General features: G+C 71.1%; 51 protein-coding genes (2 of these 51 only partly in view). 35 read left to right on the top strand and 16 right to left on the bottom strand.

Annotated elements, in window-relative coordinates; genetic code table 11:
• From E4V99_RS00550 to E4V99_RS00540, 3 genes are all read right to left on the bottom strand, one after another.
• On the bottom strand, nt 1–1067 hold the 5' portion of the coding sequence (locus E4V99_RS00550) for a UDP-N-acetylmuramoyl-L-alanyl-D-glutamate--2,6-diaminopimelate ligase (protein ID WP_135116038.1). 598 nt of this gene lie to the left of the window's left edge; only the first 1067 of its 1665 coding nucleotides appear in the window; the start codon lies at nt 1065–1067; the stop codon falls past the left edge of the window.
• 82 nt (nt 1068–1149) lie between these two features.
• Entirely contained in the window at nt 1150–2679 is a 1530-nt protein-coding gene (locus E4V99_RS00545; RefSeq protein WP_135064777.1) for an amino acid permease, read from the bottom strand.
• A 9-nt stretch (nt 2680–2688) separates the two neighbouring features.
• Nucleotides 2689–4065 carry a glutamate decarboxylase gene (locus tag E4V99_RS00540; protein WP_135116037.1) on the bottom strand — a complete coding sequence of 459 codons (1377 nt, stop codon included), beginning with the start codon at nt 4063–4065 and terminating at the stop codon, nt 2689–2691.
• Nucleotides 4066–4179: 114 nt separating this feature from the next.
• Here E4V99_RS00540 and E4V99_RS00535 point away from each other — a divergent pair, with 114 nt between their 5' ends.
• A complete protein-coding gene (locus E4V99_RS00535; RefSeq protein WP_135116036.1) occupies nt 4180–5523 on the top strand; it encodes a site-2 protease family protein in 1344 nt (447 codons plus the stop codon).
• A gap of 88 nt (nt 5524–5611) precedes the next feature.
• A complete protein-coding gene (locus tag E4V99_RS00530; RefSeq protein WP_135064786.1) occupies nt 5612–5977 on the top strand; it encodes a YciI family protein in 366 nt (121 codons plus the stop codon).
• Between the two features lie 318 nt (nt 5978–6295).
• On the opposite strand, the gene E4V99_RS00525 is transcribed toward E4V99_RS00530, so the two are convergent.
• Nucleotides 6296–8191 (bottom strand): chorismate-binding protein, encoded by a 1896-nt coding sequence (locus tag E4V99_RS00525; protein WP_135116035.1) that lies wholly within the window; start codon nt 8189–8191, stop codon nt 6296–6298.
• 200 nt (nt 8192–8391) lie between these two features.
• Between E4V99_RS00525 and ispG the strand changes: the two genes are divergently transcribed.
• The 5 genes from ispG (at nt 8392) to E4V99_RS00500 (ending at nt 14593) form a co-directional block, all read left to right on the top strand.
• Nucleotides 8392–9522, top strand: a complete 1131-nt coding sequence (gene ispG, locus E4V99_RS00520; protein WP_135070987.1) for a flavodoxin-dependent (E)-4-hydroxy-3-methylbut-2-enyl-diphosphate synthase — start codon at nt 8392–8394, stop codon at nt 9520–9522.
• Nucleotides 9523–9584: 62 nt separating this feature from the next.
• Complete coding sequence (locus tag E4V99_RS00515; protein ID WP_135116034.1) at nt 9585–10769, top strand: benzoate/H(+) symporter BenE family transporter; 1185 nt, start codon at nt 9585–9587, stop codon at nt 10767–10769.
• A gap of 162 nt (nt 10770–10931) precedes the next feature.
• Entirely contained in the window at nt 10932–11948 is a 1017-nt protein-coding gene (locus E4V99_RS00510; protein WP_135116033.1) for a hypothetical protein, read from the top strand.
• Nucleotides 11949–11982: 34 nt separating this feature from the next.
• Complete coding sequence (locus E4V99_RS00505; protein ID WP_135064798.1) at nt 11983–13755, top strand: proline--tRNA ligase; 1773 nt, start codon at nt 11983–11985, stop codon at nt 13753–13755.
• A gap of 16 nt (nt 13756–13771) precedes the next feature.
• Nucleotides 13772–14593 carry an aldo/keto reductase gene (locus E4V99_RS00500; protein ID WP_135116032.1) on the top strand — a complete coding sequence of 274 codons (822 nt, stop codon included), beginning with the start codon at nt 13772–13774 and terminating at the stop codon, nt 14591–14593.
• Between the two features lie 3 nt (nt 14594–14596).
• On the opposite strand, the gene E4V99_RS00495 is transcribed toward E4V99_RS00500, so the two are convergent.
• The gene (locus E4V99_RS00495; protein WP_135064804.1) at nt 14597–15406 is read right to left on the bottom strand and encodes a DUF1206 domain-containing protein; all 810 of its coding nucleotides are present in this window, start codon (nt 15404–15406) and stop codon (nt 14597–14599) included.
• A 77-nt stretch (nt 15407–15483) separates the two neighbouring features.
• On the opposite strand from E4V99_RS00495, the gene E4V99_RS00490 reads away from it, so the two are divergent.
• From E4V99_RS00490 to rbfA, 5 genes are all read left to right on the top strand, one after another.
• Nucleotides 15484–17322 carry a lipase family protein gene (locus tag E4V99_RS00490; protein ID WP_135064807.1) on the top strand — a complete coding sequence of 613 codons (1839 nt, stop codon included), beginning with the start codon at nt 15484–15486 and terminating at the stop codon, nt 17320–17322.
• Between the two features lie 103 nt (nt 17323–17425).
• Nucleotides 17426–18415 carry a transcription termination factor NusA gene (gene nusA, locus E4V99_RS00485; RefSeq protein WP_135064810.1) on the top strand — a complete coding sequence of 330 codons (990 nt, stop codon included), beginning with the start codon at nt 17426–17428 and terminating at the stop codon, nt 18413–18415.
• A 42-nt stretch (nt 18416–18457) separates the two neighbouring features.
• Nucleotides 18458–18709 carry a YlxR family protein gene (locus E4V99_RS00480; RefSeq protein ID WP_135064812.1) on the top strand — a complete coding sequence of 84 codons (252 nt, stop codon included), beginning with the start codon at nt 18458–18460 and terminating at the stop codon, nt 18707–18709.
• Nucleotides 18710–18760: 51 nt separating this feature from the next.
• Complete coding sequence (infB, locus tag E4V99_RS00475) at nt 18761–21601, top strand: translation initiation factor IF-2 (protein ID WP_187270387.1); 2841 nt, start codon at nt 18761–18763, stop codon at nt 21599–21601.
• 139 nt (nt 21602–21740) lie between these two features.
• The gene (gene rbfA, locus E4V99_RS00470) at nt 21741–22244 is read left to right on the top strand and encodes a 30S ribosome-binding factor RbfA (RefSeq protein WP_135064815.1); all 504 of its coding nucleotides are present in this window, start codon (nt 21741–21743) and stop codon (nt 22242–22244) included.
• Between the two features lie 31 nt (nt 22245–22275).
• Here rbfA and E4V99_RS00465 read toward each other — a convergent pair whose 3' ends face one another.
• Entirely contained in the window at nt 22276–23142 is an 867-nt protein-coding gene (locus tag E4V99_RS00465; RefSeq protein WP_135064818.1) for an A/G-specific adenine glycosylase, read from the bottom strand.
• Between the two features lie 72 nt (nt 23143–23214).
• Here E4V99_RS00465 and E4V99_RS00460 point away from each other — a divergent pair, with 72 nt between their 5' ends.
• Genes E4V99_RS00460 through E4V99_RS00440 form a run of 5 tightly spaced genes read left to right on the top strand, consistent with a single transcriptional unit; the run spans nt 23215 to nt 26626 of the window.
• On the top strand, nt 23215–23889 hold the full coding sequence (locus E4V99_RS00460) for a uridine kinase (protein ID WP_135064820.1): 675 nt from the start codon (nt 23215–23217) through the stop codon (nt 23887–23889).
• Nucleotides 23889–24788: a tRNA pseudouridine(55) synthase TruB gene (truB, locus tag E4V99_RS00455; RefSeq protein ID WP_135064823.1), complete on the top strand. Its 900-nt coding sequence runs from the start codon at nt 23889–23891 to the stop codon at nt 24786–24788. The genes E4V99_RS00460 and truB overlap by 1 nt, the downstream gene beginning before the upstream one ends.
• On the top strand, nt 24785–25153 hold the full coding sequence (locus E4V99_RS00450) for a hypothetical protein (protein WP_135064826.1): 369 nt from the start codon (nt 24785–24787) through the stop codon (nt 25151–25153). The genes truB and E4V99_RS00450 overlap by 4 nt, the downstream gene beginning before the upstream one ends.
• A gap of 43 nt (nt 25154–25196) precedes the next feature.
• Entirely contained in the window at nt 25197–25649 is a 453-nt protein-coding gene (locus E4V99_RS00445; protein WP_135064829.1) for a hypothetical protein, read from the top strand.
• Complete coding sequence (locus E4V99_RS00440) at nt 25646–26626, top strand: bifunctional riboflavin kinase/FAD synthetase (RefSeq protein ID WP_135064832.1); 981 nt, start codon at nt 25646–25648, stop codon at nt 26624–26626. The genes E4V99_RS00445 and E4V99_RS00440 overlap by 4 nt, the downstream gene beginning before the upstream one ends.
• Here the strand turns inward: E4V99_RS00440 and deoC are convergent.
• Both deoC and E4V99_RS00430 read right to left on the bottom strand, forming a co-directional pair.
• Nucleotides 26620–27336, bottom strand: coding sequence for a deoxyribose-phosphate aldolase (deoC, locus tag E4V99_RS00435; protein WP_135064835.1), 717 nt, complete (start codon nt 27334–27336; stop codon nt 26620–26622). The genes E4V99_RS00440 and deoC overlap by 7 nt on opposite strands.
• Nucleotides 27337–27345: 9 nt before the next feature.
• Nucleotides 27346–28743, bottom strand: a complete 1398-nt coding sequence (locus E4V99_RS00430) for an MFS transporter (RefSeq protein WP_240742833.1) — start codon at nt 28741–28743, stop codon at nt 27346–27348.
• On the opposite strand from E4V99_RS00430, the gene E4V99_RS18670 reads away from it, so the two are divergent.
• The 3 genes from E4V99_RS18670 to E4V99_RS00420 all read left to right on the top strand — a co-directional run bounded on the left by E4V99_RS18670 (nt 28742) and on the right by E4V99_RS00420 (nt 32349).
• Nucleotides 28742–28873, top strand: coding sequence for a hypothetical protein (locus tag E4V99_RS18670; protein WP_261799173.1), 132 nt, complete (start codon nt 28742–28744; stop codon nt 28871–28873). The two genes, E4V99_RS00430 and E4V99_RS18670, sit on opposite strands and share 2 nt — an antisense overlap.
• Before the next feature lie 188 nt (nt 28874–29061).
• Nucleotides 29062–31221, top strand: a complete 2160-nt coding sequence (locus E4V99_RS00425; protein ID WP_135064838.1) for a DEAD/DEAH box helicase — start codon at nt 29062–29064, stop codon at nt 31219–31221.
• Between the two features lie 99 nt (nt 31222–31320).
• On the top strand, nt 31321–32349 hold the full coding sequence (locus E4V99_RS00420; protein WP_135064841.1) for a 6-phosphofructokinase: 1029 nt from the start codon (nt 31321–31323) through the stop codon (nt 32347–32349).
• A 51-nt stretch (nt 32350–32400) separates the two neighbouring features.
• Here the strand turns inward: E4V99_RS00420 and E4V99_RS00415 are convergent, their stop codons facing one another.
• Nucleotides 32401–34518 carry a S9 family peptidase gene (locus tag E4V99_RS00415; protein ID WP_135064844.1) on the bottom strand — a complete coding sequence of 706 codons (2118 nt, stop codon included), beginning with the start codon at nt 34516–34518 and terminating at the stop codon, nt 32401–32403.
• A 179-nt stretch (nt 34519–34697) separates the two neighbouring features.
• Between E4V99_RS00415 and E4V99_RS00410 the strand changes: the two genes are divergently transcribed.
• The 4 genes from E4V99_RS00410 (at nt 34698) to E4V99_RS00395 (ending at nt 38812) form a co-directional block, all read left to right on the top strand.
• Nucleotides 34698–35942, top strand: coding sequence for an inorganic phosphate transporter (locus E4V99_RS00410; RefSeq protein WP_135064847.1), 1245 nt, complete (start codon nt 34698–34700; stop codon nt 35940–35942).
• On the top strand, nt 35939–36271 hold the full coding sequence (locus E4V99_RS00405) for a peptidase (protein ID WP_135064850.1): 333 nt from the start codon (nt 35939–35941) through the stop codon (nt 36269–36271). The genes E4V99_RS00410 and E4V99_RS00405 overlap by 4 nt, the downstream gene beginning before the upstream one ends.
• Nucleotides 36272–36302: 31 nt before the next feature.
• On the top strand, nt 36303–37217 hold the full coding sequence (locus E4V99_RS00400; RefSeq protein WP_135064853.1) for a phosphodiesterase: 915 nt from the start codon (nt 36303–36305) through the stop codon (nt 37215–37217).
• Nucleotides 37218–37339: 122 nt separating this feature from the next.
• A complete protein-coding gene (locus E4V99_RS00395; protein ID WP_135064856.1) occupies nt 37340–38812 on the top strand; it encodes an aspartate ammonia-lyase in 1473 nt (490 codons plus the stop codon).
• A 32-nt stretch (nt 38813–38844) separates the two neighbouring features.
• On the opposite strand, the gene E4V99_RS00390 is transcribed toward E4V99_RS00395, so the two are convergent.
• The gene (locus E4V99_RS00390; RefSeq protein ID WP_135064858.1) at nt 38845–39708 is read right to left on the bottom strand and encodes a fumarylacetoacetate hydrolase family protein; all 864 of its coding nucleotides are present in this window, start codon (nt 39706–39708) and stop codon (nt 38845–38847) included.
• A gap of 75 nt (nt 39709–39783) precedes the next feature.
• On the opposite strand from E4V99_RS00390, the gene E4V99_RS00385 reads away from it, so the two are divergent.
• From E4V99_RS00385 to E4V99_RS00375, 3 genes are all read left to right on the top strand, one after another.
• Nucleotides 39784–40947 carry a PrsW family intramembrane metalloprotease gene (locus E4V99_RS00385; protein WP_135116031.1) on the top strand — a complete coding sequence of 388 codons (1164 nt, stop codon included), beginning with the start codon at nt 39784–39786 and terminating at the stop codon, nt 40945–40947.
• Nucleotides 40948–41111: 164 nt separating this feature from the next.
• Entirely contained in the window at nt 41112–41477 is a 366-nt protein-coding gene (locus E4V99_RS00380) for an FKBP-type peptidyl-prolyl cis-trans isomerase (protein WP_135064864.1), read from the top strand.
• Nucleotides 41478–41636: 159 nt separating this feature from the next.
• Nucleotides 41637–42686, top strand: coding sequence for a DUF2776 family protein (locus E4V99_RS00375; protein WP_135116030.1), 1050 nt, complete (start codon nt 41637–41639; stop codon nt 42684–42686).
• A 6-nt stretch (nt 42687–42692) separates the two neighbouring features.
• Here the strand turns inward: E4V99_RS00375 and E4V99_RS00370 are convergent, their stop codons facing one another.
• Nucleotides 42693–43616 (bottom strand): DMT family transporter, encoded by a 924-nt coding sequence (locus E4V99_RS00370; protein WP_135064870.1) that lies wholly within the window; start codon nt 43614–43616, stop codon nt 42693–42695.
• Between the two features lie 88 nt (nt 43617–43704).
• Nucleotides 43705–45003, bottom strand: coding sequence for an MFS transporter (locus E4V99_RS00365; RefSeq protein WP_135116029.1), 1299 nt, complete (start codon nt 45001–45003; stop codon nt 43705–43707).
• A gap of 225 nt (nt 45004–45228) precedes the next feature.
• Here E4V99_RS00365 and rpsO point away from each other — a divergent pair, with 225 nt between their 5' ends.
• Nucleotides 45229–45498: a 30S ribosomal protein S15 gene (rpsO, locus tag E4V99_RS00360; protein ID WP_019180606.1), complete on the top strand. Its 270-nt coding sequence runs from the start codon at nt 45229–45231 to the stop codon at nt 45496–45498.
• 233 nt (nt 45499–45731) lie between these two features.
• Here rpsO and E4V99_RS00355 read toward each other — a convergent pair whose 3' ends face one another.
• Together E4V99_RS00355 and E4V99_RS00350 are read right to left on the bottom strand one after the other, a co-directional pair.
• The gene (locus E4V99_RS00355) at nt 45732–46748 is read right to left on the bottom strand and encodes a 2-oxoglutarate and iron-dependent oxygenase domain-containing protein (RefSeq protein WP_135064876.1); all 1017 of its coding nucleotides are present in this window, start codon (nt 46746–46748) and stop codon (nt 45732–45734) included.
• Between the two features lie 51 nt (nt 46749–46799).
• Nucleotides 46800–47981, bottom strand: a complete 1182-nt coding sequence (locus E4V99_RS00350) for an acyltransferase family protein (protein WP_135116028.1) — start codon at nt 47979–47981, stop codon at nt 46800–46802.
• Between the two features lie 76 nt (nt 47982–48057).
• On the opposite strand from E4V99_RS00350, the gene E4V99_RS00345 reads away from it, so the two are divergent.
• The 4 genes from E4V99_RS00345 to E4V99_RS00330 all read left to right on the top strand — a co-directional run bounded on the left by E4V99_RS00345 (nt 48058) and on the right by E4V99_RS00330 (nt 51692).
• On the top strand, nt 48058–48942 hold the full coding sequence (locus tag E4V99_RS00345; protein WP_135064883.1) for an alpha/beta fold hydrolase: 885 nt from the start codon (nt 48058–48060) through the stop codon (nt 48940–48942).
• 105 nt (nt 48943–49047) lie between these two features.
• On the top strand, nt 49048–50253 hold the full coding sequence (locus E4V99_RS00340; RefSeq protein ID WP_167747850.1) for an LLM class flavin-dependent oxidoreductase: 1206 nt from the start codon (nt 49048–49050) through the stop codon (nt 50251–50253).
• Between the two features lies 1 nt (nt 50254).
• A complete protein-coding gene (locus E4V99_RS00335) occupies nt 50255–50920 on the top strand; it encodes a CE1759 family FMN reductase (protein WP_135064889.1) in 666 nt (221 codons plus the stop codon).
• Between the two features lie 16 nt (nt 50921–50936).
• Entirely contained in the window at nt 50937–51692 is a 756-nt protein-coding gene (locus E4V99_RS00330; RefSeq protein ID WP_135070996.1) for a fructosamine kinase family protein, read from the top strand.
• A gap of 36 nt (nt 51693–51728) precedes the next feature.
• Here the strand turns inward: E4V99_RS00330 and E4V99_RS00325 are convergent, their stop codons facing one another.
• Together E4V99_RS00325 and E4V99_RS00320 are read right to left on the bottom strand one after the other, a co-directional pair.
• Nucleotides 51729–51914, bottom strand: a complete 186-nt coding sequence (locus E4V99_RS00325) for a DUF5302 domain-containing protein (RefSeq protein ID WP_135064892.1) — start codon at nt 51912–51914, stop codon at nt 51729–51731.
• Between the two features lie 27 nt (nt 51915–51941).
• Complete coding sequence (locus E4V99_RS00320) at nt 51942–53069, bottom strand: hypothetical protein (protein WP_167747744.1); 1128 nt, start codon at nt 53067–53069, stop codon at nt 51942–51944.
• A gap of 325 nt (nt 53070–53394) precedes the next feature.
• On the opposite strand from E4V99_RS00320, the gene E4V99_RS00310 reads away from it, so the two are divergent.
• The 3 genes from E4V99_RS00310 to E4V99_RS00300 form a co-directional block, all read left to right on the top strand.
• Complete coding sequence (locus tag E4V99_RS00310) at nt 53395–55677, top strand: polyribonucleotide nucleotidyltransferase (protein WP_135064901.1); 2283 nt, start codon at nt 53395–53397, stop codon at nt 55675–55677.
• A 191-nt stretch (nt 55678–55868) separates the two neighbouring features.
• Nucleotides 55869–56894, top strand: coding sequence for an aldo/keto reductase (locus tag E4V99_RS00305; protein WP_135116027.1), 1026 nt, complete (start codon nt 55869–55871; stop codon nt 56892–56894).
• Nucleotides 56895–56961: 67 nt separating this feature from the next.
• A protein-coding gene (locus E4V99_RS00300) for a histidine phosphatase family protein (RefSeq protein WP_135064904.1) crosses the window boundary here: on the top strand, nt 56962–57186 show its 5' portion. 378 nt of this gene lie beyond the right edge of the window; 225 of the gene's 603 nt are visible here — the first part of the coding sequence; the start codon lies at nt 56962–56964; the stop codon falls past the right edge of the window.

The raw sequence follows: 57186 nt of genomic DNA, 5'->3' as shown, positions 1-57186 counted from the left end.
AGCGCCGCGGCGATCCGCTCCCACGCGTAGCCGGCCTCGAGGATCATGACGATCGCCAGCCCCGCGTTGGCAGCCATGTGCCGCCCGATGACGGGGACGACCGTGGTGAGCGTTCGCCCGTCGCGTGCGCTCAGGCGGAACTGCGTCCCCGTGGGCCGCTCGTCCAGGATCTCCACGACCCAGTCCGCGGCCGCGGCGGCGTGGGGGTCGGACGCGAGGGCGGGCGTGCCCACCGTCACCGTCGGGACCTCGCTGCGGGCCACGACCTCCGCACCCGGCTCGGAGTCGATGCACACGACGGCGCGGCGGGCGCGGTCGGGGCGGAACAGCGGGAGCTTGGCCTCGAAGTACTCGCGCATGTCGGCGTAGTCGTCGAGGTGATCGTGGGTGAGGTTGGTGAATCCGGCGACGTCGAACACGATGCCGTCGACGCGGCGCCGGCTCAGCGCCTGCGCGCTCACCTCGACCGCCACCGCTTCCACTCCGCGCTCGCGCATGAGCGCCAGGAGCGCGTGCATCTCGTAGGCCTCGGGCGTGGTCAGCCGCGACACGATCACGTGACCGGCGATGTGCCGTTCCGCCGTCGAGGACAGTCCCGTGACCACGCCCAGCTGCCCGAGGATCCCCTCCAGCAGGTGCGAGACGCTCGTCTTCCCGTTCGTGCCGGTCGTTCCCAGCAGCAGCGGCAGCGTGTCGTCGCGACCCGTGCGATACACCCACGCCGACAGTTCGCCGAGGATGCCGCGGGGGTCCTCGACCAGGACGACGGGGAGCCCGCCCGCCTCCGCTGCATCCGCGCCGGCTGCGTCGGTGACGATCGCGACCGCGCCCTTGTCCGCGGCCTGAGCGGCGAACTCCGCGCCGTGGCGGTTCACGCCCTGCACGGCGACGAAGACGTCACCGGGCCGCAGGTCGGCGGTGGCGAGGGTCAGGCCCGACAGGCGGACCCCGGCGGTGTCGCCGCGCACGCCGATCGCGAAACGCGCCACGAGCTCGTCCAGCGTGTGCTGGGGCGGCGCGTCGGGTCGGAGGACGGGAGGGAGGGAGGAGGGCGCATCGGTCGGCATGGCGACTCCATCCTCTCACCGCCCGCACGAGATTGCCCGTCCGGTGCCAGGCGGGCGATCTCGTACGCCACGACGGGGAGATTCACCCGGTCGCGGTCGCCGGTGGGGTGGATGCGGTCGCTTCGTCCTCGTCGTGGGTGCCGTGCTTTGCCTTGTCCTCGGGGCTGCGGCGGTCCCAGCCGGGACGGCGGAGGGCGTAGAACACCAGCGGCGGCGCACCCAGCACGATGATGACCAGGCCCACGATCCACGGATACACCTCGGGGGAGAACGCTGTGAACCCCGAGGGCGGGATGAACGCGAGCACGAAGGCGGCGAGGCAGCCGACGAACCCGACGCCGGCGACGAGGTTCATCGCGGGCACGCGGTACGTGCGCGTGACGTTCGGCTCCTTCCGGCGCAGGACGATCGCGGCGGCGAACATGAGCATGTACATGATGAGGTAGATCGCCGCCGCCATGTCGACGAGCGCGACGAACGCGGCGCTGACGTTGGGCACCACGACGAAGATCGCGGCGAGGATCGTCACGATCGTCCCCTGGAGCATGAGGATGCCGGACTGGACGCCCGCCTTGTTGCGCTTCTGCAGCGCCGGAGGCAGCAGCCCCGTCTCGGCCGCGGCGAGCAGGCCCTTCGAAGGACCGGCGATCCACGTGATGACGGAGGCCAGGGCGCCCGCCGCGATCAGCGCCGAGACCACCGCGGTTCCCCAGCCGAGGTCCCACTTGTCGAAGTAGGCCTGGAAGGCGAGCATGATGCCGTTGGTGAGCCCCAGTTCCTTCTCCGGCACGGCGATCGAGATGGCGATCGTCGGGAGGATGAACACCAGCAGGATCAGGATCGAGGCCAGCAGCACCGACCGCGGGTATCCCTTGCCGGGGTCCTTCATCTGGTTCACATGCACCGCGTTGACCTCCATGCCCGCATAGGCGAGCACGTTGGAGACGATCAGCACGATGGAGGCGATGCCGGTGAACGGCGGGATGATCGCGGAGGCATCCAGCGGCACCTCGCTCTTCTGCCCCGTGCCCAGCCAGATGAAGCCGAAGATGATGAGCAGCACGGCCGGCAGCAGCGTGCCGAGGATGCCGCCCCACGAGCCGAGTTTGGCGAACAGGTTGCCGCCGCGCAGCGTGATGAGCGTCGAGCCCCAGTACAGCACCAGGATGACGATCGCGGTGAACAGCCCCGAGTTCGACAACGACGGGTCGACGAAGACGAAGGCCAGGGCGGCGGCGATGAAGGCGATCTGCGTGGGGTACCAGACCACGTTCTGGATCCACTGGAGCCAGACCGCCGTGAAGCCCCAGCGGTTGCCGAACGCCTCCCGCACCCAGACGTAGACGCCGCCCTTCCAGCCCGTGGCCAGCTCGGCGGCCACGAGCGCCGTGGGGATGAGGAACAGCACGGCAGGGATGATGTACAGCGTGACGCTTCCCAGCCCGTACACGGCCATCGCGGGGAGCGAGCGCAGACTCGCCACCACCACGAGCGTCAGCAGTGCGAGCTGGCCGACTCCGAGATAGTTGACGACGGTGCTGCGGGGGGCGAGCGGATGATTGGACGCGGCGCGGGCCGCGGCATCCGCTGACTGCTTCGATGTGCTGGACATGTCCTCGCCTCAGTGGTGGAACGCGGGGTGCTGACCCTCGACGGGCATGGCCGACTCGAGGGCGTCGAGGTACGCCGTCTCGGTCTCGATGCTCTCGAGCAGCTCGGCGGCCAGGTCCATGCTCAGCCCGTTGCGGACCACGATGCGCTGCACCGTGAGGTCGCTCAGGTCATCGGGCATGGGATAGGCGGGCACGAGCCATCCCTTCATGCGCAGCCGGTCCTGCAGGTGGTAGAGGTTCCAGTTCTTGGTGTGCCCCTCTTTCAGGTACCACGCGAAGACGGGGATGTCGCTGCCGTCGTTCCACAGCTCGAACGCACCGATTCCGGCGATGCCCTCGGCGAGGTACTTCGCGACGTCCTGCGACGCCTGCTGCACCGCGCGGTAACCCTCGAAGCCGAGGCGGAGGAACATGTAGTACTGCAGCAGCACCTGCGCGCCGGGGCGGGAGAAGTTCAGGGCGAAGGTCGGCATCTGCCCGCCGAGGTAGCTGACCTGGAACACCAGGTCCTCGGGCAGCCACTGCGTGTGGCGCCACACCACCCAGCCCAGGCCCGGGTACACCAATCCGTACTTGTGACCCGATGTGCTGATGGAGTGCACGCGTTCGAGACGGAAGTCCCAGATGAGGTCGGGCTGCAGGAACGGCGCGATCATCGCGCCGGACGCCCCGTCCACGTGGATCGGGATGTCGAGCCCCGTCTTGGCCTGGATCTCGTCCAGCGCCTTGGCGATCTCGGCCACCGGTTCGTACATGCCGGTGTAGGTGACGCCCATGATCGCCACGACCCCGATCGTGTTCTCGTCGACGTACTTCTCCAGGTCGTACCCGTCGAGCGTCTTGTGTTCCATGCTGATCGGCACGAAGCGGGGCTCGACGTCGAAGTAGTTGCAGAATTTCTCCCAGCACACCTGCACGGCGGAGGACATCACGAGGTTGGGCTTGGACGTGTCCTTCCCGGCGACGCGGCGGGACTGCTGCCAGCGCCGCTTGAAGGCGAGGCCGCCGAGCATGCAGGCCTCCGACGAGCCGATCGTGGACGTGCCGATGCTCTGCGATGCCTCCGGCGCGTTCCACAGGTTCGCGAGCATGTGCCAGCAGTTGTCTTCGATGGCCGCAGTCTGCGGGTATTCGTCCTTGTCGATCATGTTCTTGTCGAAGGACGCTTCGTACACCTGCTTGGCGTCTTCGTCCATCCACGTGCCGACGAAGGTGGCGAGGTTGAGGCGGGAGTTGCCGTCCAGCATCGTCTCGTCGTCGACGATCTGCTTGGCGGTGTCGGGGAGGGATTCCTCCTGGGGGATGACGTGGCGCGCGGCGATGGTGGCCTCGCCCGGACGCGCGAACCGCGGCGTCGTCTCGTTGTCGTTCTGCGGTGCGTTCATGGCTTTCTCCCAATCTGGTCGCTCGACTCGGCGCGAGCGTATGCCGCATGCGCCGGCGCCAACAGAGACTTCGGTCACGGCCAATTCCTAGGGCGCCGCAGGTACGGTGAGGCTGTGGAAGTGATCGCCTTCGTCGTCGGCGTGCTCGTCATGGTCGTCGGGCTGGCGGTGTCGATCGCGCTGCACGAGATCGGCCATCTGGTGCCCGCGAAGAAGTTCGGCGTCCGCGTCGGCCAGTACATGATCGGCTTCGGGCCGACGCTGTGGTCCCGCCGCATCGGCGAGACCGAGTACGGATTCAAGGCGATCCCGCTCGGCGGCTACATCTCGATGGCGGGGATGTATCCCCCCTCCCCGCGCGAACGCGAGGCCGCGCTGGCCGGGGAGCGCTCCGGGCGTGCGGGCGGAGGCTTCTTCGCCACGATGGTGCAGGATGCCAGGGCCGCCAACGACGAGACCCTCGTCGGCGACGACGACGACCGGGTCTTCTACCGCCTGCCGGTGTGGAAGCGCGTCATCGTGATGCTGGGCGGGCCGCTCATGAACCTCGTGCTGGCCGTCGTGCTGTTCGTGCTGCTGTTCAGCGGAATCGGGATCCCCACCGCGACGACCACGATCGCCTCCGTGAGCGAGTGCGTGCTCCCCGCCGGCACCGACCGCACCGATTGCGAGCCGTCCGACCCCCGCGCCCCGGCGGCGCAGGCGGGCATCCAGCCCGGTGACGTGCTGGTGTCGGTGGACGGCACGGCTGTCTCGACGTTCGCGGAAGCATCCGCGATCATCCAGGACCACCCCGGCGTGCCCCTGCGCGTCGTGCTCGAGCGTGACGGTGCCGAGCAGAGCGTCACCCTCACTCCCGTGCGCACGAGCCGGGAGGTGATCGGCGACGACGGCGCGACCGTCATCGGACCCGATGGCGCCCCGGAGACCGAGGAGGTCGGCTTCGTCGGCGTCGGCGCGCAGGTCACCCACGTCGCGCAGCCCGTGTGGGCGGGGCCGCAGGCGGCGTTCGAGAACGTCGGCGCCGTGGCGGGGATCATGACGCAGCTGCCCGTGCGGGTGTGGGACACCGCCGTCGACCTGTTCACGGGCCAGGAACGCGATCCCAACGGTCCGCTCAGCGTCGTGGGCGCGGGACGGCTGGCCGGCGAGGTCGCCGCCACGGACGCGCCGGTCCTTGACCGGGTCGCGAGCCTCATCGGGCTGCTGGCGTCGCTGAACATCGCGCTGTTCGTGTTCAACCTCATCCCGCTGCTGCCGCTGGACGGCGGCCACGTCGCGGTGGCGCTGTGGGATGGCATCAAGCGCGCCTGGGCGAAGCTGTTCCGGCGGCCCCCGCCGAAGCCCGTGGATGCGACCAGGCTCGTGCCGGTGACCTTCGTGGTGGTCGTGCTGCTGATCGGGATGGGGGCCGTCCTCATCCTCGCCGACCTGTTCAACCCGGTGTCGCTGTTCTGATCCCGCCGGAATCGGCGGAGATGTCGAAATCGCTCTGGCCCGTTCGCTGACGGGGTGGGAAGGTTCCCACAGAGCGAAGGAGACTCCGATGAAGTACGTGATCATGTTCGCCTCCGATCCCGAGCTGGACGCGGCTCAGCCGCCGGAGCGCGTGCAGGAGGACTACGCCCGGATCTACCGGTGGTTCCAGGACAACGCCGCGGTCATCGACGAGGGTGGGGCGGAGCTGCAACCGGTGGAGACGGCCACCACGGTGCGCCACGACAGCGGCGATGTCATGGTCGTGGACGGACCGTTCTCGGAAGCCCGCGAGGTCATCGGCGGATTCAGCATCATCGACGTCCCGGACATGGATGCCGCGATCGCGCTCGTGAAGACGTGGCCATCGCTGAGCATGCCCGGCAGCTGCGTGGAGATCCGACCGATGGTCACCGATTACAGCCAGTTCGAATGACCGCCCGCGCTCCGGCCGGCCCGCGCGGCGGGCCGGCCGGAGCGCGCCCGTCCGACGCGGCGCTGACGGAGGGACGCTGGCCGAGCGGGTCGCGCCTCCCGCTCGCCCCGCGACGTTCACCTTCCGACCGGTCGCGCTCAAGTCCGAACTCCTCAAGACCGGTGCCTTCGGCGTCGTGAGGGGTGGTTTTCGCCGCATCCACGCGAAGATTTGAGGAGTTCGGTCTGGCGGCGCCGGGTCGGCAACGGATCGTGCGCCGGAACCGCGCCGCAACGACGCCGAACGGCGGCTGCTGCGCACGCGCCTGCCGGAATGAGGCTACGACAGCGCGTGCGCGACCAGGCGCTCCAGCGTGCGCATGCCGTCACGCGAGAGGATCGACTCCAGGTGCCCCTGCACGGAGGCGTAGCCGGGGCCGCGCAGCGCGTACACGTCGCCGCTGTCCGGATGCGCGGCCACCTCGGTCTCGCCCACGCTCGCCGTTCCCGCGGGCACGCGCGCGGTGAAGGTGTTGTAGAAGCCGATCGAGGCGGGCTCGCCGAACACGTCGACGTTCAGCTGGAGACCCTGGTGAGGGCGGGCGAGCGGCGCCAGCCCGAGCCCCAGCGCATCGGCGAGGATCTGGTGGCTCAGGCACACCGCCAGCAGCGGGCGGCCCGTCCCGCGGCGATGAGCCACGACCTCGCGCATCCGCCGCATCCGCGCGCTGTCCGCATCACGGGGATCCCCCGGGCCCGGTCCCGCCACGACCAGGGCGGCCGCCTCCACCTGCGCATCGGTCACCTCTCCCCACGGGAGGATCCTGACCTCGAGCCCCAGGTGGCGCAGCTGGTGGGCGAGCATCGTGGTGAAGCGGTCCTCCGCGTCCACGACGATCGCATCGAGGCCGCGGAACGGCCCCGCCGGGGCGCTGTCCTGCGGTTGGAGCCAGAACGCGGCCAGCCTGCTGTTGCGCGAGGCGAGCAGCTCCGCGATGGCAGGGTCGTCGGCGAGGACGCGGCGCCGGCCGGCCGGCGCATCCGGGTCCGGTGCCGGCACGTCACGGGGGATCGCGCCGATGGCCCCCAGCACGCCCGCCGCCTTGCCATGGGTCTCGCTGACCTCGCCGTGCGGGTCGGAGTGTCGCACGAGCGTCGCCCCCACGGGGACGCGCAGGCGCCCCTCCTGCAGGTGCGCCGTGCGGATGAGGATGGGTGCGTCGAGGTCGTGCGTGGCCCCGCCCTGCTCCGCCGATGGCGTGAACAGCGCCGCGACGCCGGAGTAGTACCCGCGGGGCGTGGTCTCGTGCCGGGCGATCACCGCGCAGGCGTTCTGCATGGGTGAGCCGGTGACGGTGGGCGCGAACATCGTCTCGCGCAGGATGTCCCGCGGGTCCAGGCGGCTGCGCCCGCGCAGCATGTACTCGGTGTGGGTGAGCCGCGACATCTCCTTCAGGTGCGGGCCGGTGATGCGGCCGCCGTCCGAGCACACCGCCGACATCATCTTGAGCTCTTCGTCGACGACCATGAAGAGCTCCTCGGTCTCCTTGGTCGACTCGAGGAACTCCGTCAGGGTCTCCGCCGTGGCGCCGCCGGCGGGGTGGCGGAAGGTGCCGGAGATCGGGTTCATCGTCACGACCCCGCCGCGTGCGCTCACGTGCGCCTCCGGGCTGGCCCCCACCGCGACGTGCCCGTCGGTCACGACTGCGAACGTCCAGTACGCCCCGCGCTCGTGCTCGAGCAGGGCGCGGAACCACGTCAGCGCCGCCACGCGCGGGTCGGTGCCGACGGCCGCGGTGAAATCGCGCCGGATGACGAAGTTCGCCCCCTCGCCGCGGCCGATCTCGTCGGCGATGACGCGGCGGACGATGTCGGCGTACTCGTCGTCGGCGATGTCGAATCCGGCATCGATCAGGGGAACCGGGTCAGCCGGCAGAGCGGCGAGGACCTCGGCGCGGGGGAGTGACACGTGCTCGTCCACGATCAGGCAGCGCAGCGGTGCGCCGTCGTCGTGGCTGACGAAGCCGCGCTCGCGCACCTGCCGGTACGGCACGAGTGCGAGCACCTCGCGGGCGCGGCCGCTCGCGTCCTCGAGCGGGATGTCGGCGAGGAGGGGGACGTCCACGACGTCGCCGGTGAGCACCTCGACGGTCTCGGGATCGCGGGCGAGCAGGGCGAAGGGCGCGCTGGCCTCGGCGAGGCGGCGCAGCAGGAGCGGGATGTCGGGCCGGTTCATCGTCGGTCTTTCGTCGGGGGGGCGGCCGCCCAAACGAAGAAGACCGCCCCGAGGGCGGTCTGTCACACGAAAGACACCGCCTAAACGGTGAGCCACCAAGTGCGGTTCGCGGACATGCGCCGAAGGTACCACACGCCCGCTCCGAGCCGGCGGTCAGCACGGCGGCGTAGGCTGAAGGCGTGCCAGCAGTGAACATCGGGATGCCTCGGATCCCCGAGGTCCTCGCGCCTCGCCGCAAGAGCCGTCAGATCCGCGTCGGCAAGGTGCTCGTCGGGGGTGACGCTCCCGTGAGCGTGCAGTCCATGACCACCACGCCCACCACGAACATCAACGCGACCCTGCAGCAGATCGCCGAGCTGACCGCATCCGGGTGCGAGATCGTGCGTGTCGCGGTGCCCAGCGCCGACGACGCCGAGGCGCTGCCGATCATCGCCAAGAAGAGCCAGATCCCGGTGATCGCCGACATCCACTTCCAGCCGAAGTACGTCTTCCAGGCGATCGACGCCGGGTGCGCCGCCGTCCGGGTCAACCCCGGCAACATCCGCCAGTTCGACGACAAGGTGGGGGAGATCGCCGCTGCGGCCAAGGCCGCCGGTGTGTCGCTGCGCATCGGCGTGAACGCCGGTTCGCTGGACAAGCGCCTGCTGGAGAAGTACGGCAAGGCCACACCGGAGGCGCTCGCCGAGAGCGCGCGGTGGGAGGCATCCCTTTTCGAAGAGCACGACTTCCACGACTTCAAGATCTCGGTCAAGCACAACGACCCGGTCATCATGGTCAAGGCCTACCGGCTCCTGGCCGCCATGGGCGACTGGCCGCTGCACCTGGGCGTCACCGAGGCGGGCCCCGCCTTCCAGGGGACGATCAAGAGCGCGACGGCCTTCGGCATCCTGCTCTCGGAGGGCATCGGCGACACCATCCGCGTGTCCCTCTCCGCCCCGCCGGCTGAGGAGGTCAAGGTCGGGCACCAGATCCTGCAGTCGTTGAACCTGCGGGAGCGCAAGCTCGAGATCGTGTCGTGCCCCTCGTGCGGGCGGGCGCAGGTGGACGTCTACACCCTCGCCGACAACGTCACAGAGGGCCTGAAGGACATGACGGTGCCGCTGCGTGTGGCCGTCATGGGATGCGTCGTGAACGGTCCGGGTGAGGCCCGCGAGGCCGACCTCGGCGTGGCATCCGGTAACGGGAAGGGCCAGATCTTCGTGAAGGGACAGGTCATCAAGACCGTGCCGGAGTCCGAGATCGTCGCCACCCTCATCGAGGAGGCCAACCGCATCGCCGACGAGATGGGCCCCGACGCTCAGATCGGGACGGCGCAGGTCATCACCGCCTGACCCGGAAGGCCCGGTCCTCGCGTCGGTGCGATGGCGGTGCGTCCAGTACCGTCGGACATCTCATGACCGACTCGACGGAACCCCGAGCGACCCTCGCCCGCCCCATCGCGGCCGGCGTCCTCACGGCACTCGTGGGTTTCACGAGCAGCTTCGCCGTCGTGCTCACGGGGCTTGACGCGGTGGGCGCGACGCCCGCACAGGCGGCGAGCGGGCTGCTCGTGCTGTGCGTGACGATGGGCGTCGGCTCCATCGTGCTGGCGTGGCGATACCGCATGCCGATCACGGTGGCGTGGTCCACCCCGGGGGCCGCGCTCCTGGCCGCGACGGGGGCGGTGGAGGGCGGCTGGCCCGCGGCGGTGGGCGCGTTCCTGGTGACCGCCGGGCTCATCCTCCTCACGGCGCTGTGGCCGCAGCTGGGCCGGCTCATCGCCCGCATCCCACCCTCGATCGCGCAGGCGATGCTCGCGGGGATCCTCCTTCCGCTGTGCCTGGCCCCCGTCGACGGGCTGGTCGCCAACCCGTGGGAAGTGGCGCCGGTGCTGCTGACGTGGCTCGTGTGCGTGCGCCTCGCGCCGCGCTGGGCCGTCCCGCTCGCCTTCCTCGCCGCCGCGGTCGTCGTCGCCGTGCACGTCGCCGCGACGGGTGCGGCGGTCGCACCCGTCGACCTGATCCCGCGCCTGGAGCTGACCGCTCCCGGCATCAGCCTCGGGGCGGTCGTGGGGCTCGCGCTCCCGCTGTTCCTGGTCACGATGGCCTCGCAGAACGTCCCCGGTGTCGCGGTGATGCGCAGCTACGGCTACACCGTCCCGTGGCGTCCGGCGATGTTCGTCACCGGGGTGGGCACGGCCCTCGCGGCACCGGCGGGCGGGCATGCGATCAACCTCGCGGCCATCAGCGCCGCGCTCGCCGCCGCCCCCGACGCCGACCCGGACCCGACGCGGCGGTGGGTGGCGGGCGTGTCCACCGGCGTGACGGGCATCGTCTTGGGCGGCCTGTCTGCGGCGCTCGTCGCGCTCGTCGTCGTGGCGCCGGCGGCGGTCATCCCCGCCGTCGCGGGCGTGGCACTGTTCGCGGCGTTCGGATCCGCGGTGCAGCAGGCCATCGACGACCCGGGGGAGCGGCTTCCGGCGGTCGTGACGTTCCTCGTCGCCGCATCCGGTGTCGCCGTCGGAGGGGTCAGCGCCGCCTTCTGGGCCCTCGTGGCCGGCCTGCTCGTCCGCACCGTCCTGCACGCCGGGCGCCGCTGACCCCGCGTCTCCGCCCCCGGCCGTGGTGCCGAGAACAGGAGAATCGCCGAGATCAGGACGGATACCGCCGGTTCGGTCCTGATCTCGGCGATCGTCCTGTTTTCGGCGATGACAGGCCGTTTTCCACCCCTCCGGCGCGGCGCAGAGCCCTAGAGTATGCGCATGATGACCCTCCGGCGCGCACCCGCCGCGCTCGCCGTCGCGATCGTCCTCCTCGCACTCGCCGGCTGCGCACAGCCGGCTCCGGCCGCCTCGACGCCCACGGCCACGCCGAGTGCGTCGCCCTCGCCCACGGCGTCGGCGACCGTCGAACCGGTCCGGGTCCCCTTCGACGGCGACTGCGCACGGATCTTCACGGACGACGATCTCGTGACGATCACCGGAGCGGAGTCGTCGACGCACTCCGGGGGCTCCTTGAACGCCATCCCGCCCGATCTCCCGGCCAGCGCAGCCGTTGTGGGTGGGCTGGACTGCGGATGGCGCGGCGATGGCGCCGGCGGCGCGTACGTGTGGGTCACGCTCATCCCCGCCTCCGTCGTGCCGGCCGAGCTCGCCCAGGTGCCGGCCGATGAGCCGTGCCTCGTGCACTGTCAGCGCAGCGAGGTGATCGGCGACACGTGGGCACTGGTCGTCGTCCCACCCGTGTATGCAGCCGAGCGTGAGCCGACGCCGGAGGAATCGGCCCTTGTCCAGGGACGGCTCGACGCCGCGTTCCAGGCGCTGCGGGCCCACGGTGCGGCGCTGGCCGGCTCGCCCGGACCGGATACCGAGCGCGTGCTCCCCGCCTGCGACACGCTGGCCGGCCCGGTACAGCAGGCGGTGGGCGTGAGCGAACCCGTCTCGGGGTACCCGACCGACCTCTTCCCGGAGGGCCCCACATGGGAGGTCCTGCGCTCCCAGGGCCTGGTCGAGTGGTGCGCGTGGTACGACGCCGCCGTCGGTGTCGAGGTCTTCTGGCAGGCCGACGCCGGCCCGCCCTCGGACGAGGCACTGGCGGAGGTCGCCGCCGAGCCGATCGACGTGCCGGGAGCCGACGTCGCCTACACGCTCACCGGGCGCGCCGACGCACCGGCCGTCGTCGTCGTGGGGGACAATCACCGCTGGACGTTGGGCGGTTACGGCATGTCGCTCGACGCCCTGCAGGCGGCAGCCGCGGCCGTCGTCGCACAGGGGCGATGAGGCCGCTCAGCCCGCGCGCCTAGACTTGACCCTCGTGGTCACCCGTCTGTCGCACTTCTTCCTCCGCACTCTCCGCGAAGACCCCGCCGATGCGGAGGTCACGAGCCATCGGTTGCTCGTGCGCGCCGGCTACATCCGCCGCAACGCGCCCGGCATCTTCGCGTGGCTGCCGCTCGGGCTGAAGGTCAAGCGCAAGATCGAAGCCATCATCCGCGACGAGATGGCCAACGCGGGCGCGTATGAGGTGCACTTCCCGGCACTCCTGCCGCGCGAGCCGTACGAGGCGTCCGGCCGGTGGGAGTCGTACGGCGACGGCATCTTCCGCCTGCAGGACCGCAAGGGCGCGGACTACCTGCTCGCGCCCACGCACGAGGAGATGTTCACGCTCCTGGTGAAAGACCTGTACTCGTCGTACAAAGACCTGCCGCTGACGATCTACCAGATCCAGGACAAGTACCGCGACGAGGCCCGCCCGCGCGCCGGCCTCCTGCGCGGGCGCGAGTTCACGATGAAGGACGCCTACTCCTTCGACTACACCGACGAGGGTCAGGATGCCTCGTACCAGCGGCAGCGCGACGCGTATGAGCGGATCTTCCAGCGCCTGGGGCTTGAGTACGTCATCGTCAACGCCGACAACGGGCTGATGGGCGGGGCGCGCAGCGAGGAGTTCCTGCATCCCACGCCCGTCGGGGAGGACACCTTCGTCCGGTCGGCGGGCGGCTACGCCGCCAACGTCGAGGCGTTCACCACGCTCGTACCCGAGGCGATCCCGTTCGACGGGCTGCCCGATCCGGTGATCTTCGACTCGCCCGACACCCCCACGATCACGACGCTCGTGGACCACTGCAACGCCGTGCTGGATCCGCCCGCAGAGGGCGGGGAGTGGACCGCCGCGCACACGCTGAAGAACGTCGTGCTGGCCCTCAAGCACATCGACGGCACGCGCGAGCTCGTCGTCGTGGGGCTTCCCGGTGACCGCGACGTCGACGACAAGCGCGTCGAGGTCGCCTTCGCGCCCGCCGAGGTCGAGCAGGCCACCGAGGCCGACTTCGAGCGCCACCCCTTCCTCGTGAAGGGCTACATCGGCCCGTGGTCGCCCACCGGGGCGGTGCTCGGCGAGGAGTCCGCGACCGGCATCCGCTACCTCCTCGACCCTCGTGTCGTGGACGGCACGAGCTGGATCACCGGCGCCAACATCGACCAGAAGCACGTGCACTCCCTCGTTGCCGGCCGTGACTTCACCGCGGACGGGTTCATCGAGGTCGCCACCGTCCGCGCCGGCGACCCCGCCCCCGACGGCTCGGGGCCCGTGGAACTGGCCCGGGGGATGGAGATCGGTCACGTCTTCCAGCTCGGCCGGTTCTTCGCCGAGACCCTCGGGCTCAAGGTGCTCGATGAGAACGGCAAGCTCGTCACCGTCACGATGGGCTCCTACGGCATCGGGGTGACCCGGATCCTCGCGATCATCGCCGAGCTCAACAACGACGACAAGGGCCTCATCTGGCCCGCCTCGGTCGCGCCGTTCGACGTGCACGTGGTGGCCACGGGCCGGGATGCGGCGGCCTTCGAGCTCGCCGAGAGCCTCAGTTCCGACCTCGAGACGGCGGGCCTGGACGTGCTGTTCGATGACCGCCCGAAGGTCTCGCCCGGCGTGAAGTTCGGCGATGCCGAGCTGGTCGGCGTGCCGCGCATCGTCATCGTGGGCCGCGGGGCCGCCGCGGGCGAGGTGGAGCTGTGGGACCGCCGCACCGGCGCCCGCGAGGTCGTTCCCGCCGCCGAGGCCGTCGCTCGCCTGAGCGCCGTGTGACCGTATCCCCACACCCGTGATCCCCGCCCCGCTGATCCCGCTCGCCGGCGGCGGCAGCATCCCGCAGCTGGGCGTCGGCACGTACAAGGTCCCCGCGGCCCTCACCGCCGACCTCGTCGCCGATGCCCTCCGCTTCGGCTACCGCCACGTCGACACCGCCAGCCTGTACGGCAACGAGGCGGAGGTGGGGGAGGGCCTGCGGCGCAGCGGAGTGCCGCGCGAGGAGGTCTTCGTCACGACCAAGGTGTGGAACGACGACCAGGGCTATGACCGCACCCTCCGCGCGTTCGACGCCAGCATGCGTCGGCTCGGGATAGAGACGGTCGATCTGTACCTCATCCACTGGCCGGTGCCCAGCGCCGACCGGTACGCGGACACATGGCGCGCGCTCGTGCGCCTGGCCGAGGAGGGGCGGGCGCGGTCGATCGGGGTGAGCAACTTCACCCCCGCCCACATTCAGCGCCTCATCGAGGAGACCGGCGTGAGCCCCGCGGTCAATCAGGTCGAGCTGCATCCGCGGTTCCCGCAGCACGGGCTGCAGGACTGGCACACCGCGCACGGCATCGTGACGGAGGCGTGGGCGCCGCTGGCACGCGGCGGCCTGCTGGACGAGCCGGTCCTGGCCCGCATCGGCGCCGCGCACGGCAAGACACCCGCGCAGGTGGTGATCCGGTGGCACCTGGATCGCGGCCTCGTGCTCTTCCCGAAGTCGACGTCGATCGCCCGCCTCCGCGAGAACGCCGACGTCTTCGACTTCACCCTGGATGACGCCGATCGGGCCGCGATCGCGCGCCTGGAGACGGGCGTGCGCACCGGACGCGACCCCGACCTGGACTGACGATCACACCGAGAGCTTCGCGAAGCGCGCGCGCAGGATCGTGAACGCGCCGTAGGCGAGGAAGCCCACGCCCACGGCCGCTCCCAGCAGCGGTCCGGCCGGCAACTGCAGGAGCGCCTGCACCGCGCCATCGAGGCCACCCGCCTGCCCGGGGTCCACCTCCACCGCCGCGACGGCGAGGAGGATCCCGACGATGATCAGGGCGATGCCCTTGGCGACGAATCCGACGACCCCGAGCCCGGCGACGGCGTGGCCCCAGCCGTTGTGCGGCAGCTCGACCTTCGTGCGGAAGGAGCGTCGCACGCCCATCACGACGAACGCGACGCCGGCGATGGCGACGCCGAGCCCCACCGCGCCGAGGAGGAAGGGGCCCGCGGGCATGGCCAGGACACCGGCGCTGGCGTCCTCCGCGGCGCGCTCGGCGCTGGGCCGGGCACCGAGGGCGACGGATGCGGCCACCGCTCCCACCGCGGCGAAGACGACCGCCTGACCGATCTCGGAGGCGAGGATGCCCACGCGCTGCGTGCGCTTGGCCCTGCGTGCCCCGACGGCGGCGACGGCGTGCCACACGCCGAGGGCGATCAGGCCGATCGCGAGGGCCCACAGCAGCGCGAAGCCCCACGGCGCGGCGGCGATGGAGCGGAACGCCCCGGTCTGATCGGCGTCGCCGGGCCCACCGGAGGCGGCGACCAGGACGATGACGCCGATGAGGGCGTGCATGATGCCGTTGGCCACGTAGCCGGCGCGCGCCAGCACGCGCAGCACGGGATTGTGTTCGGCGCTCCGGGCTGCCGAGCGGACCTCGCTGCGCATGACGGCGACATTACCGTCCCCCGATGGTCCCTCCGACCGGTCGGGAGCGCACCGGCAGGCCGCATATCATGGGGCGGATGTCCCCCCGCCGGCACCTGTCCTCCCCGTGGAGAGCACTGCCCGACCTGATCGGGCGGGCGCCGGCCCGGGTGCTGCTGGTGGCGGGGATCCTGATCGTGATCCTCGGTGCGCTCATCGTGACGCGCCCCCTGACCTCGCTCGTGCTGCTCGGGGTGTACGTCGCCCTCAGCGCGATCATCACGGGGCTCGCCGAACTCATCACCCGGCGCTCGCAGCGGTGGTGGACGCGCGTGTTCGCCGTGGCGTGGATCGCCGGCGGACTGATGGTGCTGGTGTGGCTGGGGCGGAGCCTGGACCTGCTGCCGCCGGTGCTGGCCGCCTTCCTCGTGGTCGGTGGACTGGCCTCGGTGGGCGACGCGGTGGCACGCGGTCGTCCCAGCCAGCGGGTGCTCTCGGCGGCCTCCGGGGCGGCGCAGATCGCCTTCGGCATCCTGTCGCTGACGTGGCCGGATGTGACCGTCCTGCTCGTGGCCCTCGTGTTCGGGGTGCGCACCGTCGCTCTCGGGGTCTCGCTTCTCATCCGCGGGGTCCGCGGCATGCGTGCGGCCGGACGGGTGCGGCGGGGGCTCCCCGCGGTCGCCCCGTCGAACCAGCGGACCCGGCGGGCGTCGGCGTGGACCGCCGCCGGACGGTACGCCCTGTCGCTGCTGCTGGTGACCTCCGCAGCGGGAGGCTGGGTTCTGGATGACTGGCTCGCCGAGGGCGCACCGGTCGTCGATGCGTTCTACGATCCGCCCGACCGTCTGCCGCCGGGCCACGGCCGCCTGATCCGCTGGGACGGCTACCTCGGCCGCGCCCCGCAGGGCGGAGAGGTCAGCCGCATCCTGTACACCACCCGCGACGCCGTCAGCCGGCCGGCCGTCGCGAGCGCCCTCGTGATCGTGCCGAACGATCCGCCGCCCGGCCCTCGCCCGGTGATCGTGTGGAATCACGGCACGACCGGTGTCGCGCAGGGCTGCGCACCGAGCCTGCGCGATGCGTCGGCGACGCGATGGGCCATCCCGGCGCTGGAGGAGGCGCTGGATGCCGGCTGGGTGGTGGTGGCGTCGGACTATTCCGGTCAGGGGGCGCCCGGCACCTTCCCGTACCTCATCGGCAAGGGCGAGGCGCGTTCCTCGCTGGACGCCGTGCTGGCGGCGGCGGAGCTTCCCGACCTGACCCTGTCACCAGACACGGTCGTGTGGGGGCACTCCCAGGGCGGGCACGCCGCGCTGTGGACGGCGAGCTTGGCGGAGGAGTACACCCCGGGCATCGATGTGCTCGGCACCGCCGCGATCGCACCCGCCGCCGACCCACTCGCCCTCGCCGACGAGCTGCTGGACTCGGATGCCGGTGCTCTGCTGTCGGTGCTCACGTCATGGGTTCTGGTGCCGTACTCCGAGACGTACGCCGACGTGCACCTGGACGATTACGTCGCGCCCGGAGCGCGGGCCATCGTGCGGGAGATGACGCAGCGGTGCCCCACCGAGCCCGGTGTGGTGGTGTCGGTGGTGACCGCGCTCGGGGTGTCGGAGGACCGTCCGCTCTACGCGGCGGATCTGACCACGGGCGCCCTCGGCCGGCGACTGGCCGAGAACGCCGCGACCGGGCCCACCGGCTCGCCCATCCTGGTGGCGTGGGGGCAGGAGGACGAGGTCCTCCCGCCGAGCCTCCAGGAGCAGTACGTCCAGGGACTGTGCGAACAGGGGCAGCAGGTGCGGTGGCGGGCCTACCGCGATTACGACCACCTCCGCCCCATCATGCCCGGCTCGCGCTTCCTCCCCGTGCTCATCCAGTGGACCGAGGGGTTGTTCGACCGGTCGCCGCAGATCCTGGACGACTGCGGCCGGCGGTGAGCGGCTCAGGCCTCTCGCAGGCGCGGCACGGGTGGATCCGGTAACGTTCTGGGGTTGTCGGCGCGTTCTCGCGTCGGCGAGAGCTGAATACGGAGGCCCCACGGTGGACATCGATCTCGGACTGCTGAAGACGATCGAGCGGGAGAAAGAGATTCCCTTCGAGGAACTCGCGAGCATCATCGAACAGGCCATCCTGACGGCGTACGGCAAGCACACCTCGCCGACGGGAGCCGCACCCGAAGGGGCGCGCGCGGAAGTCAACCGCAAGACCGGTCACGTCGCCGTCTTCACGCCGGTGCTCGATGAGGAGGGCGCCGTCATCGGCGAGGAGGAGCAGACCCCCGAGGACTTCGGGCGGATCGCCGCCTTCGCCGCGAAGCAGGTCATCAGCCAGCGGCTGCGTGACATCGCCGACGACGCCGTGCTGGGGGAGTTCCGCGGCAAGGAGGGCGACATCGTCGCCGGGGTCGTCCAGCAGGGCCCGAACCCCCGCATGGTGCACGTCGACCTCGGCACCGTCGAGGCGATCCTCCCGCCTGAGGAGCAGGCTCCGGGGGAGACCTACCCGCACGGGTCCCGCCTGCGCGTGTACGTCACCTCCGTCTCCCGCGGCACGAAGGGCCCCTCGATCACGGTCTCGCGCACCCACCCCGGGCTCGTGCGGAAGCTGTTCGCGCTGGAGGTGCCGGAGATCGCATCGGGGCTCGTGGAGATCGTCTCCCTCGCGCGTGAGGCGGGTCACCGCACCAAGATCGCGGTCAAGGCCAACGACCCCACCATCAACGCGAAGGGCGCGTGCATCGGCGAACTGGGCCGGCGCGTGCGGGCGGTGACGGAGGAACTCGGCGGCGAGAAGATCGACATCGTCGACTACGACCCGGAGCTGCCGCGATTCGTGGCGAACGCCCTGTCGCCGGCGAAGGTGACCTCGAGCTTCGTCCTGGATCCGACGACGAAGGCCGTGCGGGCCCTCGTGCCGGACTACCAGCTGTCACTGGCGATCGGCAAGGAAGGGCAGAACGCCCGGCTGGCCGCGAAGCTGACCGGCGCCAAGATCGACATCCAGCCCGACAGCATCCTCGAGGACGAGTGAGCGGGCGCGACTGTCCGTCGTCGACCCGCCCCCGCGTGTAGAATGGAACCGGAACGAACGTGCGTCGCATGTCGCACGCGAGCTCCCCGGTCCACGCTCCTTCGGGTCGTGGCCGTCGATTCGGTCCTCGTGCGCGATGACCGGGCGATGATGCCGGGGCGGGGCGCGTGGGTGCATGAGACGGATGCGTGCGTGGACCTCGCCTTACGGCGCCGCGCCTTCGTCCGCGCATTGCGTGTGTCGGGTCCGCTCGACACGCAGACCTTTCAACAGACCCTCCAGCGAAACGGCTGAACGGCTATGGACTCAAAGTGAACGGCTCGAAATGAGACCCGTCCGCATCTAATGGTCTGCCCTGTCCGGGGTAGGCCCCCAGACAGGAGAATTGTGGCAAAACCACGCGTGCACGAGATCGCTTCCGAGCTCGGCGTCGACAGTAAAGTCGCCCTCGCGAAGCTGAAGGAGCTCGGCGAATTCGTCAAGAGCCCCTCATCCACCATCGAGCCCCCGGTCGCGCGCAAGCTGCGCGCCGCGCTCGCCTCCGAAGGCGCCGCACCGGCCGCACCGGCACCCGCTGCCGCGCGATCGGGTGCCAAGCCCGGCCCGGCACGTCCGGCCGCGCCCGCGCGCCCCGCGGCCCCCGCCGCCAGCACTCCGGCCGCCCCCGCGCAGCCCGCCGCGCCCGCGGCGCCTGCGGCATCCGCACCCGCGGCTCCCGCGGCTCCGGCACCGTCGGCTCCCGCACCCTCGGCTCCCGCGCCGTCCGCGCCCGCTCCGGCGGCCCCGGCTGCTGCGGAGGCCGCTCCGGCCGCACCCGCCGCGCCGCGTCCCGGCCCCGGCGCCCCTCAGCCGCCGCGTCCCGGTGGCGCCCCGCGTCCGGGTAACAACCCGTTCTCCTCGCAGCAGGGGATGGGCCAGCGTCCGGCCGGCCCGCGTCCGGGCAACAACCCGTTCTCCTCGCAGCAGGGGATGGGCCAGCGCCCGACTCCCGGCAACATCCCGCGGCCGCAGGCGCCGCGTCCCGGCGCACCGCGTCCGGGGGCCCCGCGTCCCGGCGGCGCAGGTCGCCCCGGTGGCGCCGGTCGTCCCGGCGCACCGTTCCAGCAGCGTCCCGGCGGCCCCGGTCGTCCCGGCGGCGCCGGTGGAGGTGCCGGCGGCGGCTTCGCCGGGCGTCCCGGCGGCGGTTTCGCCGGTCGTCCCGGTGGCGGCGGTGGCCGCGGTCGTGGACCCGGCGGCGGTACCGCCGGTGCCTTCGGCAAGGGCGGCGGCAAGTCCAAGCAGCGCAAGTCGCGGCGGGCGAAGCGGCAGGAATTCGAGATGCGGTCGGCGCCGGTCGTCGGCGGCGTCAACGTCCAGAAGGGCAACGGCGAGATCATCCGCCTGCGCCGGGGTGCGTCGATCGCGGACTTCGCCGACAAGCTCGAGGCGATCCGCGGCTACACCGTGCAGCCCGGCACGCTCGTGACCATCCTGTTCAACCTGGGCGAGATGGCCACCGCGACGGAGTCGCTCGACGAGGCCACCTTCGAGGTACTCGGCGAGGAACTGGGTTACAAGATCCAGATGGTCTCGCCCGAGGACGAGGACAAAGAGCTCCTGGAGGGCTTCGGTCTCGACCTGGATGCCGAGCTGGAGGCCGAGAGCGAGGACGACCTCGAGATCCGTCCGCCGGTGGTGACCGTCATGGGTCACGTCGACCACGGTAAGACGCGACTGCTCGATGCGATCCGTCAGACCAACGTCGTCGCCGGTGAGGCCGGTGGCATCACCCAGCACATCGGTGCGTACCAGGTGTGGACCGAGCACGACGGTATCGAGCGCGCGATCACCTTCATCGACACCCCGGGTCACGAGGCGTTCACCGCCATGCGTGCCCGTGGTGCCCAGGTGACCGACATCGCGATCCTCGTGGTCGCCGCCGACGACGGCATCATGCCCCAGACGGTGGAGGCGCTCAACCACGCGCAGGCGGCAGGAGTGCCGGTCGTGGTCGCGGTCAACAAGGTGGACAAGCCCGACGCCAACCCGGCGAAGGTGCGCCAGCAGCTCACCGAGTACGGACTGGTCGCTGAGGAGTACGGCGGCGACGTCATGTTCGTCGACGTGTCCGCTCGCGAAGGCACCAACATCCAGGCCCTCCTGGATGCGGTGCTCCTCACCGCCGACGCGGGGCTCGACCTCACGGCCAACCCCAACAAGGCGGCACGCGGTGTCGCGATCGAAGCGAAGCTCGACAAGGGCCGCGGTTCGGTGGCGACGGTGCTCATCCAGTCCGGAACCCTCCGGGTCGGCGACGCGATCGTGGCCGGCACGGCCTACGGCCGCGTCCGGGCGATGGTGGACGAGAACGGCGACGCCGTGCTCGAGGCCGCGCCCTCCCGCCCCGTGCAGGTGCAGGGTCTGAACTCCGTCCCGCGCGCCGGTGACGTCTTCATCGTGACCGAAGAGGACCGTCTGGCCCGTCAGATCGCGGAGAAGCGCGAGGCCGCCGAGCGCAACGCCGCTCTGGCCAAGGCGCGCAAGCGCATCTCGCTGGAGGACTTCACCCGTGCTCTGGAAGAGGGCAAGGTCGAGTCGCTCAACCTCATCATCAAGGGCGACGTGTCCGGTGCCGTCGAGGCGCTGGAGGAGTCGCTCCTCAAGATCGAGGTCGACGACAGCGTGCAGCTGCGGATCATCCACCGCGGCGTCGGCGCGATCACCGAGTCGGACATCAACCTGGCCACGATCGACAACGCGATCGTCATCGGGTTCAACGTCCGCCCCGACACCAAGGCGCGCGAGCGCGCCGCCCGAGAGGGCGTGGACGTCCGGTTCTACTCGGTCATCTACAACGCGATCGACGACGTCGAGCAGTCGCTCAAGGGCCTGCTCAAGCCGGAGTTCGAAGAGGTGCAGTCCGGTGTCGCCGAGATCCGGGAGGTGTTCCGCTCCTCCAAGTTCGGCAACATCGCCGGTGTCATCGTGCGCTCGGGGACGATCACCCGCAACGCCAAGGCGCGCGTCATCCGCGACGGCGTCGTGGTGGCCGATGGCCTGGCCATCGAGTCGCTGCGCCGGTTCAAGGACGACGTCACCGAGGTCCGCACGGACTTCGAGGCCGGTATCGGACTCGGCAAGTTCAACGACATCCAGGTCGGCGACGAGATCGAGACCACCGAGATGGTCGAGAAGCCGCGAGGCTGACTCGATGAAGGCCCCGGGCTGCGGCCCGGGGCCTTCTCCCTTCTCCATCCCGCACGCGCGGGGGCTACGGTTCCGGATGTCCCGCGGCATAGAGCACCACAGGTACGACACATCCACGATGTGAGAGAGAGTGAAAGACATGGCATCCGAACGACAGGCACGAGTGGCCGACCGCATCCGCGTAGTCCTCGCGGAGCGGCTCGAGAAGGGGCTGCGCGACCCGCGCCTCGGTTTCGTCACGATCACCGACGTCAAGGTGACCGGCGACCTGCAGCACGCCTCGGTGTTCTACACCGTCATGGGCGATGAGGCGCTGCGCGCCGACACGGCAGCGGCACTGAAGTCGGCGACCGGGATGCTGCGCTCCGAGGTGGGCAAGCACCTGAACACGCGGCTGACGCCCTCGCTGGAGTTCTTCCTCGATGCCATCCCCGAGAACGCGGATCACATCGCGGCTCTCCTGCGCGAGGCCCGTGAGCGCGACGAGGCGGTGGCAGCCCTCGCCGCCGCCGGCACCTACGCCGGCGACGCCGACCCCTACCTCAAGCCCCGCGACGAGGTGGAAGAGGACTCGGACGACGACGCCTCAGCAGAGGACGCCACCGCGGACGACACAGCCGAGGACGACGGCCCCCGTCCCTGACCCCGCTCCGCTCCGCTCCGCTCCGCCGGCGTCATCGGGGGAGGCGGAGCAGTTCCTCGGATGCCTCGGCCAGACCGTCGGCGATGAGTGAGTCGATCGCGCGGTCCCGCTGAGCGGGGTCGGGCCACTCGGCGAGAACCTCCGCCAGTGCGACCGGACGCGGTGCGGCGTCCCGCAGCATCCGCAGCACCGCGCCGCGCGCGTGCCGATCGCTGCCCTCGTAGCGCGCCTGCCGGCGCCTCCGGTCCTCCGTGACGGGGTAGCCGGCGGCCCGCCAGGCGCACGCGGACACCAGCGGGCAGGCGTCGCACCGTGGCGCGCGTGCCGTGCACACCGTCGCCCCCAGTTCCATGGCGGCGGCGTTGACGACGGTGGATGCGGCGACGTCGGCGGGCAGGAGCGCCTCCATCGCGTCGAGATCCCGACGCGAGGGCGGGCCGGGCTGGGCGCGTCCGTCCACGACGCGGGCGAGCACGCGGCGCGTGTTGGTGTCGACGACGGGATGCCGGTCGCCATACGCGAAGACGGCCACGGCGCGCGCGGTGTAGTCGCCGATTCCGGTGAGGGTCAGGAGGGTCTCCACGTCCCGCGGCACCACGCCGCCGTGGCGGTCGCGGATCTCCACCGCCGCGCGATGCAGCCACAGCGCCCGCCGCGGATACCCGAGGTTCGCCCACTGGCGCACGGCCTCGGCCGGCGCATCCGCTGCCAGATCCGCCGGTTCCGGCCACCGCGACAGCCACGCCTCCAGGTGCGGGACGACCCGGGCCACGGGGGTCTGCTGCAGCATGAACTCGCTGACCAGCGTGCCCCATGCGCCGAACCCGGGGCGACGCCACGGCAGGTCCCGCGCGGCGGTGGTGTACCAGGCGGAGAGCGGGGTGGCGAGGTCCTGCACCCGATCAGCCTAGGTGCCCGCACCGGGTGGTCGCGGGCACGGCGAACCGGGCAGGACACGTACGCTGGAGGGGTGCGTCTCCCCACCACCCCGGTCACGACCCTGCTGCGCGGACTCCGCGACGAGGTGCGTCAGCACTATCGCGCGGGGCGCGTGATCATAGCGGTGGACGGGGTCGACGGCGCCGGCAAGACGGTGTTCGCCGATCGCCTTGCGGAAGTGTTCGCGGAGGAGGGCACGGCGGTCTTCCGTGCCTCGATCGACGGCTTCCACCGTCCCCGCGCCGAGCGGTACGCCCGCGGCCGCACGTCGCCGGAGGGGTTCTACCGGGACTCGTACGACTACGCCACCTTCCGCCGCGTGCTCATCGACCCCTTCCGCACCGGCGAAGGTGCCGGCTTCCAGCTGGCCGTCCACGACGTCGTCCGCGACGCGGCCGTGGAGTCGGAGTGGGTCACCGCCCCGCGCGATGCGGTGCTCATCGTCGACGGGATCTTCCTGCACCGGCCCGAACTGCGGGGGCTGTGGGACTGGTCGGTGTGGCTCGAGGTGCCCTTCCCGGTCGCCTATGCCCGCATGGCGGTGCGCGACGGCAGCGATCCCGATCCCGATGCGCCCACCAACGCGCGCTACCGTCAGGGTCAGGAGCTCTACCTGCGGGAGGCCGACCCCCGCCGGGCCGCGTCGGCTCTCGTCGACAACTCCGACCTCGCCGCTCCCGTCCGCGTCTTCGGGGATTTCTGCTGATGGCAGCCAGCGGCATCCTGCTCGTCGACAAGCCCGGCGGCATGACCAGTCACGACGTCGTCGCCCGTGCCCGCCGGGCGCTGGGGACGCGCAAGATCGGCCACGCCGGCACGCTCGATCCCATGGCGACCGGCCTGCTCGTGCTCGGCGTGGAAGGGGCGACGCGCCTGCTCACGTTCCTGGTGGGGGCGGACAAGACCTACACCGCGACGATCCGGCTGGGGGAGGGCACCGACAGTGACGACGCCGACGGGCGGACGACCACTCGCGCGGATGCGGCGGCCCTCGCCGCGGTCGACGACGCCGCGGTGACCCGCGAGGTGGCCGCCCTCACCGGCGCCATCGCCCAAGTGCCCAGCCGCGTGTCTGCCATCAAGGTCGCGGGCCGGCGCGCGTACGACCTGGCCCGTGCCGGCGTCGAGGTCGAACTCGCCCCCCGGCAGGTGCGGGTGTCGCGGTTCGACGTGCTCGCCACCCGCCGCCTCGACGCTCACGTCGACCTGGATGTGATCGTGGACTGCTCGAGCGGGACCTACATCCGTGCCCTCGCCCGCGACCTCGGCGCCGCGCTCGGTGTCGGCGGGCACCTCACCGCCCTCCGGCGCGAGCGCGTCGGACCGTTCGGCGTGGCCGAGGCGACCGGGCTGGACGCCCTCGCCCCCGAGCGGATGCTGTCACCGTCCGCCGCGGCGACCGCGGTGCTGGGCGCCGTGCCCGTCACCGCCGAGGAAGCGCGCGATCTGCGGCACGGCAAACGGCTCCCCGGCGCCGCCGACCGGATTCCCGACGGGATCCGCGCCGCGGCGATCGATCCCGACGGAGCGCTCGTGGGCATCGTGGAGCCCTGCGGAACGGACCTCAAGAGCGCCATGAACATGCCAGAGGAGACCCGGCCATGATCCTGTGGTTCACCATCGCCCAGGTCGCCGTCGCCGGCCTCGCCGGGGTCGTCGCGATCGTGGCGGGCCTGTCCGGCCGCCGGCCCGGCGACGTCACCGTCGGCGGGCTCGCGCTCATCGAGGTGCTCCTGATCGCCCAGATCGTCACGGCGATCATCGCGCCGCTGGCCGGCAACCCGCCCACCGGGAGCCTGCTGGAGTTCTGGGTGTATCTCGTCTCGGCGGCGCTGCTGCCCCCGGTGGGGGTGGCATGGGCGCTCGTCGAGCGCAGCCGCTGGAGCACCGTCATCATGGGAGTCGCCGCCCTCGCGGTGGCCGTCATGGTGTGGCGCATGCACGTGATCTGGACCGTCCAGGTCGCGTGAGCGGGGGAGGGCGGTGCCCGCTCCCGCCTAGGATTGAAGGGTCATGGCAACCCGAAACCCCCGCCGGATGACCGGCATCGGCCGCGTTCTGGTCATCGTCTACCTCATCATGGCCCTCGCCGCCACAGGGCGCTCCTTCGTGCAGATCGTGAGCGAGTTCGACCAGGCACCCCTGGCCTACACGCTGTCGGCGGTGAGCGCGCTGGTGTACATCCTCGCCACGCTCGCCCTCGTGTTCGCGGGCCGTCGCACGTGGTACCTGGTGGCGTGGGTGGCGATCGTGTTCGAACTGGTCGGCGTCCTGGTGGTCGGGACGCTCAGCCTCGTGCTGCCCGAGCTGTTCCAGCATCCGACGGTGTGGTCGCTCTTCGGCAACGGGTACCTCTTCGTCCCGCTCGTCCTGCCCTTCCTCGGGTTGTGGTGGCTCGCCGCCCACCGGGAGGCGGCGACCGACCGCGCCGACACCGCGCCGCAGAGGGCGGGGGCGGCATCGTGATCGTCTTCCGCGACCCGGCCGAGATCCCGCCCGGATTCGGGCCCTCCGTCGTGGCGATCGGCAAGTTCGACGGCGTCCACACCGGCCATCGGGCCGTGATCGACCGTGCGCGCGTGGATGCCGCCAGCGGGGCTCGCGTGGTCGCGGTGACCTTCGACCGCAACCCGCTGCGTCTGCTGCGGCCCGAGCTGAGCCCGCCCGACCTCATCGGGGTGCACCAGAAGCTGAGTCTGCTCGAGCGCGCCGGCGTGGATGCGACGTTGCTGCTGACCTTCGACGAGGCTCTGGCGAGCCTGACGGCGGAGGAGTTCGTCCGTCACGTGCTCGTGCAGGCGCTCGGGGTGCGCACCGTGCTGGTGGGGCAGGACTTCCGCTTCGGCAAGGGCGGGGCGGGGAATCCGGCTCTGCTGCGCACGATGGGGGCGGAGTACGGGTTCCGCGTCGACGTCGTCGACGATGTCCGCGCGATCGACGACGACCGCCGGGTGTCCTCCACCTGGATCCGGGAACTGCTCGCCGAGGGAGACGTGGCCCGCGCCGCCAAGCTCCTCGGGCGCGCTCCGTCGGTGTGGGGGGAAGTCGTCCACGGCCTCAAGCGCGGCCGCGAACTGGGCTTTCCCACCGCCAACCTGTCACCGCGGCTGGAGGGCTTCGTCCCCGCCGACGGCGTGTACGCCGGCTGGCTGATCGACGAGCGCTCCCAGGACGGCCTGCGCTCGGGAACCCGCTACGCCGCCGCCATCAGTGTGGGGCTGAACCCCACGTTCGACGACGTGCCGGTGCGGCAGGTCGAAGCGTACGTGCTGGACGAGACCGACCTGGACCTGTACGGCCACCTGGTCGAGGTGCGCTTCGTCACCCGCATCCGCGGAATGGTCGCCTTCGACGGCATCGACGCGCTCAAGGCCCAGATGACCGACGACGTCGCGCGCGTGCGCGCCGTGCTGGCCGAGCCCCAGGAGCGCGCGGCTCAGTAGGACGAGTCGTCCCGCGAGCCGGTGGGGCCCGCGCCGCTGCCGATGGCGCGCAGCTCTCCGAGGATGGTGGCACTCGCACTGGTGCCCAGGCGCGTGGCTCCCGCCTCCAGCATCGCCAGGGCCGTCTCCAGTCCCCGCACGCCACCGGAGGCCTTCACCTGCACGCCGGGGCCGACGCTCGCGCGCATGAGGCGGACGTGCTCGACCGTCGCGCCGCCGCCGCCGAACCCGGTCGAGGTCTTCACGAAGGCGGCACCGCCGGCCTCGGTCAAGCGGCTGCCGCGGGCGATCTGCTCGTCGTCGAGGTAGGAGGTCTCCAGGATCACCTTCGCGATACGGCCCGATGCCGCATCCACGACGGCGCGGATGTCGTCCACGACGGCGTCGTCGAACCCCGACCGCAGGAACCCGATGTTGACCACCATGTCGACCTCGACGGCGCCGTCGGCCAGCGCCTGGCCGACCTCGGCCACCTTTGCGGCGGTGGAGGTGGTGCCGTGCGGGAAGCCGATCACGGTGCCCACCGCCACTCCCGTGCCCTCGAGCCGGCGGACGGCGTGGGCGATGTCGGACGGTCGCACGCACACGCTGAACACCCCCCACTCCGCGGCGATGTCCAGCTCGGCGTCGACCTGCGGACGGGTCAGCTCCGGCTTGAGGATGGCGTGGTCGATGGTCGCGGCGACGTCGCGTTCGGTGAGGGCGGGCATGACTCCAGCCTAGGCCGACGCGCGATCGGGCGACTGCGCCGGAGCGCGGTCGCGGATGCCGAGGAACGACACGATCCCCCCTGCCGCCAGCAGCACCGAGGTGACCACCGCCGCACGGTGGAACCCGGGGAGATCCAGCGAGCCGCCGACGATCGTTGCCAGGAGGGCGATCACGATGAGGCCCGCCACCCGCGCCACGGCGTTGTTGACCGCCGAGGCGATGCCCGAGCGGCTCTCGTCGATGGAGCCGAGGATCGTCGAGGTCAGGGGCGCGACGGTGAGGGTCAGCCCGATCCCGAACACCAGCACGCTGGGCAGCACCTGCCACCAGTACGAGAAGTCCTCCGACACCGTCAGCAGCACCAGGACGCCCACGGCCATGACGAGGGGACCGGCCGTCATGAAGAGGCGTGACCCCCATCGCCCGGCGAGGGATCCCACCCGCGAGCTGAACAGGATCATGAGGATCGTGACCGGCAGGGTCGCCAGTCCCGCGAGGGTGGCGGGCAGTCCCGCGCCCTGCTGCAGGTACACGCCCATGACGAATCCGTTGAGCGACAGTGCGGCGTAGACGAACGCGGTCGCGAGGTTTCCGGTCCAGAAGTTGCGCACGCGGAACAGACTCAGCGGCATCATCGGCTGCCGCGCGAACCGCTGGCGCACGAGGAACGCCGTGAAGGCCGCGATGCCCAGCGTGAGGGAGCCCCAGATCGCCGGTGACGCCCATCCGAGGCTGGACTGCTCGATGAGCCCGAACACTCCGGCCCCGAGACCCACGGCGCACAGCGCCGCGCCGAGCAGATCCACCGTCGCCCCCGGGCGGCGCTGATCACGGTGGCCGAGGCGCACCACCAGCCACAGGGTGACCGCCAGGGGCAGCACGTTGATCAGGAACACCAGCCGCCACGACGCGAAATCCACGAAGAGACCACCGAGCACGGGCCCCGCGATCATGGCGGCGGTCGTCGCCGCCGTCCAGATCCCGATGGCCCGTGCCTGCGCGGCGTCCCGGAAGTTGGCCGTGATCAGCGCCAGGGAGCTGGGCACCAGCAGCGCCCCCGCCACGCCCTGCAGGGCGCGCGCGACGATGAGGAACTCCGGCGTCGGGGCCGCCGCGATCGCGATCGACGTCACGCCGAACCCGACGAGCCCGATCGTGAGCACGCGCAGGCGCCCGAGCACATCGCTGAGGGAGCCGGCCACCAGGATGAGCGCGCCCAGTGTGATGAGGTAGGCGTCGACCACCCACTGCTGCGTCGTCAGGCCGCCGCCGAGCTCCTCCTGGATCGCCGGCAGGGCGACGGTGACGACGGTTCCATCCAGGAACGACACGAACGACCCGAGGATCGCGATCCACAGGACCAGGCGCTGGTCGCGCGTCATGGGCTCCGTCATGCGCTCCGCCATGGGCACCACCCTAGGCCTCGGCATCCGCGGGCGGGCGGGTGCCTGCGAGGGACTGTGGGTGGCGACAGGGTGGCTCAACATCGCCCCCGACGGATACTCGGAGGACATCCTCGACACAGTCGGCGGGTGAGGCGCCCCCGACGCGCTAGACTGGATGGCGGAAACCCCTTCTCCGCCGACGCAGTTCGCTCAGCGAACGCCTCCGACCGGCTGAGGGGCCGCCCCGCGGGAGTCACGGTTCACACCGCCCCCCGGGATCGCACACCGACCGGATCTGTCGTCGTCGACGCCGAACCGGATGACACGCTCAGGAGGAGCATGCCGACCACGGCGACCGCCGCTTCCGGCTCCACGCAGAAGCGCAGGAAATCCTCGTCCGCACGCCGCGACGACGAGGCCCCACTCATCCCCATCCTCGCGCGCAAGGTGCGCGAGGTGGAGGCCAAGGCCCAGCGCGGCAAGCTCGGCCCGACCAACCGGGTCAAGTTCCAGGTCATCGCCTTCCTCGTCCGCGAGGAGCGGGCGCGCGTGAAGGCCGACTCCGAGATCAGCGATTCCACCCGCTCCGAGCTGCTCAAGCGCCTGGACGGGGTCGCGACGATCCTGGCCAAGACCGCCGCACGCGACACATCGCTCATCCAGCTGCTGGAGGCCGACCAGGTCGCTTCTCCGGTGGCGCGCCGCATGCGACGCGACTGGCTCCTGGAATCCGGCGCGGAGCTGCCGCCGGACGAGTTGATCATCACCGACGTCGCCCCCGCCACGCAGCAGGTCGTTCCCGCCGCCCTCGCCGAGAGACAGGTCGTGCCCCCCGCCGTGGAGGCGCGGATGATGGCCAACCCCTTCCTCGCCCCCGACCTCACCGCCCGCTCTCCCCAGCCCACCCCCCGCCGACGGCTCGATGGCTGGGAGCTCATGGGCCCGCTTTACAAGGCGTTCGAGACCGGTGCCGGTGGCTCGGCGGCGTCCATGGACCTGCCCGAGGTGCCCGAGTTCGACCGTCTGTCGCCCAAGGGCCTGGGCGTCATGCCGCACCAGTCGCGGTTTCTGGAGGCGGTGCGCGCCGGGCACCGCACGTTCCTCCTCGCCGACGAGCCAGGCCTGGGCAAGACCGCCGAATCGGTGCTGGCGGCATCCGTCGCCGGCGCATACCCGCTGCTGGCCGTGGTCCCCAACGTCGTGAAGATGAACTGGGCGCGCGAAGTGGAGCGGTGGACGCCGCACCGGCGCGCGACGGTCATCTCCGGTGACGGCGAGGACATGGACGCCTTCGCCGACGTCTTCATCGTCAACTACGAGATCCTCGACCGCCACCTGTCCTGGCTCAGCTCGATCGGCCTGAAGGGCATGGTCGTCGACGAGGCGCACTTCATCAAGAACCTCTCCTCGCAGCGCTCCCAGAACGTGCTGGCGCTGGCCGGCCGCATCCGCGAGCAGGTGCGCGACCCGCTGCTGCTCGCGCTGACGGGTACCCCGCTGATCAACGACGTCGAGGACTTCGACGCGATCTGGCGCTTCCTCGGCTGGACCAACGGCGAGAAGCCCGGACCCGAGCTGATGGAGAAGCTGGAGGAGACGGGGCTCACCCCCGCCGACAAGGCGTTCTATCCGCAGGCCCGCAGCGCCGTGATCGACATGGGCATCGTCCGGCGCAAGAAGAAGGACGTCGCCGCCGACCTGCCCGACAAGCTCATCGCCGACCTGCCCGTCGAGCTCGACGACGAAGAGGGCCGCTCGATCCGGCGTGCCGAGCGCGAGCTGGCCGACCGGCTCGCCGCGAAGTACCGCCGCATCCTGGAAGCCCGCGGGAATCGCGGACTCGCGGCGGGCGAGATCGACCACGACATCGTGCGCCTGGTCGCCCAGAACGAGCTCGACGAGTCCAAGGCCGCCGGCTCGGGCGCCGAGAACGTGTTCACGATGGTCCGCCGCATCGGCAAGGCCAAGGCGCAGCTGGCCGCCGATTACGCCGTGCAGCTGCAGCGCTCGGTGGGCAAGGTCGTGTTCTTCGCCAAGCACATCGACGTGATGGATGCCGCGGAGGCCCACTTCGCCGCATCCGGTGTGCGCACGGTCTCCCTCCGCGGTGACCAGACCACGCCCGCGCGCCAGGAGGCGATCGACGCCTTCAACAACGACCCGGGCGTGGGCATCGCGGTGTGTTCCCTGACCGCCGCCGGCGTCGGGGTGAACATGCAGGCCGCATCCAACGTCGTGCTGGCCGAGCTCAGCTGGACCGCCGCCGAGCAGACGCAGGCGATCGACCGCGTGCACCGCATCGGACAGGGTGAGCCGGTCACCGCGTGGCGCATCATCGCCGCGCACACGATCGACACGAAGATCGCCGAGCTCATCGACTCCAAGCAGGGGCTCGCGCTGCGTGCCCTGGACGGCGTGGCAATGGATGCCGCATCCAGCGACTCCGTGCAGCTCAGCGCGCTCACGCACCTGCTGCGTCAGGCTCTCGGCGGCGACTGAGGACCCACCCGGGCCGTGTGGCAGCGGCCCGGTGCGGCCGCTAGGGTCAGGGTGGCAGCGTCGCCGCGACTTCACTCCGATACAGCGAGGACTCCAGCTATGAAGATCGGCATTCTGACGAGCGGCGGGGACTGCCCCGGCCTGAACGCGGTGATCCGCGGCACCGTGCTCAAGGGCACGACCACCTACGGCATCGAGTTCGTCGGGATCCGCGACGGCTGGCGCGGCGTCGTCGACGCCGACTTCTTCCCGCTGACCCGCCACGAGGTGAAGGGCCTGTCCAAGGTCGGCGGGACGATCCTCGGCACCAGCCGCACGAACCCCTACGAGGGGCCGCGCGGGGGAGCGGAGAACATCGCCAAGACCCTGTACGGGCACCGCATCGACGGCATCGTCGCCATCGGCGGCGAAGGCACCCTCGCGGCAGCCGACCGGCTCGCCAAGGACGGGATCAACGTCCTGGGCGTCCCGAAGACCATCGACAACGACCTCCGGGCCACCGACTACTCGTTCGGCTTCGACACGGCCGTGAACATCGCGACCGACGCGATGGACCGCCTCCGCACCACGGGCGACTCGCATCAGCGGTGCATGGTCGCCGAGGTGATGGGCCGTCACGTCGGATGGATCGCGCTGCACGCCGGCATCGCCGCGGGGGCCCACGTCATCTGCATCCCCGAGGTGCCGATGTCGATCGAGGAGATCTGCGCGCAGGTCTCCCGCGCGCACGACCGCGGTCGCGCTCCGCTCGTGGTCGTGTCCGAGGGCTTCACCCTCAAGGGCATGGACGAGGCCTACAGCGACAAGGGCCTGGACGCCTTCAACCGCCCGCGCCTGGGCGGGATCAGCGAGGTGCTCGCCCCCGAGATCGAACGCATCACCGGCATCGAGACCCGCTCGACGGTGCTCGGCCACATCCAGCGGGGCGGATCGCCGTCCGCCTTCGACCGCGTGCTCGCCACGCGCCTGGGCCTGCACACGGCCGACGCGCTGATGGACGAGGCGTGGGGGCAGATGGTGGCGATGCGCGGCACCGACATCGTGCGCGTTCCCTTCGCGGACGCCCTCGGTGAGCTCAACAGCGTCCCCTACTACCGCTACGAAGAGGCCGCCGCACTCTTCGGCTGACCCGGGAGCGCCCCAACACAGCCTGCCGAAAACGGGGGCCGCGCGGCGGGGTCAGGCGTCGGCGAGGCCGACGACGTCGAGGAGCCACGCGAGTTCGAACGCGCGCTCCTTCCATGCGTTGTATCGGCCGCTCACACCGCCGTGCCCGGCGACCATCTCGCACTTGAGCATCGCGTCGGCGCCCACTTCCCGCAGGCGCGCGACCCACTTGGCCGGCTCGACGTACAGCACGCGGGTGTCGTTGAGGGAGGTGACGGCGAGGATGCGGGGATACCGCACCCCCTCGCGCACGTTCTCGTACGGCGTATACGACTTCATGTAGGCGTAGACGTCGGGATCGTGCAGCGGGTCGCCCCACTCGTCCCACTCGATCACCGTGAGCGGGAGCGAGGGATCCAGGATCGTCGTCAGGGCGTCCACGAACGGCACATCGGCGAGGATCCCGGCGAACAGCTCTGGGGCGAGGTTGGCGACGGCGCCCATCAGGAGGCCGCCCGCGCTGCCGCCCTCCGCGACCATCCGGTCGGGGGTGGTGTAGCCCGCGTCGATCAGATGCCGTGCGCAGTCGACGAAATCGGTGAAGGTGTGGCGCTTGGCCAGCAGCTTGCCGTCTTCGTACCACTGGCGACCCATCTCACCGCCGCCGCGCACGTGCGCCACGGCGAAGACGACGCCGCGGTCCAGCTCCGACAGCCGTGCGACCGAGAAGCCGGGCTCGATCGAGTGCTCGTAGGAGCCGTACCCGTACAGGTGCAGCGCGCGGGGCTCCGCGCCGGCCTCGCCGAACGAACGCTTCCACACGACCGACACCGGCACGCGGGTTCCATCCTGCGCCGTGGCCCACACGCGCTCCTGCGCGTAATCGGCGGGGTCGTAGCCGCCCAGGACCGGCTGGCGCTTGCGCAGCAGCAACTCGCCGGTGGAGACGTCGTAGTCGAAGATCGTCCCGGGGGTCACGAACGAGCCGTAGCCCAGGCGCACGAGCGGCGGCGCCCACTCCGGGTTCCCCGCCGTCCCCACGCTGTACAGCGGCTCCTCGAACCCCACCTCCCGCAGCGTCCCGTCGGCGTAGTCCAGCAGCGCGACGCGCGCGAGCCCGTCCCGGCGGTAGGCGGCCACACCCCAGTCGCGGAACGTGTCGAGGTCGAGCAGCCGCCGGCCCGGCTCATGCGGGAGCACGACCGAGCGCTGTCCCTGGGGGTCGGATGCAGCCACCCGGACCAGTTCGAAATCCAGCGCACCGTCGTTGTGCAGGACGTAGAGGACGTCCTGCCCGTCCACGACGGCGTGGGATGCGGAGTACTCCACGCCCTCGCGCCGCGGCCACACCACGCGCGGCTCGGACCGCAGGTCGTCTGCGTCGACGAGCCATTCCTCGCTCGTGATGGAGGAGCCGACCTCGATCATGAGGTAGCGGTGGCTGCGCGTGAACCCGGCGCCGACCCAATACCGCTCGTCGGGCTCGGTGAACAGCTTCACGTCATCGGCGACGGGGGTGCCGAGTTCGTGCAACCACACCGTGTCGGGCCGCCACGCGTCATCCACCGTCGTGTACACGATGAAGCGGCCGTCGGGGGAGAACCCGGCCCCCGCGAAGGTCCCGGGGATCTCGTCGGGCAGGTTCTCGCCGGTGGCGAGATCGCGCACCCGCAGCGTGTAGCGCTCGTCCCCTGCGACGTCGACGCCGTAGAGCAGCTGCGTCCCGTCCTCTGAGACGTCGAAGCTGCCCAGCGAGAAGAAGTCGTGTCCGTCGGCTTCGACGTTCGCGTCCAGCAGGATCTGCTCGCCGGGCACCTCGGCATCCGGCGACAGCTCGGGCGGGGTCCAGTCGTCGGGGGAGGCGATGGGAGCACGGCACTGGATGCCGTACTGGCTGCCCTCGACCGTGCGGCCGTAGTACCACCACCGCCCCTGCCGAGTCGGCACCGACAGGTCGGTCTCCAGGGTGCGGCCCTTGATCTCGCCGAAGATCTGCTCGCGCAATCCGGACAGGTGCGCCGTGCGCGCCTGCGTGAAGGCGTTCTCGGCCTCCAGATGCGCGATCACCGCGGGGTCCTCCTTGGCCCTCAACCACTCGTACGGGTCGTCGAAGGTGTCGCCGTGGTGCGTGCGGGCGACGGGCTTGCGCTCGGTGTGCGGTGCGAGGGGGGATGCGGCGGTGTCGGTCACGCTCCCACGGTAGTGGAGCGTGTCGTGCCAGGGCGCGGGCGCAAGTTTGACCCACGGGGACGAGGGTGTCAGGATTCTGCGGTGCCCGGAAAACGGGACACGACTAGACGGTGAACTGTTCGTTCGTCACACGGCCGCGTCGTCGGCCGCCCCCCACATCCCCTTACGGAAAGCGAACGGTGGAGACCGCAACTCTCGTCATCGTGCTGGTGATCGTGCTGGCACTGTTCTTCGACTTCACCAACGGGTTCCACGACACCGCCAACGCGATGGCGACCCCCATCGCCACCGGGGCGCTCAAGCCGCGCGTCGCCGTGCTGCTGGCTGCCGTGCTGAACCTCGTCGGAGCGTTCCTGTCCACAGAGGTCGCCAAGACCATCTCCGGAGGCATGATCCGCGAGGATGAGATCTCCGTGACGATCTTCCCGGCGATCATCTTCGCCGGGCTCATCGGCGCCATCACGTGGAACATGCTGACGTGGCTGCTGGGCCTGCCCTCCAGCTCCTCGCACGCGCTGTTCGGCGGGCTCATCGGCGCGACGCTGGTGGGCGTGGGGACGACAGCGATCGACTTCGGCGTGGTGATGTCCAAGGTCATCCTTCCGGCCCTGATCGCACCGCTGACGGCGGGGATCATCGCGTTCGTCGTGACCAAGATCGCCTACGCCGTGACTCGCCGCTACGACGCCAAGCCCGACGGCCGCGACGGGTTCCGCTGGGGCCAGATCTTCACCTCCAGCCTCGTCGCTCTCGCGCACGGCACGAACGACGCCCAGAAGACCATGGGCGTCATCACGCTCGCCCTGATCACGGTCGGCTGGCAGTCCACCGCGCACCCCGAGCCGCAGCTGTGGGTCGTGGTGGCGTGCGCGGTCACGATCGCCCTGGGCACGTACATGGGTGGATGGCGCATCATCCGCACCCTGGGCAAGGGCCTCACCGACGTCAAGCCCGCGCAGGGCTTCTCCGCCGAGACCTCCACGGCGGCGACGATCCTCGCCTCCAGCGCCCTGGGCTTCGCGCTGTCGACCACGCAGGTGGCCTCGGGTTCCGTGATCGGGTCGGGCCTGGGCCGGCGCGGATCGATCGTGCGGTGGGGCACCGTGGGACGCATCATGATCGGATGGCTGCTGACGCTGCCGGCAGCCGGCGCCGTCGGCGCGTTCGCGGCGCTCATCGTGGTGTGGCTGGGCCCGTGGGGCATCGCCTTCGACGCGGTGCTGGCGCTGGCGATCATCCTGGGGCTCTTCCTGCGCTCGCGGCGGAACCGGGTGGATTCCTCCAACGCCATGAGCGAGGTCGCGGTGTCGGGTCGTGCCGTGAAGGTCACGCCCAATCCGCCCCCCACGCGGCGTCAGCGCCGGCGTGCGGATGCGGCGGCAGAGGAACAGCCCTCCCGCACGGATGAGGGGAGCCGGTCATGATCGCCATCGACTGGACGTCGTTCCTGCAGGTGTTCGCCGCGGCGCTGGTGGGCGCCGTGCTGGTGGTGCTGTTCTACGCGCTCGGACTGCGGCTGCTCGTGCGCGCCGGGCGCGTGCCCGTCGTCGCGCCGGCGACGTTCACCGACGCGATCGCCGTGGTCACCGACAAGCAGCGCCGCCGTGCGGAGAAGGCCGCGGCCAAGGCGGCGAAGAAGAACCCGCTCACGCCCGGCCAGAAGCGCCTCGCGCTCTACGGGGCCTACGCGTGCTTCTTCGTGTGCACTCTGGCGGTGCTCGCCGGGCTCGTCCTCATCGTCGTGGGGCACTGAGGACGTCCGCGCCCGACTCTAGGGTGGAGCCATGCGCACAGCGGTCCGTTTCGGTCAGCACCCACCCGCCCAGCGGGTGATCGTCCACGTCAGCGACACGCACCTGCTCGCCGGCGACCGGCCGCTCGGAGGTCGATACGACACCGCCGGCCACCTCACCCGCACCCTCGAGGCCGTGGAAGGGCTGGGGGTACGACCCGACGCGATCGTGTTCACCGGCGACCTCACCGATCTCGGTGAGCCGGAGGCGTACCGCACACTCCGCGCCACGGTCGAGCCGGCGGCGGCCCGGCTGGGCGCGCCGGTGGTGTGGGTGGCCGGCAACCACGACGAGCGCCCGGCGCTGCGCCGCGAGCTGCTGGGCCTGGAGCCCACCGAGGAACCGGTCACGGGCGTGTGGGATCTGGGCGGACTGCGGCTGATCGCCCTGGACACCTCGGTTCCCGGCTGGCATCACGGCGACCTGGATGCGGCGCAGCTGGAGTGGCTGCGCGAGGTGCTCGCCACCCCGGCCGAGCTCGGAACGATCCTCGCCCTGCACCACCCGCCGCTGCCCTCGCACATCCCACTGTTCGACATCCTGGAGCTGCGCGACCAGGAGGGGCTCGCGGCCGCGATCGCCGGCTCGGACGTACGGCAGATCCTCGCCGGTCACCTGCACTACTCCACCAGCGGCATGTTCGCCGGCGTCCCCGTGAGCGTCGCGGCGGCCACGTGCTACACGATGGACCTCGCGCGCCCGGCAGAGGAGGTCAACGGGATGGACGCGGGCCAGTCCTTCCATCTCGTCCACGTGTACGAGGACACGATCACCTCGGCCGTGGTGCCCGTCGTGGACGCCGAGACGTCCGGCGCGTTCACCGCGGAATGGGTGCAGGAAATGGCGGCGCTCACGCCCGAGGAGCGACTCGAGGCCTTCTCCCGCAAGCGACCGCCCGCGCCCTGAGGTGTACGCCGGGTACAGTCCCGGGCGGCGGGGGTACACGGTGGCGGCGAGACCGGAGGCCTGCGGCGGGTAGGCTCGGAGAACCCCCGACCGCCGTGAGACGACCCACGAGGACACCACACATGGCACTGGACGCAACGACGCGCACCCGCATCGAGACCGACTCCCTCGGCTCGCTGGAAATCCCCGCCGATGCCTACTGGGGCATCCATACGGCCCGGGCTCTGGAGAACTTCCCCATCTCCAAGCGGCCCATCTCCGTCTACCCGAACCTCGTGCGCGCGCTCGCGATGGTCAAGCAGGCCTCGGCACGCGCCAACCGTGAGATCGGCGTGCTCGATCCCGCCAAGGCCGACCTGATCGACGCTGCCGCCCAGCGCGTGATCGACGGCGAGTTCCACGACCAGTTCGTGGTTGGTGTCATCCAGGGCGGCGCCGGCACGTCGACGAACATGAACGCCAACGAGGTCATCACCAACGTGGCGCTGGAGATGGCGGGCCGTGCCAAGGGCGACTACGCCTTCCTCTCGCCCATCGACGACACCAACCGCAGTCAGTCCACCAACGACGTGTACCCGACGGCGATCAAGGTGGGGCTGTCGCTGACACTGCTGACCCTCCTGGGCGAACTCGACCTGCTGCGCAAGGCGTTCCTGACCAAGGCCGCCGAGTTCCGCGACGTGCTGAAGGTCGGCCGTACGCAGCTGCAGGATGCCGTGCCCATGACCCTGGGTCAGGAGTTCAACGGGTTCGCCACCACGCTGGGGGAGGACTACAACCGCCTCACCGAGAACGCCTACCTCATGTACGAGATCAACATGGGCGCCACGGCGATCGGCACCGGCATCACGACGCATCCGGCCTACGGGGCCGCCGTCCTGCGACACCTCCGCGAGATCACGGGCCTGGATCTGGAGACGGCGACCGACCTCGTGGAATCCACGAGCGACACCGGGTCGTTCATGTCGTTCTCCTCCTCGCTCAAGCGCAACGCCATCAAGCTCTCGAAGATCTGCAACGACCTGCGGCTGCTCTCCAGCGGCCCGCAGGCAGGGTTCGGGGAGATCAACCTGCCCGCCCGTCAGGCCGGCTCGAGCATCATGCCGGGCAAGGTCAACCCCGTCATCCCCGAGGTGGTCAACCAGGTCGCCTTCGCCGTGGCCGGTGCCGACCTCACCGTGACGATGGCCGTGGAGGGCGGCCAGCTGCAGCTGAACGCCTTCGAGCCGGTGATCGCGCACTCCATCTTCCAGTCGCTCACGTGGATGCAGCAGGCCATGTGGACGCTGCGGGTCAACTGCGTGGAGGGCATCACCGCCAACCGCGAGCGGCTCGGGGCCATGGTCGGCGCCTCCGTCGGCGTCGTCACGGCTCTCACCCCGTTCATCGGCTACGCGGCGGCGGCGGCGCTGGCCAAGACGGCGCTGCTGACCGGACACAACGTCGCCGACCTCGTCGTGGAGGCGGGGCTGATGACGCGCGAGGAAGTGACCAAGCAGCTCTCGCCCATGCGGCTGTCGGGGCTGGAGGCGATCACGGAGGCGGTGCCGATCATCCACGCGGCCGAGAACGTCGTCGCCCGCGCCGACGACTGACCCCGTCGCCGAGGACTGACGCCGCCGGGCGTTCAGTCCAGGATGCGGCAGTGCGTCGTGAGCTCACCGATGCCATCGACCCCGACGGTGACCGTCGAGCGGTCGCGGAGGAAGATCTGCGGGTCGCGGGAGTAGCCGGCTCCGCCCGGGCTGCCGGTGGAGATGAGGGTCCCGGGCAGCAGCGTCACCGAGTGGGAGAGGTGCGAGATGAGCGCCGCCACCGAGCGCACCATCTGGCCCGTCGAGGCGTCCTGCACGCGGTGCCCGTCCACCACCGTCCAGATGTGGAGGTCCTGCGGGTCGGGGATCTCGTCCGCCGTCACGACGAACGGGCCCGTCGGGGTGAATCCGTCGAAGGACTTGCACCGCGACCACTGCGCCTCCGAGAACTGGATGTCGCGCGCGGTGATGTCGTTGACGACGGTGTACCCCCACACGTGGTCCAGTGCGTCGTCGACGGTGACGTCCTTGGCCGGGCGCCCGATGATCACGCCCAATTCGGCTTCGTAATCGACCGACTGGCTGAGGCTGCGGGGCCACGAGGTGGTCGCGTCATGAGCGGTGAGGGAGTTCGGCCACAGCACGAACACCGTCGGGGTCGCGTCGGTCTTCAGCCCGAGCTCCCCCGAGTGGGCGGCGTAGTTCAGGCCCACCGCGAGGATGACCGGAGGGGTCAGCACGGCCGAGGCGAAGACGGGCCGACTCAGCGGATGCCACGACGCGTCGTCCTGCGCATCCCGCACGCGATCGAGCAGCTCATCGCCGCCGGCGATCAGTTCCTCGAGGGTGCCCGGCGCCCCGGGGAACAGCTCGTCGACGAAGGTGCTCTCGCCCTCGCGCACGAGGATCAAGCGGGGCGCGGCCGAGGCCGAGGGGACCACATGGGCGAAACGCATCCCTCCACGCTACCGGTCGCGACAGGCTGCTCCGCCCGGCCGGGAGGGGGTCGCCGCCGCCCCTATGCTGAGCGCATGTCGTATCCCTCGCCGCTGTCGCAGCCGCATCCCGGCGTCGGCGCATCCATCCGCCCCGCCCCCGCGGCGCCCGCTCCGCCTCCCGCGCCACGCCGGTCCCGCGGCACGGGCGCCGCCCTCATCTGGGTCGGCGGCGTGCTGGTGCTCGTACTCCTGGGGCTCGTCGCCTACTTCGTCCGCTTCCTCGGGCCCGGAGCATCCGTGGCCGGCATGATCCTGGCCGCCATCCCGTTCGTCGGCGTGTGGCTGGCGGTGCGGATCGTCGACCGGTGGGAGCCGGAGCCGCGCGGACTGGTCGTCTTCGCCATCGCGTGGGGAGCGATCGCGTCGGTGGCCATCGCGCTGGCCGTGGACCTCGGGCTCGTCCTGCTGTTCGGGATGGGCGAGTCGTGGGTGGGCTCCGTCGTGCAGGCGCCCATCGTGGAGGAGGTGGCGAAGGGCCTGGGGGTCCTGCTCATCTACGCCACCGCGCGCCGGGCCTTCAACGGGCCGGTGGACGGAGTGGTGTACGGCGCGCTGGTGGGTGCGGGGTTCGCCTTCACGGAGAACATCCAGTACTTCGCCGTGAGCCTGCTGGAAGGCGGTGTGGCCGAGCTGACGCTCACCTTCTTCCTGCGCGCCGTGCTCTCCCCGTTCGCGCACGTCATGTTCACCGCCATGACGGGGTTCGCTCTCGGTCTGGCAGCCCGCCGCGCGGCGGGTGCCGGCACGACGCTGGGGTACTTCCTGGCGGGGCTCGTCGTGGCCATCGCGCTGCATGCGCTGTGGAACGGCTCGGCGGTGTTCGCAGACTTCTTCGGCATGTACATCACGCTCCAGGTTCCGCTGTTCGTGGTGTTCATCCTGGGGATCGTGCTGCTGCGGCGGGAGGAGGCACGGCTGACGCGCGCCCGCCTGGGCGAGTACGCCGCGGCCGGGTGGTTCACGCCGCAGGAGGTCGACATGCTCGCCACCGGGCCCGGCCGGCGCGCAGCGCTCGCGTGGGCGCGCACGCTGCGGGGCGACCGCCGTGCGCTCATGCGCTCGTTCATCGCCGACGCGACGGCGCTCGCCGCCGCCAGGGAGCGCGCTCTCACGGGCCGCGATCCGCACGCCGCCGAGGCCGAACGCGAGCTTCTCGCGCGTTCCTCGCACACCCGACTGGCACTGTTCGCACCCTGACCCGGGAGTCGTGTCGCCGGGCGGAACAGGACTCAGCGCCCGGTGCCGCGGCGATGCCTGCGTGTCTCCCGAGCGCTGAGTTGGCCTGTCCCCAGGATCGCGCGGGCGCCCGGGAGTGTCAAGGGGTGCCGCGGCCGGGCGCCCCGGCGTGCTTGGATGAAGGCATGACCGAACGCACCAAGCCCGAATTCGACGCACCCCAGGGCCCCGCTCCCACCGACCTCGTCATCCGCGACCTCATCGTCGGCGACGGACCCGAGGCCAAGCCCGGCGACACCGTGACCGTGCACTACGCGGGCGTGGAGTACGACTCCGGCGAGGAGTTCGACTCGTCGTGGGGCCGGGGCGAGAGCATCCAGTTCCCCCTGCGCGGCCTCATCCAGGGGTGGCAGGACGGCATCCCCGGCATGAAGGTCGGCGGACGCCGCGAGCTCGTCATCCCGCCGCACCTCGCGTACGGACCCGCCGGCGGCCACTTCCTCGGCGGCAAGACCCTCATCTTCATCATCGATCTGCTCGCCGTCGGCTGAGCCCGGCGTCCCGATGGGGTCGGATGCTGCGGCGTCCGGCCCCATCGCCGTCTCCGTGCCCGCGGGCGGATCATGCGGACTCTACCGTCGCCGAGGGGGCGGATCTTAGGCTCGCGTGCCGAGGGCGGCGTCCTGGCCGCCCGGTGAGGGGCCGGCGCGGTGAACTACGGGATCAGCATCCTCTTCCGGGCGATCCCCCTTCTCATGGGGGCGGTCTGCCTGAGCTTCGGCTGGTACGTCTTCGCAGGCGGCGACGATGCCGCCCACCGCACGGCGGGGCACGTGCTCATCTCGCTCACCGCCATCTGCATCGCCCTGTTCACGACCGCGGCGATGATCATCCGCCAGCTCACGCACACGTTCGCACCGGTGTGGAAGGTCGTGCTGCCGATCGTCGGTTACGGGGTCGCGGTGGCCACCGCGGTGTGGGGCCTGGGAATCCGCAGCGGCCCGACGAACGCCGACTTCGTCGCCGGCCACGTCGTTTTCGGCGTCGGGCTCGTCGCGGCCTGCGTCACGACGGTCGCCGTCGCCTCGAGCGCCTTCACCCTCATCACCAAGAACGCCGCGGGACGGCCCGAGGACGGCCCGCCCGACGAAGCCTACGGTCGGGCCGTCGCGGTGGGGCTCATGTGCCTGCCGGCCGCCGCCGCCGCCGTGCTCGTCGTGTGGGCCGGGATCCTGCTGGCGGACTCCGCCGATGCTCCACGGTACGTCGCCGGGCACGTCATGATCGGCCTCGCGGCCGTCTGCGCGAGCCTCATCTCGCTCGTGGCCACGGTCGGGCGCCAAGTGCGCAACGAGTTCGGGGAGCGCGAGCGGTGGATGTGGTCGATCTGGGTATTGGCGATGGGCAGCGCCGCGATCGTCTGGGGCCTGTTCGTGCTGTTCGGATCCGACCGTGCCGACCGGATCCCGCCCGGGTGCATCCTCATCGGGCTGGGGCTCATCTGCTTCAGCATCATCTCGAAGGTGTTCCTGCTGGCCTCGGTGTGGCGACGCGAATTCGTCCTCGCCGACCGCGTGCCGCTCATCCCGGTGTTCACGTGTCTTGCGTGCCTGTTCTTCGCCGCGTTCCTCGCCGAGGCGGCCGCCACCGATCCGGACTTCTTCATCCCGGCGCGCGTGCTCACGGGACTCGGCGCGGTGTGCTTCACGTTGTTCTCGATCGTGTCCATCCTGGAGGCGGGCACGTCGAAGACGTCGTGACCCGCGTCACACGACGCTGCGCGGGCGCAACCGGATCCGCTCCTGCACGAGCAGGATGCCGAGGATCACGATGACCGCGCCGGCCGGCTCGTTCCACGAGAGGCTCTCCCCGAGCACGGCGACGCCGAGGATCACCCCCACCACGGGCGTGATGTAGGTGACCGTGGATGCGCGCGTGGGCCCCCACGCGGCCAGGGCGTTCTGGTTCCAGATGTACGCGAAACCGGTGCCGAGGAACCCGAGCAGAAGGACGCTGATGAGCACAGGCGGGCTCCATCGCACCGGCTCGAGGAAGACCACCGGCGACAGCAGCAGCATGATCCCCGCCCCGACCCCGATGTACCCGCCGGCCAGGGCGATCCCCGACAGACCCGTGGTGGCGAGGAAGCGGCGCATGTACGCCAGGCTGAAGCCGTAGCACGCGGTGGCGCCGAGGATCGCCACCTGGGCGACGGTGCTGGTCGCGCCCAGGGTCGCGCCGGGCGCGATGATGAGGACCACGCCGGCCACGCCGATCGCGATGCCGACGAGCTGCCCTGTGCGCAGTCGCTCGACGCGGAACGCCGCCCACGCCATCAGCGCGGTCATGATCGGGGTCGTGGCGTTGAAGATGCTGGCGAGGCTGGAGGTGACGTACTGCTGCGCCCACGCGAACAGCAGGTACGGGATGACGCAGAAGGTCACGGCGATCACCGTGAGATGACCCCACACCCGCGGTGAGCGGGGGAGCCGCTCCCGGCGTATGAGGATGATCGCGGTCAGGGCGATGGCGCCGAACACGAGGCGCGCCCACGCCACCTGCGCCGGGGTCATCCCGGTGAGGGCGACGGCGATGAACAGGAAGCTCGACCCCCACACGATGCCGGCGAGGACGAACTGCACGCCGACGGAGAGGGAGGAGGGGGTGCGCACGAGCGGGGGAGCAGCCACCCGCCGACGATAGCGCCGCCGTGCGACACCTCCGGGCGGTTCCGACTGCGACGTCCGGAATCCGCCGACGGTCGGCCGTCCGCCGTCGTCAGGGCACGGGATCGGCGGCGTCGTAGTGGCGGAAGCGGGGGTTCAGGCGCACCAGCACGCCCACGAGGGCGAGGATGGCGAGGCCGCCCAGCAGCGGCGGGAACCACAGCGCCGTCACGGTGGCCAGCGCACCGGCGTACAGCGAGCCCAGGCGGGGGCCGCCGGCGACGACCACGATGAACACGCCCTGCAGTCGTCCGCGGATGTTGTCGGGGACGGCGGCCTGGAGCATCGTGGATCGGAAGATGGCGCTGACGTTGTCGGCAGCGCCGGAGAGGGCCAGGGCGACCATGGCCGCCACGATGAGGGGGACGTTCGCGGACCCGGCGTCGACGCGGTCGGGGGCGGACACGCCGAGGGCGGCGGCCACCAGGACGAGGGCGAACAGCAGGATCGCCGCCCCGTATGCCAGGATCGCCCGCTCGATGCCCAGCCCCTGCCGGCGCACGCGTCCGACCGGTCCGGAGAACAGGCTCGACAGGAGCACACCCGCGGCGATCGCGGAGGTCAGCGCGCCGGTGGTGATCGCGCCGCCGCCCAGCAGCACGGCTCCGATGGCGGGGAACAGCGCGAGGGGCTGACCGAACGTCATCGCGACGACGTCGAGGATGAACTGCAGGCGGATGTTCGACGCGCGGCGCAGGAACCGCCAGCCATCCCGGAGCGACTCCAGGCCGGCCTTGACGACATCGCCCTCGGGGGCGATCTTCGGCAGGGTCCACAGCCCCAGGAAGAGGCCGAGCATGAGCACGACGTCGATCGTGTAGGTCCAGGCGTACCCCGTGAAGGCGACCAGGAGACCCGCCAGCGCCGGGCCGCCCATCACCATGATCCCGGCTGAGATCCCCTGCAGCGCGGCGGCGGCGGGGAGCTGCTCGCGCGGGATGAGACGCGGCACGATCGCCGCGCGCGTGGCCATGACGACGGAGTTCGCGGCGGAGTTGACCACGCTCAGGGCGTAGAGCCACCACACCGTCTCCCCGCCGGCCCACGCCAGCGCCGACAGCAGGACGGTGGAGGTGAACGTCACGGAGGCGGCGATCAGGGCGACCGAGCGGCGGTCGAAGGAATCCGCCAGCATCCCGCCGTACAGTCCTGCGACGATCATCGGCAGCAGCCCGGCGACGGCGATCATGGCGACGGCGAGGGTATCGCCGGTGAGCTCGTACACGTGCAGCATGACCGCCACGACCGTGAGCTGTCCGCCCAGGCCCGCCAGTGCGGATCCCACCCACAGCCGGGCGAAGGCGGGTGTGCTCAGCGGTCGGAGATCGACGAGATGGTGTCGCTGCAGCATTCGGCGACGCGAGGGGCGGGGGCCGGTGGTCACGGTCGCCGCGCGCGGACGGCGGGGGAGTGTCGACGCATCCGTCCAGGCTAGTCCGGTCGCCGGCGGGAGCGTTCGCCCCTGCCGCTTCGCGCTGGTAGACTTGTTCGGTTGCCGTTGGATCGGCCGCGGAGAAAGAGAGCCCACGCATCAGGCGTCGGGCGCCGCGCAACAAGCAGAAAGGGGATCCCATCTATGCCACTCGAGTCAGACGCTAAGAAGGCGATCATCGAAGAGTACGCGACGCACCCCGGTGACACCGGATCCCCCGAGGTGCAGGTCGCGATGCTGACGCAGCGCATCAAGGACCTCACCGAGCACCTCAAGGAGCACAAGCACGACCACCACTCGCGTCGTGGTCTGTTCTTGATGGTGGGTCAGCGCCGTCGTCTGCTCGGCTACCTCCAGGACATCGACATCGCGCGTTACCGCTCGCTGATCGAGCGTCTGGGGCTCCGCCGCTAAGGCACCGCCACCCGGCGTATATCGCACTTCTCGAGGGCCGTCCCAGGTGTGGGGCGGCCCTCGTTTTCGTTCCCGCGCGCACGTCCATCCGCGAGACTGCACGCCACCGGCGAGACCGCGACATGATGTCGCGGTCTCGTCACGTGCGTGCAGTCTCGCGGAGGGGCGGACCTGAGCCGCGCGGGCGCGCGGAAGCCGCGCGGGCGCGCGGAAGCCGCGCGGGCGCGAGGGGGTCAGGGCGTGGCGGCGCGGGCGGAAACGAGGTCCGGGTGGTGGATGGCGGCCACGTCGGGGTGGGCCCGCAGGCGCGACTTCAGCGCGTTCTCGCCGTAGGTGGCGTGGATCGGGTTGCTCGGGTCTTCCGTGACGCCGCGCGCCTGGGCGGCGAGCTCGGCGGGCAGCTCGATGATCGGCAGGCGGGCGTCCAGCGCCGGGTTGAAGAAGAACGGCACCGAGATGCGCTCGTCGGGGTAGCGCGGGGAGATCACGCGGTGGTTGGTCGCGGTGAGGTAGCCCTGCGTGGCGTACTCGAGCAGCTCGCCGATGTTCACCACGAACGCACCGGGCACCGGCGGAGCATCCACCCATTCGCCGTCGCGCTGCACCTGCAGGCCGCCCTTGCCCGGCTCCACCCACAGCAGGGTCAGCACGCCGGAGTCCTTGTGCGCGCCGACGCCCTGGGCCCACGGGTCCTCCTTGCCCGGGTAGCGGACGATCTTGATGAGGGTCTGCGGCTCACCGAAGTGGCGGTCGAAGTACGACTCCTCGGCGCCCAGTGACAGCGCCCACGCGCGCAGCAGCTTGCGGGCGACCCCGGTGAGGTGGTCGTGCCATTCGCTGACGACCTCCTGCAGCTCGGGCTGGGCGTCGGGCCACAGATTCGGGCCGATCAGCCGCGCGTAGTCGGGGGCGTCCGCATCCGTGACCGGCTCCCGCTCGGGGCCGACGTCGATCTGCTCGCGCCAGTCGACCCTGCCCTGCGTGCGCTCGCCGCCCACGCGGGTGTACCCGCGGAAGTGAGGGCTCTGGACGTTCTCGATCGCGAGCTTGTCCGCCTCCGGGAGGGCGAAGAAGTCCTTCGCCGCCTGCAGGAGCTTGCCCTCCAGCTCGGGCGTGACGCCGGTGCCGGTGAGGTAGAAGAAGCCCACGTCGTGGGTCGCGGCGCGCAGCTCGTCGCGGAAGCGCTCCGCGGCCTGCGGACCCTGGTCGAGGAGGGACAGATCCAGCACGGGAAGGTTCAGATCGGACATGCCCCGAGGCTAGATCGCGTTCCTCGCGCGGCGCACGAATGTTGCGTCGCGTTACCGGTCGCCGGGGCCGGACGCCTTCTCGCGCGTCGCGCCGTCGCGGGGGCGCCGCGAACCCGTCGGGTCATTGCGCCGGCCCTCGCGGGAGGCGAGTGTGGGATCGGCGAACAACCACCCGGGGCGCGGCTCGATGAGCGGGCGGAAGACCCGGCGGACCGGGCGCGTGGCCAGCGCCAGCGCGATGAGTACGCTCGCCACGACCACCAGCGGCAGCCACAGCCAGGTCGGCTCGGCGTCGCGGAGGATCCCCGACTCCCGGAACGGGTACAGGACGAAGGAGTGCAGCAGGTAGACGTACATCGTGTACTGCCCGAACTGCGTCCACCAGGTCTGGCGCCGGGGGAGCAGCGCGAAGAACGCCGTGCACAGGATGAGCGCGACCACCAGCAGCAGCATCCGCACCCCGCCGGCCCACCACTGCGGCCCGACCATCTCGCCGTACGCTGTGTCGTAGAAGAGCCAGGCGCGCAGATCGACGTCACGCCACACGTCCACGAAGTACCAGCACGCCAGGGCGGCCGCCGCGAACGTCGCGACCGAACCCGCGATCACCCACCACGGGCGCCGGCGCAGCAGTCCCAGGCGCTCGACGATGTCGTTCTCGCGCAGCCACCAGCCCAACGTGAAGAACGGCAGCAGTCCCAGCGTGCGGGTGAGCGCGAACGTCGAGTCGATGTTGGGCAGATACCCCACGCCGACCGAGATGACGACCGTCCACAGCAGCGGCCAGCGCAGAAGCGCGAGATACGGCAGCACGACACGGAAGATCCCGAGTGCGACCAGGAACCACAGCGTCCACGACGGCTGAGTCGGGTTGGGGTTGGCCTGGCCCTCCACGAGCCACTTGGTCAGCGTCCACAGCGCCTCGAAGATGGCGTACGGCACGAGGATGTCGGTGAGCACGCGGGCCATCTGCGGGCGCGTGGGGGTTCCCGCCTTGGAGAAGTAGCCGGAGATCAGCGCGAACGCGGGCATGTGGAAGGCGTACACGAGGAGGTACATGCCCAGCGCGATGTCGGAGTCGTAGGTCAGCCGCTGCACGGCATGCCCGAGCACGACCAGCACGATGCACGCGAAGCGGGCGTTGTCCCAGAAGTGCACGCGTCGCCGTGGCCGGACGGTGGCCGTCCCGCCGGTGGTCGGATCAGCGCCCCCGGGGGCGGTCGCGTCGCTCATGTCGGCGCCACCCTATCCCGGGCCCTGGCGTGCCGACGACCCCTCCTCGCGGGAGCGCGAGATAGTGTACGGCGGGATGACGACCCTCGACGACGCCGTGCAGCGCGACCAGGCGCTGTCCGATCTCGACTGGCGGCAGCTGCCGGTCGGGGCGGTCAGCGACGTCTTCGCCGCACCCAGTGGCGGACTGGCCCGCGTGGCCATGGGATCGGGGGAGCGCGGCCGCGTCGTGCTCGTCCCGGGGGCGACGGGGTCGAAGGAGGACTTCGCCCTCATGCTGCCGCTGCTGGCGGATGCGGGCTACCGCGTGGAGGCGTTCGACCTCGCCGGCCAGTACGAGTCCTACCGGGCCGGCCCCGAGCGGCTGTCCCCGCCGCGGCGGCACTACGACTACGACCTCTTCGTCGACGATCTCGTCGCCGTGCTCGAAGACGGCGCCACGCCCGCGCACGTGCTGGGCTACTCCTTCGCCGGCCTCGTGGGCCAGGTCGCGCTCGCGCGGCGCAGCGACCTCTTCGCGTCGCTCACACTGCTGTCCACACCCCCCGCCACCGGCAACGTCTTCCGCGGCATCAAGCGCATCGGGCGCCTCACCTCGCTCGCGACGCCGCACCGCGGGGCGACGCTCATGCTGTGGGGGATCCGCAACAACCTCAACGGCGTGCCGCCGCGCCGCCTGGAGTTCGTCCGCGCGCGCTTCGCGCTGACCCGGCGCGAGAGCGTCGACGACATGGTGGGTCTCATGATGCACATGCCCGACGTGGTGGATCGGCTCAGGGAGGCGGGGGTGCCGCTGCTGTCCGCCGTCGGCAGCCATGACCTGTGGCCCACGGCGCAGCACCGGGCGTACGCGGTGCGCATCGGCGCGGGCTTCGCCGTGTACGACACCGGCCACAGTCCGTGCGAGACCGCTCCGCACCAGGTGGTGCGCGACATGCTGGACCTGTTCGCCACCGCCTGAGCGGGAATAGCCTGAGCGTCCGAGCGTTGCACCGGGTATATTCATCCGCATAGAAGTGTGGGTGGTGACATGGGAGAAGACGTGAACGAGACATCCTGGCCGGGCATGCAGTTCGGCATCATGACGGTGAGCGACATCACCGAGGACCCCACGACCGGCCGCACCCCCAGTGAGGCCGAGCGGATCCAGGCGACCCTGACGATCGCCCGGCACGCCGAGGAGGTCGGTCTCGACGTCTTCGCGCTCGGCGAGCACCACAATCCGCCCTTCTGGTCGTCCTCGCCCACCACGACGCTGGCCTACATCGCCGCGCAGACCGAGCGGCTCATCCTGACGACCTCCACCACCCTCATCACCACGAACGACCCGGTGAAGATCGCCGAGGACTTCGCGATGCTGCAGCACGTCGCGGGAGGCCGGGTCGACCTCATGCTCGGGCGCGGGAACACCGGTCCGGTCTACCCCTGGTTCGGCAAGGACATCCGTCAGGGCCTGCCGCTGACGATCGAGAACTACGACCTGCTGCACCGCCTGTGGCGCGAAGACGTCGTGGACTGGGAGGGGAAGTTCCGCACGCCGCTGCAGGGGTTCACCTCCACCCCCCGGCCGCTGGACGGCGTACCCCCCTTCGTGTGGCACGGATCCATCCGCACGCCCGAGATCGCCGAGCAGGCCGCCTATTACGGCAACGGCTTCTTCGCCAACAACATCTTCTGGCCCAAGGAGCACTACCAGCGCCTCATCACGCTGTACCGCGAGCGCTTCGCCCACTACGAGCACGGCACGCCCGAGCAGGCGATCGTGGGCCTGGGCGGGCAGGTGTTCATGCGCGCGAACTCGCAGGACGCCGTGCGCGAGTTCCGCCCCTACTTCGACAACGCCCCCGTCTACGGGCACGGTCCGAGCCTGGAGGACTTCACCGAGATGACCCCGCTGACCGTCGGTTCGCCGCAGCAGGTCATCGACCGCTACGCCGGCATGCGCGACGCGTTCGGCGACTACCAGCGTCAGCTCTTCCTCATCGACCACGCCGGCCTGCCGCTGAAGACCGTGCTCGAGCAGCTCGACATCCTCGGCGGCGAGGTGGTGCCGGTGCTCCGCAAGGAGCTCGCGCAGAACCGCCCCGCGTCGGTGCCGGATGCTCCCACCCACGCCAACCTCGTCGCCGCCGCGTACGGCGACGCCGCGCCCCGGGAGGCGCGTCCGAACGCGAACCGGGGCGACAACCTCACCGGCGGCTCGCCGTACCGCGACACCGCCGCATCCGCCGGGAGCGCCTTCGGCGCCGCGGCCGCGCGGACGGGGGCCTGACATGGCCGTTCGACGGATCGCCGTGGTGACGGCGGGACTGTCCAACCCCTCTTCCACCCGCATGCTCGCCGACCGCCTGGCCGCCGCGTCCGTCTCCGCGCTGCGCGCGATGACCACGCCGTCGGATCCGGACGGCATCGAGGCGGAGGTGGACGTGTTCGAGCTGCGCGACTACGCGCACGACATCACGAACAACCTGCTCACCGGGTTCGCCGCACCCGCGCTGGAGTCGATGATCAACGCGGTCGTGTCCGCCGACGCGATCATCGCGGTCACGCCGATCTTCTCCACGAGCTACTCGGGGCTGTTCAAGTCCTTCGTCGACATCCTCGACCCCGACGCTCTGACCGGGACGCCCGTCCTGCTCGGCGCCAACGCGGGCACGGCCCGGCACTCGCTCGCGATCGACTACGCCCTCCGGCCGCTGTTCACCTACCTGCACGCCAACCCGGTGCCCACCGGGGTGTTCGCCGCATCCGGGGACTGGGGCGCCAGGGCGGACGAGGTCGCGCCCCTGGGCGCACGCGTGGAGCGGGCGGCGCGCGAACTGGCCGCGGCGGTCGCTGCACGCGCGCCGATCCGCGAGGAGGACCCGTACGATCCGGCGTCGTACCTGGGGGAGGGGCGCTCCTTCGGGCATCTCCTCGGCGGGCTCGCCGGGGAGTAGTTCAGGCGTGGATCGGATCGTCAAGGAGCGCGCCGACGCCCCGCCGGGGTTCTTCGAGGCCGAGGCGGCGGGCCTGCGGTGGCTCGCCGCGGCCGGCGGGGTGCGCGTGGCCCGCGTGCTCTCGGTGGGCCCCGGCCGCATCGAGCTCGAGCGGATCCCCGCCGGCCCGGCGGATGCGGTGGCCGCGGCGGCCTTCGGGCGGGCGCTCGCCGACACGCACGCGGCCGGCGCCGCGGCGTTCGGTTCCCCGCCGGCGGGATGGACCGGGCCGAGCTTCATCGGCCGGCGGCGGCAGAGCGCGGAACCCACCGCGACGTGGGGCGCGTTCTACGCTGCGCAGCGCGTTCTGCCGTTCGTGGCGCCGGCCGTGGCCGCCGGCAATCTCCGGCGCGAGGATGCCGCCCTGGTGGAGCGCGCCTGCGCGGTGATCGCGGCGGGCGCCTTCGACGACGATGAGACCCCCGCGCGTCTGCACGGCGACCTGTGGAACGGGAACGTGCTGTGGACGGGGGAGGAGGTCGTGCTGATCGACCCCGCAGCACACGGCGGGCACCGCGAGACCGATCTGGCCATGCTGGAGCTGTTCGGCTGCCCGTTCCTGGACGTCATCCGCGACGCCTACCACGCGCGCTCGCCGCTGCGGGCGGGGTGGGAGGACCGCATCCCGGTGCATCAGCTGCATCCGCTGGCCGTGCACGCCGCCGGCCACGGCCCCGCGTACGGCCGCGCGCTCGCCGAGGCCGCCGCGCACACGCTCGCGCTGGCCGGGTGACGGCCTGCGCGAGAGATGTCGGCGTGCAGGCGGGGGTCAGCCGCTCTTGCGGCGGAACTCCCGCTTGCTGCCGATCGCACCGTGTGTGCCGTGGACGGCCGAGTCGCCGTCCAGGTGCGCCTCACCGGAGCGGCTGGCGGCGTTCTTCTTGTCGAGCGCCTCGCGGAACTTTCGCTTCATCTCATCGGATGCGCTGCCCGCAGGCTTGTCCTCAGTGCTCATGTCCCCACCCTAAGCGCGCCGCCGTGGTCAGTACCACCCGGTGCGTTCGGAGTGGTCCCACGCGCCGCACGGGCTGGCGTACCTGGCTTTGATGTAGGCAAGTCCCCACGCGATCTGCGTCGTGGCGTTGGTGCGCCAGTCCGGCCCCGCCGAGGCCATCTTCTCCGCCGGCAGGGCCTGTGGGATCCCGTACGCGCCGCTGGAGCGGTTCAGCGCCTCGGCGCGCCAGCCCGACTCGCGATTCCACAGCCGCACCAGGCACGAGAACTGATCCTCGCCCCAGCCGTACCGCGAGATCGCCGTGCGCGCGTGGGCCTGGGCCTGGGCGGGCGACATCACCGGGCCCGCGCCGGGTGGCGGAGGGACCGGTGCCGGTGGCGGTCCGGGCGCGGGTGGGGGTGGCGCCGCGTCGCCCCGGCCGCCTCCGCCGGCTCCCGCGCCACCGGGGGCGGCCGCATCCGCCTCCGCCCGCTCGGTCAGATGCGCCTGCTTCTCCCGCGCGGGCGTCGTGCCGCGCGCAGTGGCCAGGCGGGCGTACGCGCGGTCGAGGGCGGATGCGGCGGAGGCGACGGCAGCAGCCTCGGCGTCCGCCTCGCTGCGTGCGGTCGCTGCGGCGGCTTCGGCGGCGACGGCGAGGCGCTCGCGCTCCGCGGCGGCGGTGTCGGCCTGCTCCTGGATCGAGGCGGCCACGCCCGCGGCGGCCCGGGCGGCGTGGGCCGACCGGGCCGAAGCCTGACCCACCCGCTCCAGCACGCCGAGCCGCCCGAGGAGGGAGTCGGGATCGGCGGTGGTCAGCAGCTGCGCGAGGATCGGCCCGTCACCGGCGGAGCGGTACAGGCCCGACGCGATCGCACCCAGGCGCGCACGGCGAACACCTGCCTCCTCTTCGGCCTCCGCCGCCTGCACGGCCAGCGCGGCTGAGCGCGCGGAAGCCGCATCCGCCTCCGCCCTCGCCCTCGCGGCGGCCTCCGCCGCGGTCAGGGCACGGAGCGCTGCGGATGCGGAGGACGACTCCGCCGCGCCGATCTCGGCCTGCAGTTCGGCGACCGTCGCGGCCCGAACGGGGCGTGGCCCCGTTGCGGAGGCGGCGGTGGCGGGCAGGATGAGCGCCACCACGACGGCACACGTGATGCCGATGTGACGGAAGTGACCCATGAGGTCACGTTAGGGGACGGGCGCCGGCGGCGCACCTGCGGGAAACGAGCGGCGTTCAGGCGTCTGCAGGCGGCCTCCTGTTAGGCTGTGCGGTGTTGCCGATTCCGGCAGCCGCTCAATTTCATACGAGCTGTGGAGCAGGCCGGCAGACGCTGGTCCCCTGTGGTGGATCCCCATCCGTGCCGGATGGTGGTCGTCTACTGGTGGCCAGTCGCCCGGCAGCGCAGCGACCGTCGTCGTCGCGCACCCTTCTGCCTGTTCCTGCTCCTTCGAATGCCTCGCCGTCATACGGGCGTGCGAGTCTAAACAAAGAAGGAGGGACCTCTTGGAAGGTCCAGAAATCACCGCCGCCGAAGCTGTTCTCGACAACGGCCGATTCGGCACCCGCACCGTCCGATTCGAAACCGGCCGTCTCGCGCAGCAGGCGCAGGGCGCCGTGGCCGCGTACCTCGACGAGGAGACGATGCTCCTGTCGGCCACCAGCGCCGGCAAGCACCCGCGTGAAGGCTTCGACTTCTTCCCGCTGACCGTCGACGTCGAAGAGCGTTCGTACGCCGCCGGCAAGATCCCCGGCTCGTTCTTCCGCCGCGAGGGCCGCCCCTCGACCGAGGCGATCCTGGTGTGCCGCCTGATCGACCGTCCGCTGCGTCCGTCGTTCGTCGAGGGCCTGCGCAACGAGGTCCAGATCGTCGTCACGGTGCTCTCCATCGCGCCGGGCGAGTTCTACGACGCCCTGGCCATCAACGCCGCGTCGCTGTCGACCCAGATCTCGGGTCTGCCGTTCTCCGGTCCGATCGCCGGTGTGCGCCTCGCGCTCATGCCCGGCTCCGGCGAGCAGGCCGACCAGTGGATCGCATTCCCCACCGCCGCGCAGCTGGAGGAGGCCGTCTTCGACCTCATCGTCGCCGGCCGCGTCGTCACGGATGCCGACGGCAAGGAAGATGTCGCGATCATGATGGTCGAGGCCGAGGCCACCGAGAGCAGCTGGAACCTCATCAAGGCCGGCGCGACCAAGCCCAACGAGCAGGTCGTGGCAGAGGGCCTGGAGGCGGCCAAGCCGTTCCTCAAGGAGCTCGTCGCCGCGCAGAACGTCGTGGCCAACACCGCGGCCAAGCCGATCAAGGAGTTCCCGGTCTTCCTGCCCTACAGCAAGGAGACGTACGACTTCGTGGCGGGCCTCGCCTACGACAAGCTCGTGCCGATCTACCAGATCGCCGACAAGATCCAGCGCCAGGACGCCGATGACGCGCTGAAGGATGCCGTCAAGGCGGAGCTTCTCGCCGCCGTCGAGGCGGGCGACCTGCCCGCCGTCGCGACGCTGGAGTTCTCGGCCGCCTACAAGGCGGTCACCAAGCTCATCGTGCGCAGCCGCATCCTCACCGAGGGCGTCCGCATGGACGGCCGCGGCCTGGCCGACATCCGTCCGCTGGATGCGGAGGTGCAGGTCATCCCGCGCGTGCACGGCTCGGCGATCTTCCAGCGCGGGGAGACCCAGATCCTGGGTGTCACCACGCTGAACATGCTCAAGATGGAGCAGCAGATCGACTCGCTGTCGCCGGTGACGCACAAGCGTTACATGCACCACTACAACTTCCCGCCGTACTCGACCGGTGAGACCGGTCGCGTGGGCAGCCCCAAGCGTCGCGAGATCGGGCACGGCTTCCTCGCCGAGCGCGCCCTCGTGCCGGTGCTGCCCAGCCGCGAGGAGTTCCCGTACGCGATCCGTCAGGTCTCCGAGGCCCTCGGTTCCAACGGCTCCACCTCCATGGGCTCGGTGTGCGCCTCGACCCTCTCGCTGCTGAACGCGGGTGTGCCGCTGCGCGCGCCCGTCGCCGGCATCGCGATGGGGCTCGTGTCGGACGAGGTCGACGGCCAGACGCGCTACGCCGCGCTGACCGACATCCTCGGCGCCGAAGACGCCCTGGGCGACATGGACTTCAAGGTGGCCGGTACCAGCGACTTCGTCACCGCGATCCAGCTCGACACGAAGCTCGACGGCATCCCGTCGTCGGTGCTGACCGCCGCGCTGCAGCAGGCCCACGAAGCCCGGATCACGATCCTGAACGTGCTGAACTCCGCGATCGACGCGCCGGATGAGATGGCCCCGACCGCGCCTCGCGTGATCAGCGTCCAGATCCCCGTCGACAAGATCGGCGAGCTGATCGGCCCCAAGGGCAAGACGATCAACGCGATCCAGGACGCCACCGGCGCCGACATCTCCATCGAGGAGGACGGCACCGTCTACATCGGCGCCACCGACGGCCCCTCGGCCGAGGCCGCCCGCGCGCAGGTCAACGCGATCGCGAACCCGACGAACCCGGAGATCGGCGAGCAGTTCCTCGGAACCGTCGTCAAGATCGCGACGTTCGGCGCGTTCATCTCGCTCCTGCCCGGCAAGGACGGCCTGCTGCACGTCAGCGAGGTCCGCAAGCTCGCCGGCGGCAAGCGCGTGGAGAACGTCGAAGACGTGCTCTCCGTCGGCCAGAAGATCCTCGTGCGCATCACGAAGATCGACGACCGCGGCAAGCTGTCGCTGGAGCCGGTGACCGAGGAGGCCGCGTCCGACGCGCCCGCCGAGGCCGCGACCGAGGCGCCCGCCGAGGTCTGATCCGCTCTCGCACGATCGATGCCCGTCCCGCTCCGGCGGGGCGGGCATCGTCGTACACGAAAGCGTTATGCAATGTTTACCGACGAGCCGCCGCAATGGGCGGGAGTGTCCCAGGCACGCCCTAGCCTCGTAATACGCCGGGCGTGCGGCTCATCGGGATCCGCTCACCGGCCTTCACCTGGGAGCGCACCATGTCGGGCTCGAGCGTCGGTCGACGGGCCTCCGCCAGTCTGCGCCGCTTCGCGCCGTCGCATCCGTCCGCGCCGATCCCCGTGCAAGGCCCCGCCATCGGCGAGGGCGTGCGCGTGCCGCTGGGGGAGACCGGCCTGAACGTGTTCCCCCTGGCCCTGGGCGGCGCCGAGTTCGGGTGGAACGTCGACGTGGAAGCCAGCCACGGCATCCTCGACAGGTATGTCGAGCTGGGCGGGAACATGGTCCACACCGCCGACAACTTCTCCGCGGGGCGCAGCGAATACATCATCGGTCAGTGGATGCGATCGCGCGGCACGCGTGACGCGATGGTCGTGGCGGTGCGCATCGGCCGCCACCCCGACAACCCGGGGCTCGGCTCGGTCAACCTCGTGCGCGCCGTCGAGGCGTCGTTGCAGCGGCTCGGCACCGACCGGATCGACGTGCTGTACCTCGACGCCAAGGCCGGCGACGCGATGGCGCTGGAAGACACCCTCGCGACGGCCGAATGGCTGGTGGAATCGGGCAAGGTGCGCGCCGTGGCCGCGTACGGATACACCGCGTCGCAGCTCGTGGAAGCCCGCATCCTGGCCTCTGCCGGGTACCCCCGAATCACGGTGCTCGACGTGCCGTACAACCTGCTGCGCCGTGAGGAGTTCGAGGGCGACCTGCGCCTGGTCGCCGGTGCCCAGAGCATGGCCGTGACGCCGTCGCACGCCCTCGAGCACGGCTTCCTCGCCGGTGCCCAGCGCCGCCGCTCGCGCGAGGTGCGCTCGGTACGGGGTGCGCAGCTGGCGGCGAGCCTGACCCGCCGGGGAAGCCGCACGCTGCGCGCGCTGGACGGCGTCGCGGAAGAGCTGTGCGTCCCGGTGGCCGCCGTGGCGATCGCGTGGCTGCTGGCCCAGCGGATCGTCGTCGCCCCCATCGTCAACGCCTTCGCGCCCGAGCATGTGGAAGAACTCGTGCAGGGCGTGGGGGCGCGCCTGAGCCGCGCTCAGTTGTCCGACATCGCCCGCGCCTCCGCCTGATCGCGCACTCCCTGTCATAGGCTGGTGGCGTGCTTTCGAGCGCGGACCGACGACGAAGTGAGCTGACGTGACGCACTACATCTACCTCGTGCGGCACGGCGAGCATCTGGACGCCGAGCACGGACTCGTCGACGGCCCCCTGTCCCCGCGCGGGCTGCGGCAGGCCGCGGCGATCGCCGACCGGCTGTCGGGGGTCCCGCTGGATGCCGTGCGGCATTCACCCCTGCAGCGCGCGGAGCAGACGGCCGTGGCCGTGGCCGAGCGGCTTCCCGCGGTGTCGCCGTCACCTTCG

This window comes from Microbacterium sp. dk485 (assembly GCF_004570445.1).
In the GTDB taxonomy this organism is placed as follows: domain Bacteria; phylum Actinomycetota; class Actinomycetes; order Actinomycetales; family Microbacteriaceae; genus Microbacterium; species Microbacterium wangchenii.
The sequence above is the reverse complement of the archived record's forward strand: the minus strand, read 5'-3'. Positions and strand labels throughout refer to the sequence as shown.

What these genes read in the sequence shown, in the direction of transcription:
- E4V99_RS00545 (WP_135064777.1), bottom strand. Translation starts at nt 2,679, where the DNA reads ATGTCCAGCACATCGAAGCAGTCAGCGGATGCCGCGGCCCGCGCCGCG.
- E4V99_RS00540 (WP_135116037.1), bottom strand. Translation starts at nt 4,065, where the DNA reads ATGAACGCACCGCAGAACGACAACGAGACGACGCCGCGGTTCGCGCGT.
- E4V99_RS00530 (WP_135064786.1), top strand. Translation starts at nt 5,612, where the DNA reads ATGAAGTACGTGATCATGTTCGCCTCCGATCCCGAGCTGGACGCGGCT.
- E4V99_RS00525 (WP_135116035.1), bottom strand. Translation starts at nt 8,191, where the DNA reads ATGAACCGGCCCGACATCCCGCTCCTGCTGCGCCGCCTCGCCGAGGCC.
- ispG (WP_135070987.1), top strand. Translation starts at nt 8,392, where the DNA reads ATGCCTCGGATCCCCGAGGTCCTCGCGCCTCGCCGCAAGAGCCGTCAG.
- E4V99_RS00515 (WP_135116034.1), top strand. Translation starts at nt 9,585, where the DNA reads ATGACCGACTCGACGGAACCCCGAGCGACCCTCGCCCGCCCCATCGCG.
- E4V99_RS00510 (WP_135116033.1), top strand. Translation starts at nt 10,932, where the DNA reads ATGATGACCCTCCGGCGCGCACCCGCCGCGCTCGCCGTCGCGATCGTC.
- E4V99_RS00495 (WP_135064804.1), bottom strand. Translation starts at nt 15,406, where the DNA reads ATGCGCAGCGAGGTCCGCTCGGCAGCCCGGAGCGCCGAACACAATCCC.
- E4V99_RS00490 (WP_135064807.1), top strand. Translation starts at nt 15,484, where the DNA reads ATGTCCCCCCGCCGGCACCTGTCCTCCCCGTGGAGAGCACTGCCCGAC.
- E4V99_RS00480 (WP_135064812.1), top strand. Translation starts at nt 18,458, where the DNA reads ATGGAACCGGAACGAACGTGCGTCGCATGTCGCACGCGAGCTCCCCGG.
- infB (WP_187270387.1), top strand. Translation starts at nt 18,761, where the DNA reads ATGGTCTGCCCTGTCCGGGGTAGGCCCCCAGACAGGAGAATTGTGGCA.
- rbfA (WP_135064815.1), top strand. Translation starts at nt 21,741, where the DNA reads ATGGCATCCGAACGACAGGCACGAGTGGCCGACCGCATCCGCGTAGTC.
- truB (WP_135064823.1), top strand. Translation starts at nt 23,889, where the DNA reads ATGGCAGCCAGCGGCATCCTGCTCGTCGACAAGCCCGGCGGCATGACC.
- E4V99_RS00450 (WP_135064826.1), top strand. Translation starts at nt 24,785, where the DNA reads ATGATCCTGTGGTTCACCATCGCCCAGGTCGCCGTCGCCGGCCTCGCC.
- E4V99_RS00445 (WP_135064829.1), top strand. Translation starts at nt 25,197, where the DNA reads ATGGCAACCCGAAACCCCCGCCGGATGACCGGCATCGGCCGCGTTCTG.
- deoC (WP_135064835.1), bottom strand. Translation starts at nt 27,336, where the DNA reads ATGCCCGCCCTCACCGAACGCGACGTCGCCGCGACCATCGACCACGCC.
- E4V99_RS18670 (WP_261799173.1), top strand. Translation starts at nt 28,742, where the DNA reads ATGGGCACCACCCTAGGCCTCGGCATCCGCGGGCGGGCGGGTGCCTGC.
- E4V99_RS00430 (WP_240742833.1), bottom strand. Translation starts at nt 28,743, where the DNA reads ATGGCGGAGCGCATGACGGAGCCCATGACGCGCGACCAGCGCCTGGTC.
- E4V99_RS00425 (WP_135064838.1), top strand. Translation starts at nt 29,062, where the DNA reads ATGCCGACCACGGCGACCGCCGCTTCCGGCTCCACGCAGAAGCGCAGG.
- E4V99_RS00420 (WP_135064841.1), top strand. Translation starts at nt 31,321, where the DNA reads ATGAAGATCGGCATTCTGACGAGCGGCGGGGACTGCCCCGGCCTGAAC.
- E4V99_RS00405 (WP_135064850.1), top strand. Translation starts at nt 35,939, where the DNA reads ATGATCGCCATCGACTGGACGTCGTTCCTGCAGGTGTTCGCCGCGGCG.
- E4V99_RS00400 (WP_135064853.1), top strand. Translation starts at nt 36,303, where the DNA reads ATGCGCACAGCGGTCCGTTTCGGTCAGCACCCACCCGCCCAGCGGGTG.
- E4V99_RS00395 (WP_135064856.1), top strand. Translation starts at nt 37,340, where the DNA reads ATGGCACTGGACGCAACGACGCGCACCCGCATCGAGACCGACTCCCTC.
- E4V99_RS00390 (WP_135064858.1), bottom strand. Translation starts at nt 39,708, where the DNA reads ATGCGTTTCGCCCATGTGGTCCCCTCGGCCTCGGCCGCGCCCCGCTTG.
- E4V99_RS00385 (WP_135116031.1), top strand. Translation starts at nt 39,784, where the DNA reads ATGTCGTATCCCTCGCCGCTGTCGCAGCCGCATCCCGGCGTCGGCGCA.
- E4V99_RS00380 (WP_135064864.1), top strand. Translation starts at nt 41,112, where the DNA reads ATGACCGAACGCACCAAGCCCGAATTCGACGCACCCCAGGGCCCCGCT.
- E4V99_RS00365 (WP_135116029.1), bottom strand. Translation starts at nt 45,003, where the DNA reads ATGCTGCAGCGACACCATCTCGTCGATCTCCGACCGCTGAGCACACCC.
- rpsO (WP_019180606.1), top strand. Translation starts at nt 45,229, where the DNA reads ATGCCACTCGAGTCAGACGCTAAGAAGGCGATCATCGAAGAGTACGCG.
- E4V99_RS00355 (WP_135064876.1), bottom strand. Translation starts at nt 46,748, where the DNA reads ATGTCCGATCTGAACCTTCCCGTGCTGGATCTGTCCCTCCTCGACCAG.
- E4V99_RS00350 (WP_135116028.1), bottom strand. Translation starts at nt 47,981, where the DNA reads ATGAGCGACGCGACCGCCCCCGGGGGCGCTGATCCGACCACCGGCGGG.
- E4V99_RS00345 (WP_135064883.1), top strand. Translation starts at nt 48,058, where the DNA reads ATGACGACCCTCGACGACGCCGTGCAGCGCGACCAGGCGCTGTCCGAT.
- E4V99_RS00340 (WP_167747850.1), top strand. Translation starts at nt 49,048, where the DNA reads ATGCAGTTCGGCATCATGACGGTGAGCGACATCACCGAGGACCCCACG.
- E4V99_RS00335 (WP_135064889.1), top strand. Translation starts at nt 50,255, where the DNA reads ATGGCCGTTCGACGGATCGCCGTGGTGACGGCGGGACTGTCCAACCCC.
- E4V99_RS00325 (WP_135064892.1), bottom strand. Translation starts at nt 51,914, where the DNA reads ATGAGCACTGAGGACAAGCCTGCGGGCAGCGCATCCGATGAGATGAAG.
- E4V99_RS00320 (WP_167747744.1), bottom strand. Translation starts at nt 53,069, where the DNA reads ATGGGTCACTTCCGTCACATCGGCATCACGTGTGCCGTCGTGGTGGCG.
- E4V99_RS00305 (WP_135116027.1), top strand. Translation starts at nt 55,869, where the DNA reads ATGTCGGGCTCGAGCGTCGGTCGACGGGCCTCCGCCAGTCTGCGCCGC.